Consider the following 56,013-nt stretch of genomic DNA (forward strand, 5'->3'; position numbering starts at 1 on the left):
AGGGCCTTGCCCGTGGGCGTGGGGGGGGGGGGGTGGGGGGGCGGGGGGGGGGGGGCGGGGGGGGGGGTGGGGGGGGGGGTGGGGGGGGGGGGGGGGGGGTGGGGGCGGGGGGGGGGGGGGGGGGGGGCCCCCCCCCGCCCCCGAGGCCCAGCCCGGCGACGGCGGCCATACCGGCCAGCCTCCGCGTGAACCTGTGGCCGCCACGGTGCGCGGTGGTGTTCTGGTGCGTGTTCACGGTGATCGTGCTCCACTCCTGCTCGGTGGTGCGGGACGCGCTGTGCGCCCCGCACCGTCCTCTGGTGCCGTGCACTGAGTCCGATGCGCGGCACGGCCGATTTGTTCGGAGAATTTCGCAGGAGTTCGAAGGTGACCGAGGAGGGTCTACTTCCAGGTGTCGCTCGTCGTGTAGCCGGACGAGGTGCCCGTCGTGTACGAGCGGTTCGTGCCGGACTCCCAGGTCACCGTCCCCGAGCTGTCCTTCTTGATGTACTTGTACGCGAACGTCGTGCTCTTGGGGACGATGACGAGCTTGCTCCACGTCGGGTACGACTCCGACGACAGCGGGATCGCGTCACTCGTGTTCCAGGAGCCGAGCGAGGCGACGGAGCCGACGACGTAGACGTTGGTACCGAGGCTGGTGGTCGCGTACTCGTTGAAGGTCACGTCGGTGGCGTCGGCGTCGGCCACGTTCCAGGAGTTGTTGAGGGAGACCGCCGAACTGGCCGTCGTGGCGGACCTGTTGGTGTTCGACTCCCAAGTGACGTTCCCGGACGAGTCCTTCTTGATGTACTTGTACGTGAAGGTCGTGCCGGTCGGCACGCTCACCTCCCCGGACCAGACCGGGTACCCGGACGACGACAGCGCGACCGCCTTCGACGTGTCCCAGCCGCCGAGCGCGTCGATCGAGCCGACGACGGAGACGCCCGTGCCGGACGACGTGGACGCGTACTCGTTGAAGGTCGCGTTCACCGTGGTCCCGGACGAGCCGCCGCCGGTGTCCTCGCAGCCGACCGTGCAGGTGTAGGAGGAGTTGTAGAAGGCGACCGCGCTCTTCGCCGCGATGGTGATCGACGCACTGCCGCCCGAGACGGTCACGGTCGAGGCGCCGCCGTCCACCACGTTCTTGTACGTGCCGTCGGCCATCCCCGTCGTGAAGCTGTAAGTCACCGACGAGGAACCGTTGTTGAGCGCGAAGAAGCCCGCGCCGCTACGGCCGAAGCCGATCACGCTCGACGACTTGGTCTGCCAGTTGGAGACCGCCGCCGTGTCCACCGCGTTGTGCCAGGCCACCATGCCGACAACCCCGGTGTCCCGGTCCAGGCAGTACCAACTGCCGCTGGAGCAGTCGGTGTTGGTCACGAAGCCGGACGAGTTCGGCGGGGCCTGGTCGCTCTGCGTCCACTCCCAGCTGGCGTACACCGTCGGGGTGGACCACTTGTAGGCGAGCTGGAAGAGGTTGGCGAGCTTGTAGGTGTCGCCGTCCTTGTAGCTCATGTGGAGGCCGTTGCGCTCGGTGTCGTGATTGGTCACGAAGGACACCGAGTTGGCGGCCGGGAGGACGCCGCTGCTCTCCAGAGAGGACAGGTCGCTCACGTTCCCCTGGAACGCCGACTTCATCTTGCTCGCGTAGGTGAAGTCGAGGACGTCACCGGAGGCGTAGTAGTCGCTGGGCTGCGGGGTCGAACCCGGATAGATCTCCTGGAAGACGTACGGTGCCGCACCCGCCGTCGTGTTCGTCAGCTTGCCCTCGATCGCCGCCAGGTCGGTCTCGGGGATGTGCTTGGCCGCGTCGACGCGGAACCCGTCGACGCCGAGGGCGAGTTGCTTGTTCAGGAAGTTCGCGATGCCCGCGCGGACCGTGTCCGAACCGGTCTTCAGGTCGGGCAGGCCCAGGAGTTCGCAGTTCTGGACCTGGGTGAGGTTCGAGTAGTCCTGGATGGTCAGGTCGGACGTGGGGCAGTCCGCGGAGGTGTGGTAGTCGGAGGGGTCCCAGTCGGGGGTGTCGTACTTGCTGGTGATCGTGGTGCCGTTGTAGCCGGTGCCGGTCTGCGCGGCGGTGTGGTTGATCACCGCGTCCGTGTAGACCTTCACACCCGCCGTGTGGCACGCGGTCACCATGCTCGCGAACTGGGTCGCCGTACCGAAACGGCTGTTCAGGTTGTACGAGTAGGGCTGGTAGACGTCCCACCAGTAGTAGTTGGTCTGCTTCAGCGACTCGGCGGGCGGCGCCACCTGGACCGCGCCGTAACCGGCCGGGCCCAGCACGTTCGTGCACTCCGAGGCGATGGAAGCCCAGTTCCACTCCCAGAGGTTGGCGATGACGTCGCCCTTGGCGGAGGTGTCCGCGTGGGCGGTGGCGGCGGGGAGGGCGACGACTCCCGCCAGGGCGAGGGCGCCGGCGGCCAGGGCACTTGCCGCGCGCCTGACGGCACCCGGCGGTCGGTATCTGCTTCTGCTCATCTGCGGCTCCGGAAGGGGGGATTCGGGATTCAACAACTGGTGAGCGTGGGCCAGTTGAGAAGGGCACGTCAAGGTTGCGGTTGAAAGTTCTTTCTGTGACTTTCAGGTCTCTTGCTGCAACCCTTGCGTCGGCGATACGGTCACGCCGGGGTCGGACCCGAACTGAGCCGTAATCGCGAGGAGTTCACGCCTGTGATACCGAGATGGCCGGCGGCCCGCACGCGCCGCACCGAGCGACGGAGAAGGGCCACGGGCGTCATCGTCGCCGCGCTCCTTGCCGCGTTCGTCCAACCCCTCGCCGCCCACGCCGCGGCCCCGCCCGCACCCCCGTCCGACGCGAAGCTGGCGTCGACGCCCGCCCGGCACGACGACACCCGCGAGCAGTTCTACTTCGTGATGCCGGACCGGTTCGCCAACGGTGATACCTCCAACGACCAAGGAGGGCTGACCGGTTCACGCCTCAGTACCGGCTACGACCCCACCGACAAGGGCTTCTACCAGGGCGGCGACCTCAAGGGCCTGACCGACCGGCTCGACTACATCAAGGGCCTCGGCACCACCGCCATCTGGATGGCCCCGATCTTCAAGAACCAGCCCGTGCAGGGGACGGGGAGCGACGCCTCAGCCGGCTACCACGGCTACTGGATAACGGACTTCACCCAGGTCGACCCGCACTTCGGCACCAACAAGGACCTGGCGACCCTCATCGCCAAGGCACACGCCAAGGGCATGAAGGTCTTCTTCGACGTCATCACCAACCACACCGCCGACGTCGTCGACTACGAGGGCAAGTCCTACGACTACCTGTCCAAAGGCGCGTTCCCGTACCTGACCAAGGACGGCCGGCCCTTCGACGACGCCGACTACGCGGACGGCAAGAAGACCTTCCCCGCCGTCACCACCGCGTCCTTCCCGAAGATCCCGACCGTCCCCGCCGACAAGGCGCACGTGAAGGTCCCGGCCTGGCTCAACGACCCGACGATGTACCACAATCGCGGCGACTCGACCTACGCCGGCGAGAACGCCACCTACGGCGACTTCTCCGGCCTCGACGACCTGTGGACCGAACGTCCCGAGGTCGTCAGCGGCATGGAGAAGATCTACGAGAAGTGGGTCCGCGACTTCGACGTCGACGGCTTCCGCATCGACACCGTCAAACACGTCGACATGGACTTCTGGACCCAGTGGGCGACGGCCCTCGACAAGTACGCCGCCGCGCACGGCCGGAAGAACTTCTTCATGTTCGGCGAGGTCTACTCCGCCGACACGTCCATCACTTCGCCGTACGTCACCCAGGGCCGCCTGGACGCCACGCTCGACTTCCCCTTCCAGGACGCGGCCCGCGTCTACGCCTCCCAGGGCGGCAGCGCGCAGAAGCTCGCGAGCGTCTTCGGCGACGACTACAAGTACACGACCGACAAGGCGAACGCGTACGAGCAGGTCACCTTCCTCGGCAACCACGACATGGGCCGCATCGGCTACTTCCTGAACCAGGACAACCCGAAGGCCACCGACGCCCAACTCCTCGCCAAGGACAGGCTCGCCAACGAGCTGATGTTCCTCAGCCGCGGCAACCCCGTCGTCTACTACGGCGACGAGCAGGGCTTCACCGGCTCCGGCGGCGACAAGGACGCCCGCCAGCCGATGTTCGCCTCGAAGATCGCCGACTACCTCGACGACGACGAGATCGGCACCGACCGCACGGCCGTCAGCGACGCCTACGACTCAACTGCCCCGCTGTACAAGGAGATCGCGGCCCTCTCGAAGCTCCGCAAGGACAACCCTGCCCTGACCGACGGGGTCCAGACCGAGCGGTACGCGGCCGACGGCGCCGGTGTCTACGCGTTCACGCGGACCAGTGGCTCCTCGGAGTACATCGTCGCGCTCAACAACGCCGACACGGCGAAGTCGGTGACCTTCGTGACCGGTTCGGCGGACATGAAGTACCGCGGGATCTACGGGACTTCGGCCACCGTGACGAGCGGGGCCGACAACAAGGTCACCGTCACGGTCCCGGCGGGTGCCGCCGTCGTCCTCAAGGCGGCCGGCCTCCTCGCCAAGCCCACGACCAACCCCACGATCACCCTCAAGGCCCCGGACGCCGGCGCCACCGGCACCGTCGAGCTGAGCGCCGATGTCACCGGCGGTCAGCTCAACCGGGTCGTCTTCGCCGCCCAGACCGGTAACGGCTCGTGGCGGACGCTGGGTTCCGCCGACCACGCCCCGTACAAGGTCACGCAGACCATCGGGAAGGACGTACCGGCCGGAACAGCCCTGCGCTACAAGGCGGTTGTCGTCGACTCGGCCGGGCACACGGCGAGCGTGACGGCCGCCTCCACCTCCGGCACCCCGCCCGCCGAAGAGGTCCCCACCGCCTCCTCCCGCGACTACGCGATCGTCCACTACAAGCGCACCGACGGCGACTACGACAACTGGGGCCTGTACGCCTGGGGCGACCTGGCCGACGGCGAGGCGACGACCTGGCCGGCCAGTCACACGTTCGTCGGGCGCGATGCCTACGGCGCCTTCGCCTACGTCAAGTTGAAGCCGGGCGCCTCGAACGTCGGCTTCCTCGTCATCGACAAGGACGGCGACAAGGACGTCTCCGCCGACCGCTCGATCGACGTCACCAAGACCGGCGAGGTGTGGATCGAGCAGGGCAAGGACACCGTGCAGACGGAACGCCCGTCCTATCCGGCGCAGGACACCACCAAGGCCGTCGTCCACTACCACCGCGCGGACGGTGACTACACCGGCTGGGGCCTGCACGTCTGGACGGGTGCCGCGAACCCCACCGACTGGTCGAGCCCGCTCCAGCCGGTGAAGACCGATGCCTACGGCGCCGTCTTCGAGGTGCCGCTCAACTCCGGTGCCACGAGCCTCAGTTACATCATCCACAAGGGTGACGAGAAGGACCTCTCCGCCGACCAGTCGCTGGACCTCAAGTCCAACGGGTACGAGGTGTGGCTGTTGAACGGCCAGGAGAAGTACCTCCTGCCGCAGCCGGCCGGCAGCGCGGCGGCCCTCGACCTGACCACCTCCAAGGCGGTCTGGATCGACCGGAACACGGTCGCCTGGAACGGTTCCGACGCGGCTGCGTCCACCCAACTCGTGTACTCCCGCGACGGATCGATCGCCGTGAAGGACGGCACGCTGACGAGTGACGACGAGCGGTGGCTGCGGCTGTCCAAGACGACCCTCACCGACGCCCAGAAGGCCAAGTTCCCCTATCTGAAGGACTACACGGCCTGGTCCGTCGACCCACGGGACCGGGGGCGGGTGCGAGAGGCCCTGAACGGGCAGCTCATCGCCTCGCAACGGGCCGTCAACGGCGCCGTGTTGGCCGCGACCGGCGTCCAGATCGCCGGTGTCCTCGACGATGTGTACGGTGCCGCGACCAAGGCCGACCTGGGCCCGACGTTCCGCAACGGCCGTCCCACGCTGGCCGTTTGGGCGCCGACCGCGCAGAGCGTGTCGCTCGACCTCGACGGCTCGCTGAAGCAGATGAGCAGTGACGCCACCACCGGCGTCTGGTCCGTCACCGGTCCGGCCTCCTGGAAGGACAAGCCCTACCGGTACGTCGTGAAGGTGTGGGCGCCGACCGTCCAGAAACTTGTCACCAACGAGGTCACCGACCCCTACTCGGTCGCCCTCACCGCCGACTCCGAGCGCAGCCTCGTCGTCGACCTCACCGACAAGTCCCTTGCCCCGAGCGGCTGGTCGACCCTGAGGAAGCCCAGGGCGGTGCCGCTGAAGGACGCGGAGATCCAGGAGCTGCACATCCGGGACTTCTCCGTCGCGGACAAGACGGTCCCGGCGAAGGACCAGGGGACCTATCTCGCCTTCACCGACAAGAACAGCGACGGCTCCCAGCACCTGCGGGCGCTGGCCAAGTCGGGGACGTCATACGTGCATCTGCTGCCCGCCTTCGACATCGCGACCATCCCCGAGAAGAAGTCCGAGCAGTCGACCACCGACTGCGACCTCGCCTCCTACGCCGCCGACTCGGAGAAGCAGCAGGAGTGCGTGGCGGCCGTCGCCGCGAAGGACGCCTACAACTGGGGCTACGACCCGTACCACTTCACGGTTCCCGAGGGTTCGTACGCGACCGACCCGGACGGCACCGGCCGTACCGTCGAGTTCCGGAAGATGGTCAAGTCGCTGAACGAGGACGGGCTGCGGGTCGTCATGGACGTGGTCTACAACCACACGGCGGCCAGCGGGCAGGCGGACCACTCGGTGCTGGACAAGATCGTGCCCGGCTACTACCAGCGGCTCCTCGCCGACGGCAGCGTGGCCAACTCCACCTGCTGTGCCAACACGGCGACCGAGAACGCCATGATGGGCAAGCTCGTCGTCGACTCCGTGGTCACCTGGGCCAAGGAGTACAAGGTCGACGGCTTCCGCTTCGACCTCATGGGGCACCAGCCGAAGGCCAACATCCTCGCCGTACGCAGGGCGTTGGACGCGCTGACCCCGGCCAAGGACGGCGTCGACGGCAAGAAGATCATCATGTACGGCGAGGGGTGGAACTTCGGCGAGGTCGCCGACGACGCCCGTTTCGTGCAGGCCACGCAGAAGAACATGGCCGGCACGGGCATCGCGACCTTCTCCGACCGGGCCCGTGACGCGGTGCGCGGCGGCAGCCCCTTCGACGCGGACCCCGGTGTCCAGGGCTTCGCGTCCGGGCTGTACACCGACCCCAACTCGTCGACGGCGACCGGTACTTCGGCCGAGCAGAAGGCCCGCCTCCTGCACTACCAGGACCTCATCAAGGTCGGCCTGAGCGGCAACCTCGCCAGGTACCGCTTCACCGACACCGACGGCAAGGAGGTCACCGGCGCCGAGGTCGACTACAACGGCACGGCCGCCGGATACGCGGACGCGCCCGGCGACGCCCTCGCCTATGTCGACGCGCACGACAACGAGTCGCTGTTCGACGCGCTGGCCTACAAGTTGCCCGCCACGACCAGTGCCGCCGACCGGGCCCGGATGCAGGTCCTCGCGATGGCCACGGCGACCCTCTCGCAGGGGCCGTCCCTGTCGCAGGCCGGGACCGACCTGCTGCGCTCCAAGTCCCTGGACCGCAACTCGTTCGACAGCGGCGACTGGTTCAACGCCATCCACTGGAACTGCGCGGACGGCAACGGCTTCGGGCGAGGGCTGCCGATGGCGGCCGACAACGCGTCCAAGTGGCCGTACGCGAAAGGCCTGTTGACGTCCGTCAAGGTGGGCTGCGGGCAGATCGAGGGCACCTCGGCCGCGTATCAGGATCTGCTGAGGATCCGTACGACGGAACCCGTCTTCTCGCTCGGCACGGCCGGGCAGGTGCAGGCGAAGCTGTCGTTCCCGCTGTCCGGGGCCGACGAGACGCCCGGGGTGATCACCATGGAACTCGGTGATCTCGTGGTCGTGTTCAACGCGACGCCGAGCACGCGGGAGCAGAAGGTGGACGCGCTGGCCGGTACCGGTTACCGGCTGCACCCGGTGCAGGCGGCGGGCGCGGACACCATCGTCAAGTCGGCTTCGTATGCGAAGGATTCGGGCACCTTCGCCGTTCCGGGGCGCACTGTGGCGGTATTCACCCGGACACCCTGAAAGCGCATTACCGTAGGGGGGCGGGCCGCGGACACCGGCCTGCCCCACCGGTGTGTCAAAGGGCCAGGTCTGACATATGGACGTCAACGGCAAACTGACGCACGCGACCGTGCTGCTCGTGGACGACGAGCCCGCGAGCCGGTTCGCGGTCGAGACTGTGCTGAGCCGCGCGGGCCATCGGGTCCTCGCGGTCGGCAGCGGCGCCGAGGCGCTCGCCGAGCTCGACGGGCGGCTGCGCAAGGGGAACCTGCCCGACGTGGCCCTGATCGACGTGCACCTGCCGGACATGAGCGGCTTCGAACTGTGCCGGCTGCTCAAGGAACGGCCGCGTATGGCGGGCCTGCCGGTCGTGCACGTCTCGGCCCTCGCCGCACCCCCGAGCGACCGCTGCCCGGCGCTCGACGCGGGCGACGAGGCCTATCTGACCGTGCCCGCCGAGCCCGAGGAGATCGAGGCGGCGGTCCGGGCCGCGGTCCGCACCGCCCGGCTGCGGGCCGACGACCAGGCGCTCGTGCAGCGGCTGACCCTGCTGTCGGAGATGATCGTCACCATCCAGGCGGCGCGCTCCCTCCAGGAACTCGTCGACGTCGCCGCCGACGGCACCGCACGGCTCACCGGCACGCCCGCCGCCGTGTTCGTCCTCGACCGGGACGACGAGCTGTACCGCGGCCTTCCCCGGGACCGCACCTCGGTCGCGCTGCCGGACGCGGGGGCCGACCGGACCGTCGCCCGGCTGCTGCGGCGGCTCTCCCAGGGGCAGTCCGGGGTGCAGATCACCACGGTGCCCGCGCCGCTGTGGCCCACCGGGTTCTTCCGGCCCGGCGTCGAACACGACGCCCGGCTGGCGCTGGTCCTCACCCAGGAGGGCAGGGCCCCGGTCTGCCTCGCCGCCCCCACCCGCGGGCTGCGCCGGGTGGGCCCCGAGGCCGAGGCACTGCTCGCGCAACTCGCCCAGGCCACCGCGCTCGCCGCCGAGCCGCTCCTCATGTACCAGGTCGAACGGCGGGTCGCCCTCACCCTCCAGCGCAGCTTCCTGCCCAAGCCGGACCGGCTGCCCGAACTCCCGGGTGTGTCCGCCGCCGTCCGGTATGTGCCCGCGTCGCAGGACACCGAGATCGGCGGCGACTTCTACGCCGTCCTGCGGGTCGCCGGGGGAGTGCTCTTCGCGGTCGGCGACGTCGTCGGGCACTCGCTGGAGGCGGCCACCGTCATGGTGGAGATACGGCACGCGCTGCGCGCCTACTGCGTCGACGAGAGCGACCCGAGCGTGCTCGCCGAGCGGCTGGACCGGATGCTCCAGCACTACCACCCGGAGACCACGGCCACCGTCTGCCTGGCCATGGTCGCCCCGGACACCGGTCGCACCCTCATCTCCAACTCGGGCCACATCCCGCCGCTGATCATCCGGGACAGCGGCAGCGCCGACTACGCCAAGGCGGCCGGCCCGCTGCTCGGTGTGGGCCTGCCCCATCCGCCGCCCACCGAACTGTTCCTCGAACCCACCGACCGGCTTCTCATGGTCACCGACGGCCTCATCGAGACCCGCGGCACGGACCTCTCCGTCTCGATGGAACACCTCCGCGCGGCGGCCTCCGGCGCGCTGCCAGGCCTGGACGCCCTGTGCGACACGCTCCTCGACTGCTTCGGCACGGATCCGGACGACGACATCGCGTTGCTGGCGCTGCGGCTAGGGTGAGCGGCGGGTTGTTGGCTTAGAACAGGAGTTGCCCCATGCCGCAGATCACCGTCGACCACACACGCCTGATCTCCTTCGACCGGGAGGCATTCGCCCGTGCGCTGCACGAGGCGACGGTCGAGATCGCGGCGGCGAAACCGGAGGCGTGCAAGACCCAGTTCCGGGCGAGCGACGTCACGGCCTTCGGGTACGAGGACCCCGACGAGGGCGGGCACGCCGTCGTCCACGTCACCCTCGGCCTGCTCGCCGGGCGCACCGAGGAGATCAAGGCCAGGCTGACCGAGAAGGTCCTGGAACTCCTCCGCGAGTACATCGACGAGGACGACGGCTACGTCCTGCACGCCTCCGCCGAGGTACGCGAACTCGACCCGTCCTACCGCAAGTTCGAGCGCTAGAGCCTGTCCGGTCCTACGACGCCAGCGCGATCAGCCGGACGACGAGGTCGGTGAACGGCCCGTCGCCCGGCTCGTTGCGGAGCGACTCGCGCAGCAGTGCGGCCAGTTCCTCGTCGTACGCCGCGCTCACCGCCGCCAACGCCCCGAAGTCGTGCACGAGTTGGCGTTCCAGATCGGCGCGCGGGATGCGCCGGCCGTCCAGCCAGAACAGGGCTGTCGACTCGACCAGCGAGATCCACGAGCGGATCATCAACTCCAGCCGGACGGGCGGCTGTTCGACCTTCATGTGGGACAGGATCTGAAGGTACGCGGCCTGCCGCACGCCGTCGACGAGTGCGTTGGTGGTGGACGAGCCGACCGCCGGACCACCGCGCATCAGCGCCGCGAAACCGGGCCCGTGATCGTCCACGAAGTCGAAGAACCGGCCCATCGCCCGCAGCAGCCGTCCCCCCAGCGACCCCTCCTCGGCGACCACGAACCGCCCGGCGAGATCGTCCGAGGCGCGCTGCAACGCGGCCTCGTACAGGCTGAGTTTGCCGGGGAAGTAGTGATAGACCAGCGGCCGGGAAATCCCCGCGGCCGCGGCTATCTCGTCGATGGAGACCTCGTCGGGCGAGCGATGGCTGAACAGGTCGAGAGCGACGCCGATCAACTGCTGTCGCCGTTCCTCGACTCCCATCCTGCGGCGAACCCCGGTAGTCATGCGAACACCTTACCGATCTGATCCGGCCCCGAACGGACCGCACCGACCAGGGTTGTTCACATCACCCCATCACAAATCCAGCACCAGACGCTCACTTCGGGCCCGGGACACGCAGATCAACATCGAGTCGGCCCGCTCCGCGTCGGTCAGCAACTCGTCCCGGTGCTCCACTTCCCCTTCCAGCACCCGCTGTTGGCAGGTCCCGCAGAATCCCTGCTCGCAGGAGTAGAGGGTGTTCGGCAGCTCCGCGCGGACGGCGGCGAGGACGGTGGAGCCGGCCGGCACGGTCAACGTCCGCCCGCTGCGCCGGAGTTCGACCTCGAACGCCTCGCCGCCCGAGGAGGCCCGGGGTGCGAAGCGTTCGAGGCGCACCTCCGGGAAGCGTTCCGCTACGGCCGCCATGAGCCCCTCGGGCCCGCAGCAGTAGACGACGGCTCCCTCGGGCACATCCGCCAACTCCCCGTCGAGATCGGGCAGTCCGGCCACGACGGTCACCAGGCCCCCATCGCCGAGTTCCTCGACCTCCGCCAGGAACGGCATCGACTCCCGCGTCCGGCCGGCGTACAGCAGCCGCCAGTCGGCCCCCTCCGGCAGCGCCCGCAGCATCGGCAGCACCGGGGTGATCCCGATGCCCCCGGCGACGAAGACGTACGCGGGCGCCTCGACGAGCGGGAACCGGTTCCGTGGCCCCCGCACCTCCAACTCCGCGCCCACGCCCACCTGTTCGTGCACCTCGCGCGACCCGCCCCGCCCGCCCTCGACCAGCCGCGTCGCGACCGTGTACGACGAGGTGTCCGCCGGGTCCCCGCACAGCGAGTACTGCCGCACCAGCCCCGACGGCAGCACCAGGTCGACATGAGCCCCGGGTTCCCAGCGCGGCAAGTCCCGCCCTTCCAGGCGCAGTTGTACGACCCCGTCGGCGACCGTCTCCCGCGCGGCGACCCGCAGCCGCAGCGCCCGGGACCGGGGTCTGCCCGAGGTCGGCGGGTCCAGGGCGGGCAGTGGCCACAGCGGCGAGGCCTGGACGCGGCGGCGCAGGGCCCGGCGGGTGATCAGGGCGGCGCCTGCGACGACCGCGACCGTCAAGGGCTTCGGCATCACACCGTCCCCTTTTCCAGGCCGTCGGTCGGGTGCGGCGCCTTCGTGGCTGGGCGCGCCCACGCGGCGGTAGCCGCAGATTCAGCACAGCCCCGCGCCCCTTCGGGGCGCTGAGCCTTCTCGGCGGCAACCGCCGCCGGCGACGTGGCCAGATAGGCGACGGCCTGTTCGGTCGAGCCCTCCTGCGAGGGGTGGTAGGCGCGGCTCAGATAGCGCGGTATGGACTTCAGCATGTCCCCGGTGGCGGGCAGGGTGCCGCGCCGGCCGGCGAGGTAGAAGTCCTTGAAGCTCGCCCTGCGGTCGACGAGGGTCGGGTCGTTGGCCATGAAGAAGCGGGTTCCGCGCTGCCACAGGAACATCAGCGCGACGAACGCGGTCGCCCAGGTGCGGGCGCGTCGGCGGTAGCCGCCGTCGACGTGCGTGAAGAGGTCGAAGGCGACGGACCGGTGCTCGACCTCCTCGGCGCCGTGCCAGCGCAGCAGGTCCAGCATGGTCGGATCGGCGCCGCGCCGGTCCAACTCCTCGGCGTTCAGCACCCAGTTGCCGAGGAACGCGGTGTAGTGCTCGATGGCCGCGATGACGGCGACCCGCTCCAGCAGCCACCACTTCCGGGCCCGGCCGGGCGGCAGCCTGCGGTCGCCGAGCAGCTTCTCGAAGAACCAGTCGACCTGTGCGGTGTACGGGGTCGGGTCGAGGCCCAACTCCTTGAGATGCGGGAGGACTTCGTCGTGCGCCTGCGAGTGCATCGCCTCCTGGCCGATGAACCCGATCACGTCCGCCCGCAGCTGATCGTCCCGGATCAGCGGCAGCACCTGCTTGTAGACGTGCACGAACCACCGCTCACCGGCGGGCAGCAGCAGATGCAGCACGTTGATCGTGTGCGTGGTGAACGGATCGCCGGGCACCCAGTGCAGCGGGGTGCCCTCCCAGGAGAAGGACACCTTTCGGGCCTTGAGCGGGGTGTTGGACATGTCGTCAATGTACTGACGGGTAAGTCCGTGGGGAAGCCTTGTGCGGGGACTTGTTGACGTGAATGTCAGCTAGGGTCAGGTTCTTCGGGTGCGGGTCCGTCGTGGCTGGTCGCGCAGTTCCCCGCGCCCCTTTAAGGCACGAGAACTCGCCCGGCACTCAACACGCCTTCCCGCGGACCGTCTAGCGCAGGCCCGCGATCTTCGTGCCGTCGTCCAGCGTGCCCTTCAACTCGGCCTGAACACCCTGCTTCGTCTTCACCGCCAGCAAGCCACCCCGAGCCGAGCCGGTCACCCCGCCCGTCGCCCGGATCGACTGCGTCCCCTCGCTGCCCGCCGCCAACAGGAACCAGTTGCCCGCCGCCGACTTCCACAGCACTCCGGCCAGCACCTGCGGGTCACGCGCCCCGCACGCCGCCACGTCCTGCGCCTTCGCGACGACCGCGCCGTACGTCCCGCCCGGCGTGTGGAACTGCGCCAGCACCCGCTCGCCGCCGCCCCGCCAGGTCTCGGCCCGGGTGCACACCCAGGCCGCCGCGCCGCTCGCGTCGGGCAGCGGCTGCTCGGCGTACTGCCAGGCGTTCACGGACCGTACGCCGAGGGAGCGCATCGCCCCGAGGGAGCAGGCGAAGGGCGCCCAGGCGTGCTGTGTCTCGGCGCCCGACACCTCGTGGGCCGAGCCGGGGCGCCCGGCGGTGAGGTGCGCCGGGACCAGTTCGCCGAGGTCGCTCATCAGACGGGTGCCGGTGTCGTCGGTCAGCTGGAGCACGTTCCACGACGTGCACGCGCCGGTCTGCTGGGCGGGGCTGGCCAGCGGTGAGGTGATCCCGTCGGTGAGGGTCATGGGCAGCGCGCCGGCGTTCGGCTTCTGCAGGTCCCGCTCGGCCGCCTTCCTCACCCAAGGGGCCGTCAGATAACGGACGTTGCCGTCGGCCCGGTCCAGGACCACCGCGTTCGCCTCGGACCCGGTCGCGCCGTCGACCCGCGCGAAGTCCAGTGCCGCCCCCTTGGTGCCGTCCTTCGGTTCGGCGTAACGGGCGATGCGCAGACCGTCGTAGAGGATCACCACGCGCGCGTTGTCGACCGTGCCCGCGTACAGGAGTTGGGGTGGTCCCGCCGGGCCGCCGGAGGGGGTGCCGGGGGTCGCCGAGACCTGGACGGACTCGCCGGGGCGGGCCCAGACGGCGAGGGCGCGGCGCAGCAGCGCGGTGTCGTTGGTGAGGTCGCCGCGGGCGGGCCATACGGAGAAGTCCTTGCGCGCGGAGGACTCCCACGCGGTGGGTGCGATCCTCGTCAACCTGCCCGGATTCAGGGCGGCTTCGGCGGCCGGGTTCTCCGCGTACGCGGGTGCGGCGGCGCCGTCCGGGCCCCAGCCGCCGCCGGGCAGCGCGAGCAGCGCACCGCACACGGCGACGGCCGCCGCGGCGGCGAGCGCGGCCTTGCCGTGCTGACGGCGGCGCATCAGGTCGGTGGGCCGGGCGTGCAGCGAACAGGGGTCGAACTCGGGGGAGTCGAGCAACTCGTACCGCACGGGCGCCTCGTCGGCCTCGCGCAGCGCCGCGTCCACCTCTGCTACGCCGGCCGCCGCCAGCACCCTGCGTACGTCGCCGTCGGGCAGCTTCTCCAGACCGCGCAGCACGTACACGGCGCGGGCCGGTCCCGACAGGGCCGACAGCCGCTGGTCCAGGGCGAGTTCGTCGGCGCCGCCCGAGCGCGGGAAGAGCCGCAGACCGCGCACTTGGGGGAGCAGCGGCGGGAGTTGGGAGCGCTTGGGCCACGCGCGGAACGTCAGGGGCAGCCCCGCCTCCAGCGCCGTACGCACGACCTGGAGGCGGACGAAGGCGTAGCCCGGGTCGCCGTCGCGGCCGGTCGACTGGGCCGGGATCACCGACGCCGACGCGCGGCCCCTGGGCAGGGCGCGCTGGGTGAGGGCGTGGGCGGTCAGGACGCGCCGGTTGCGGCCGAGGCTCGGGGGGAGCACCAGATAGGCGAGCCGGACGAGCCGTGGATAGTGCTCGACGAGCGCGGCCTCGGCCTGTTCGACATCGACGACCGGGTCGGTGGGTGAAGCTGCGGGGCGCTTGGCGACATCCTGTGACTGCACGTTCAGCAAAACGAGCGAATGGTGAGTTGGTCACCGCCGCCCGGGCGACTCAGTCGTCCGGCTCGACCAGGGCCCGCGCGTAGTTCGCCATCGACCGCTGGTAGCGCGGCAGATGAGGCGCGAGGGCGCCCAGCACGAGGGACAGGCCCTCGCGGTCGCGGCCCAGGCTGGACAGACACAGGGCGAGGCACGCGCGTACCGCGTCGTCCAACTCGTCCGATGGACCGTCGAGTTCGGGCGTGAGCAGCTTGACGCCCTCCTCGGCCTGCCCGATGTTCCGCAGCGAGCTGGAGAGTTGGATCTTCGCGCGTCGGCCCTTGTAACCATCGAGCCCCAGAGCCAGCGCCTCCCGGTACAGCGGGACCGCCTTGTCCGAGTGGCCGGTCGAGTCCCAGGCGCAGGCCCGCTCGAAGGGACCCAGCGGACTGTCGTCCGGCAGCTCGGCGACGAGCGTGTCGATCACGGCCCGGAAGTCGGCGGCGTCCTCTTCGGCGTAGTCGTCGAAGGTCGCCCAGGCGGCGGTCGTACGGTCTTCCCAGTCTTGGTTCACGGGCGCCACCTTCGCACACGTATACAGGTGATGACCATGGATTTGAGCGCGGGGCACGTCAGGGCCGTATCGAAGGAGAAGGTCCCTCGCCGGGGCCGACTGCGGCATGCTGCCGACCGGACGACCGGAGGAACGACAGATGAGGCTGACCCGACCGATGCTCGCGGTGGCCGGTGCCACGGCGGCGCTGGCGCTGGTGGGCTGCGGCGCCGACACCAAGGCCGCGACCATTCCGACGGCGGCCACCGGCAGCCTGGAGAGCCTGGCGGCCAAGGTGAAGTGCACGCCCGACATCCAGACCGACGCCGACGAACTCCGCCAGGCCATCTGCAAGATGAGCTACGGCAAGTTCGTCCTCGCGACCTTCGCCACCGACCGCGGTCAGCGCGAGTGGATCAACGACGCCAAGGACTACGGCGGTTTCTACCTCGTCGGCCGCAAGTGGGTCGCCGTGGGCACCGACAAGATCGTCAAGAAGCTGCAGCTGACGCTCGGCGGCGACGAGGAGATCGGCACCGACCACTCGAAGCACACCAGCTGAAAGGCTGTCCCCGGTTCACACCCTCCAAAGGGCCGACACCGGTTAGGCCAGGACACACACGAAAGCGGGCGGTGGGAGACTCCCACCGCCCGCTTCGTACTGCCGGGTCCTACCGGCCGACTGCGCTCACTAGCACTTCTTGCCGGTGTTGATGCAGTTGGCGATCGTCGCCGCCAGGTTGTTCTTGGTGACGCTGATGAAGTCGTCGTGGTCGGTCGAAGCCTTGTGCAGCTGCTCCGGGAAACCGTCCACGGCGTAGGCGTTCTTGACCACGCCGTTCTGGATGGTGGGCGGGGTGATCTTGTAGACGAGGCGCATCGTCAGCTGCGGGATGGCCTTGAAGCCGTTCCCGCAGACACCGCTCGCCGGGTCCGCGAAGGCCACGTGCGTACGGTGGTTGGCGCTGTCGATGTTCACGCCGTCCCAGCAGCTCTGGAACGCGAAGGTGCGGACCACGTTGCTGCCCTGCGGGCAGATCGGGTACTGCTCCGTCAGCTGGACCTTGTTCTCGAAGCCGGTGCAGCTCCAGTGCGCGTTGGCGTTCGCCAGACCGTTGGTGAGGGTCTTGGCGTCACCGGTGATGATGCGCAGGAACTGCGGCATCGCGACGACCTTGCTGGCCGGCGAGCCGACGTACTTGATCTGCGCCGACTGCGGGGTCAGGATCTTGCCGACGTTGCCTTCCTTGCCACCGCCGAGCGCGTTGGCGTCGAACTCCTGCGAGCCGTCCTGCACACGCACGACCGGCCAGTAGTAGGCCGAGAGGTCACTCTGGTTCTGGCAGCTGGAGGGGGCGGCCAGCAGCGAGTCGTTCGTGGAGAACGCGTTGACCTTCTGGTTGCCGACGTAGTCGTGCTCGTGGTGCGCGCCGTTGGTCACGCCGGGCGCCACGATGACGTTGTCGGTGTTGTGGTTCTTGTTGGCGTTCACGCCGCACCTGGTGGTGAACGATCCGGTCGAAGCCTGGCCGCTTTTCTGCGGCTTCGCCTGGACGTTCGCCGCGACCTTCGTGATGTCCACGAAGTCCGCTGCCGTCGGGCCGTTGCCGGCCTGACCACCGTTGTTGGCGGCGGGCGCGGAGGCGGAGGCCGAGGCCGAGGCGCCGGCGCTCGGGGCGGCGGTGTTGCCATTGTTCTGGCCACCGTTGTTCTGACCGCCGTTGTTGTTCTTGCCGCCGCCGTTGTTCTGACCCCCCGCGGTGGTCGTGTTGGTGGCGTTCTGCGTCGTGCAGGCCGCGAGCTGGGCCAGCGCCGTCGCGTTGACAGTGCCGCCCACCCGCTGGATGTCGATGCGGATGCGGTCGATCGTCGCGGCCCGCTTCTCCTTGAGGGGGCCGACGATCGCGTTCTGCACGAAGCTCGCGTCGTTCGTCTGTGCCTGGCGGGTCGAGGCGAGCCGGGCGTAGGCCTCGGTGATCTGCTTGTCGAGGTTCGCCAGCTCGACGGCGACACCCTGACGGGCGTTCTGCGGCACGTTCGTCAGCTGCTGGCCGACGTCCGGGCAGGCGATCGTCGCGACTTGCGCCGCGGCGGCCTTCGTCTGGTTCTGGCCCGACGCGTTGGACTCGTGCGCCGAAGCGTTCATCTGTGCCCAGAGCAGCCCGCCCCCACCGAGCGCTAGGGCAGCCGATGCGGCAATGGCCTTGGTGGCCAGCGGCGTACGGCGTTTACGATCATTGCGTCCCATGGAACTCCTCTGACTTCCTTGCGGGGCAGCGAGGCGCCCGACAGGAGTGAAGCGGCTCCCTTTGATACGCAGAGGGTCCCAGGAGTGTTCAGCCGTCTCAGAAATTGATGAGAGGTTCCTGGGTAAGTCCCCTCTCAACTGGCCCTTAAACACCGCCAGTTGTGATCGACTCACAGCTAGTGCTCAGCGACCCCGGTCCAAATACGCCAATACCGCCAGCACGCGGCGATTGTCGTCGTCCGAGACTTCCAGCCCCAGTTTGGCGAAAATATTGGACGTGTGCTTCCCGATCGCCCGTTCCGTCACGACGAGTTGCCCCGCGATCGCCGCATTCGACCGACCCTGTGCCATCAGCTCCAGCACCTCGATCTCCCGGGGCGTCAACCGCCCCAGCGGCCGGTCGTCGGCGGCCCGGCGCGCCAGCAACTGCTGGATCACCTGCGGATCCATCACCGTCCCACCGCCCGCCACCCGCCGTACGGCGTCCACGAACTGCTCCGCGTCGAACACCCGGTCCTTCAGCAGATAGCCCACCCCGCCGGTCCCGTCGGCGAGCAACTCCCGCGCGTACAACTGCTCCACGTGCTGCGACAGCACAAGCACCGGCAGCCCGGGCCGCTCCCGCCGGGCCCGCAAGGCGCACTGCAGCCCTTCATCGGTGTGCGTCGGCGGGAGCCGCACATCGACCACGGCGACATCGGGCGCCAACTCGGCCAGTGCCCTGGTGAGTTCGGGACCGCTCTCCACAGCCGCGGCGATCTCGAAGTCGTAGGCCTCCAACAGCCGCACCAGACCGTCCCGCAGCAGGAACAGGTCTTCGGCTAGGACAACGCGCACGGAATCTCCATGGTCACCCTGGTGGGACCGCCCGCGGGGCTGCTGACGGCCAGGACGCCGTCGAATGTACCCAGTCGCCGCTCGACTCCGGAGAGTCCCGACCCGGCCCCGACCACGGCACCACCCCCGCCGTTGTCGGTGACGGAAATCCGCAACAGCCCTTCCGCGTGCCGCATGTCAACCCACATGCGATCGCTCCCCGAGTGCTTGACCGCGTTGGTCAGCACCTCGCTCACCGCGAAGTACGCGGCCGACTCGACCGGCGCGTCCGCCCGCCCGCCCCCGAAGTCCACGCCCACCTCCGTCGGCACCGGCATCCGCAGCGCCAACGCCCTTACGGCATCGCCGAGTCCACGTTCCGCCAGCACCGGCGGATGGATCCCGCGAACGAGGTCGCGCAGCTCGCCCAGTGCCTCGGCGGACGACTGTCGCGCCCGGGTCAGCAGTTCCTTGGCCTTCGCTGGATTCTTCTCGATGAGCGCCTCGATCGTGCCGAGATCCATCCCCATCGCCACCAGCCGGGCCTGCGCACCGTCGTGCAGATCGCGCTCGATCCGCCGCAGCTCGGCCGCCGAGGAGTCCACGGCGTCCCGTCGAGTCTCGGTCAACACCCTTACCCGTGCGGCGAGTTCACCCTTCCCCGGAGCGAGCAGGGAACGGGTCAGCAGGAAATGGACGCGCAGCAGGGCGGGCGTGAGGAAGTGGGAGGCGACGAGCAGCGCGACACCCAGCAGCCCCGCGAGCAGCGCACTGCCCTGCCCGCTCACCGGCACGAACCCGTACCACCACCCGACATACGACCCGTCCGTGAACACCCGCCACAACCCGAGGGCCAGCGCGAACCCTTCCAACGGATAGAACACCAGGGCAGCGGGCACCAGCGCGGTGACGAACCCGGCGGTCATGTCGACGGGCAGCCACCGGAGATCACGCCAGGTGGCGGGGTCACCGAGCAGGCGGAAGGTTCGGGTCCAGGGCCGCGCACCGCTCGGGACCGGCCGATACGCCGGCGGAATGCGCACCTCGCACCACTGCACGGCAAGCAGCCGCCGCCGATCCGCGTGCGCCCGCACGCCGGCCAGCACCCAGGGCGTGGTGATCAGTCCGAGCCCCACAGGGACGAGCACGAGGGAGACGAGCGTGAGAACGAAGAGGACGAGCGACCCGTAGAGGGAGATGAGAGCGAGCGCGAGGCCGCGCAGCCCGGCCGTGACGACCGCACGGGCCCTGTTCGTGTCCATACGCCCAGTCTCACGGAGCACGACGACACCCACCCACCCGCAGCCAAAGAACTACGCCCCCAACGGAATCCCCAGCACCTTCGCCTCCACAGCGGGGTCGAGCCCCACCCCCGGCCGATCGGGACGCTGCGGCGCGACCCCGCCGATGCCCTGCAACCATCCCCACGTATCAGCCACCGTCTCCTCGACAGAACGACAGCTCAGCCCGGTCGCGAGCGCCCGGGACACATCCGCACTGTGCAACGCGTCGTATCCCTCACTGCCGGCCGGAATCCACACCGGCAACTGGGTCCACGGCTCGATACCCGCCCCGAGCACCACCTCGGGATCGGTCCACCGCAACTCGGCGCCCCCACCGGTGACCCGCACACACGCGTCCAAGAACGAACCCATCGTCGCGTGCCCCTGCGCAGAGATCAGATTGAACGCCCCGCTCAACTCCCGCTCCACCGCCCCGAGCGACCACTCCGCGAGATCCCGCACATCGACGTACTGAAGGGCAAGATCCCGCGGCCCCGGCGCCAACACCGGCCCACCCCGGGCGACCCGCCCCAGCCACCACGGCAACCGCCCGATGTTCTCGTACGGCCCGAGGATCAACCCGGCCCGGGCGAACACCGACCGCTCCGCCCCGAACGCGTCGAGCGCGGCCAGCTCACCGCCCCTCTTGTCACGCGCGTAGTCGGTCCGCTCGGCGTCGGCCTCGGCGCCCGAGACGACGGGCGCGTCCTCGGTGTACCCGGCGGGCGGCGCCCACGCGTACACCGAGCAGCTCGACACGTACACATACCGGCCCACCCGGTCGGCGAGCAGCCGCGCCGCGTCGTACACCGCACGCGGCGCCGCCGACCAGGTGTCGACCACGGCGTCCCACTCGCCCTCGGCCAGGGCGGAGAGCCCGCCGGGCGCGGTGCGGTCACCCCGCAGGGCCCGCACCCCGGCCGGGGGTTCGTGCCGGCCCCGGTTGAGGACGGTCACCTCCCAGCCCCGCCCGACGGCCGCCTCCACGACGGCCCGTCCCGCGAACTCCGTACCGCCCAGCACCAGAAGTCTCATACCGCCGACTCTGCCCGCGAGGCCCACGGAACGGAACGCGAATCTGCCGTCAGCAGACGGTCAGCCGGCTGACGGTCAACGCGCGGTCGGCGGCGTGTACTTGTACCCGACCCGCCGCACCGTCTGGATCGCCTTGCGGTGCTCGACGCCCAGCTTGCGGCGCAGCCGGGCGATGTGGACGTCGACGGTACGGCCGTCGCCCACGTGTCCGTAGCCCCACACCGTGGTGACCAACTGGTCGCGGGTGTGCACCCGGTGGGGGTGGGCGACGAGGTGGGCGAGGAGTTCGAACTCCAGGTACGTGAGGTCGAGTTCCTCGCCGTTCAGCTGCGCGGTGCGCTGCACGGTGTCGATCCGGACGAGCGGTTCGGCCTCGGCGGGGAGGGGCGTGACCGGGTCGGTCCGGGTGAGGTGCGGGCTGTCGGCCGGGATGAGGACGAGGTACCCGACCATCGGCGGCTGCCCGGGCAACGTGGGCAGGGTGTGCGGGGGCGCCGGCAGCCAGGTGGCGCCCGGCGGCAGGAACTCCGCCACGTCGATCACCTCGTCCCGGTCCACGGCGCGCAGATGATGCCGTGGAGCGCTCGGGGCGGGGACGTCGAGGGTGGCGGAGGGGAGGGAACGGATGATCGCCATGAGAAGTCAGCTCTTTCGCGCGAGAGGTTCGTCGAGGGACGTACGTCGAGTCGCGCAGGCCGGAGGCCGAGGGTGTACGGCTTTAGAGGGCCGGCGCGTTCATCGCGCGACAACACACCCGGTCGAAGTCATGGTGCTGACGGGAAGGCCAGAAGGGCTCGAGGTCATGGCGACCCGTCGCTCCGCACTTCTGGTAGTTGCCCATGCGTCCATTCAAGCAGACACACGCCCGCAACGTCACCGGGAATGCGAAGAGGCGCCCACCACAACGGTGGACGCCTCTTCGCAGCAGCAAGAAGGTGGGGATCAGACCTGTCCGGCCTTCTCCAGCGCGGAGCAGCACGTGTCGACGATGAGGCGCGTCACGAGGTACGGGTCGACGTTGGCGTTCGGACGGCGGTCCTCGATGTAGCCCTTGCCGTCCTTCTCGACCTGCCACGGGATACGCACCGAGGCGCCGCGGTTGGAGACGCCGTAGGAGTACTCGTTCCACGGGGCGGTCTCGTGCAGACCGGTGAGGCGGTCGTCGATGCCGGCGCCGTAGTGCTTGACGTGGTCGAGGGGCTTGGAGCCCTCGCCGAGGGACTCGCACGCGGTGATGATCGCGTCGTAGCCCTCGCGCATCGCCTTGGTGGAGAAGTTGGTGTGCGCGCCCGCGCCGTTCCAGTCGCCCTTGACCGGCTTGGGGTCGAGGGTCGCGGAGATGCCGAAGTCCTCGGCGGTGCGGTAGAGCAGCCAGCGGGCGATCCACAGGTGGTCGGAGACCTCCAGCGGGGAGACCGGGCCGACCTGGAACTCCCACTGGCCGGGCATGACCTCGGCGTTGATGCCGGAGATCGCGAGACCCGCCTTCAGGCAGTTCTCCAGGTGGGCCTCGACGATCTCGCGGCCGAAGATCTCGTCGGCGCCGACACCGCAGTAGTAGCCGCCCTGGGGGGCCGGGAAGCCGCCCTCGGGGAAGCCGAGCGGACGGGCGCCGTCGAAGAAGGTGTACTCCTGCTCGATACCGAAGATCGGCTCCTGCGCGGCGAACTTCTCGGAGACCTCGACCAGCGCGGCACGCGTGTTGGACTCGTGCGGCGTCATGTCGATCTCGAGGACCTCGCACATGACGAGGATGTCGTCGCCGCCGCGGATCGGGTCCGGGAAGCTGGCGACCGGCTTGAGCACGCGGTCCGAGGAGTGCCCCTCGGCCTGGTTCGTGGACGACCCGTCGAAGCCCCAGATCGGGAGCTCGGCGCCCTTGGCTGTTTTTTCGGAGTCCGCCAGGATCTTCGTCTTGGAACGGAGCTTGGCCGTCGGCTGGGTGCCGTCGATCCAGATGTACTCAGCCTTGAAGGTCACGGGCCACATCCTTCGGGGTGGGTCATTCGTCGCACTTGCGGGTGCTGCGGCGCAGCGGCACTGGAGCGCCGCGATTCATGCCGGGCAGCCTGTCAACATGCGATTTCCCGATCATTGCTCAAGTGTGAACCCCGTGTTACCTGGTGGTGCTGTGTCGCGATTCACGTCGGCCTCGCGCGGCGTGCCGGTGGGACCGCTGTTCGCAGTCGCAGACAGGGGAGGGGGCGCACGGTCGGACGGCTCGTATGCGATGGGGTTAGCCCTCGGCGGCGGCCTCGCGGACCCCTTCCAGGAAGCCCCGGATCGCGCCGAGTTCGCGTGCGTCGTAGCCCTGGAGCAGCTGTACGGCGCTGCCGATGAGCGGACCGAAGAAGGCCTGCCCGAGGTCGACCGCCCGTTGGTCCACTTCGACCACCACCCTGCGCCGGTCCCCCTCGCTCCGCACCCGCCGCACATGCCCGGCCCGCTCCAGCCGGTCGACCAGGGCGGTGGTCCCCGCCGAGTTGAGCCCGAGGACGGTGCCGAGCCGCCCCGCCGTCATCTCCTCGCCGGCGCGCCGCGCGTCCATGAGGGCGATCAGGGCGCGTACGTCCGTCGGGTGCATACCGTTCCGGTTCGCGAACCGGGCGCTGTGCAGGCCGAGTTCGACCGCAACGGCCCGCAGGAGATGGACGATCTCCCTCTCCGGTCCCTGGTTCGGCACGCTCGCCTCCGGCTATCATCTCGCTCACCGAGTATCTCGTTCAGCGAGATAATAGGGGGGATGGCTGACCATGGGAACACGTAGTCCGTACGACCCCGACCGCTTCGGGTCCGCCTACGACAAGGTCATGGCGAAGTGGCCCGAGGAGCGGGCGGCGCTGACCGTCCCGACGCCGTTCGGCGGGACGTACGTCAATGTGTGCGGGCCCGCCGACGGCCGCCCGCTCGTGCTGCTGCCGGGCGGCGGGGGAGCGACCTCGGCGTCCTGGTACGCCCAGGCCGGCGAACTCGCCGACGTGGGCCACCGTGTCCACGCCGTCGACCTGATCGGCGCCCCGGGCCGCAGCATCCCGGCCGCCGACCGGCGCCCCCGCACGGTGTCCGACCTGATGACCTGGCTGGACGCGCTGCTCGACGGCCTCGGCGTGACCGGGGCGCTCGACCTCGGCGCCCATTCCTACGGCGGCTGGATCGCGCTGCACTACGCACTGCACGCGCCCGCCCGTGTACGCCGTCTGTTCCTCCTCGACCCGACCCAGTGCTTCGCCGGGTTCGAGACGGCGTATCTGCTGCACGCGCTGCCGATGCTGCTACGGCCCACCGCGCGCCGGGTCCGCTCGTTCCTGGAGTGGGAGACCGGGGGAGCGCCGCTGGACCCCGACTGGCTCCGCCTCCAGGAGGCGGGCGCGGGGTTCCCCTCCGCGAAACCGGTGACCGGTCCCCGCCCGGCGCCGGACGCGCTGCAAGGGCTGAACGCGCCGGTCCTGCTGCTTCTGGCCGGAAACAGCAGGACCCATGACACGTACCGGGTGACGGCCCGGGCGGGCGAGTTGCTGCCGCACGTGCGGACGGAGGTCCTCGCGGACGTCTCCCATCACGCGCTGCCGCACGCCGCGCCTGAGCGACTGGGCCGTCACCTCACCGGTTTTCTCGGATCGTGAGCGTCACCCCACCTTCTGGATCAGGGCCCGGCGGATCAGGAACTTGCCGGGCTCACGGACCTGTTCGAAAGCCGCGTTGTTCAGCAGGACACAGCTGCCCGAGACCGAAGTGACCTTCACCGTCGTGGACTTGTTGTTGTCCAGGTTGGTGACCTTCAGCGTCGTACCGGCCGGGAACTGGTTGCTGGACGCGGCGGGCGCACCGGCCTCGCCGGAGAGCGTGACGGTCGAGCCGTTGCACACCTGGCTGCCGACGGCAGCGGCTCCACCGCCGGTGCTGCCCGCCGGCGGGGTCGCCTTGGAGGTGGCCGTGGCCGTGGCCGTGGCCGTGGCCGCGGGCGCGGGCGCGGACTGCGCCGGCTGCGTGGTCTGGGAGCCCTGAGCCGACTCCCCAACCGCACAACCGGACGCCTTCTGCTGCACCTTGATCTGCGCGATGACCGCCTCGCGGTTGGCGATCCGCGCCGCCGACTGGGCGTCGGGACTGGCCTTCTGACCGGCGATGAAACTCTGGTTGTTGCCGAGCGCCGTGGCGAGCCCTTGGCAGACCGTCGAGTTGGCGGCGGACAGGGTCTTGGCGTTCTGCGCGGCCGGCTGCGACGCGTTCGACGTGGTGGCCAGAGCGAAGGCCCCGCCTCCCGCGACCGCCGCGGCGGTGACCAGCAGTGCCAGTTTCTTCTTCGTACTCGCGGTTCTCCTGCGCGACATGCGCGCCTCCTGTGGGGTAGGGGAGCGTACGCCGCTATGTACGGGATACCGAACGATGTAACTCAGCGGACACACGAGCCACCGAAGTGACGTACGCCACACAGGAGTTGTGGATCACTGCTCACCGGCGGGACAGCGCGTCCTGGCCGCGAAAGGACCGCCCTCGCCGAACACGAGCCGCCCGAAGTTCTCGCCGATGCGGCGGTGCCCCGCCGGATCGGGGTGGAGATCGTCGGGCAGCGGGAACTCGGCGTAGTCGCTCTCGCCGTAGAGGCGACGGCCGTCGAGATAGTGCAGGTACGGGTCGTCGGCCGCCCGCTGTGCTACGACCCCGGCGAGCGCGTCCCGGATCACGTTGAGCGTCAGGCGCCCGGCGGCACGTTCGGCGGGATCGCCGGTCGCCCTGAACCGCAGGGTCCCGTCGGCGAAGTCGGGTGCGAGCGGGCCGGGGGTGTCCTCCTGGACCGGGCACAGGAGAGGGGACACGACCAGCAGTGGTGTCGTGGGATGCCCCTCGCGGAGGGTGTCGAGGAAGCCGTGGACCGCCGGGGTGAAGGCGCGCAGGCGCATCGTGTCGGCGTTGACGACATTGATGCCGATCTTGACGCTGATCAGGTCCGCCGGGGTGTCCCGCATCGCACGGGCGGTGAACGGGTCGAGCAGCGCGCTGCCGCTGAACCCCAGGTTCACGAGCTCCACTTCGCCCCGCGCGGCGGCGAGAGCCGGCCAAATACCGCTCGGATGCGTGGCGTTGGAGCCGTGGCTGATGGAACTCCCGTGGTGCAGCCACACCTTGCGCCCGCTGTCCCGCGCCTTCTCGACGGGGGCGTCGGTGCGCAGGGCGATCAACTCGGTGATCTCCGTGTGCGGGAGCCAGATCTCGACGTCCTTCTCACCCGCCGGCAGACCGGCGAACCGGGCGGTGCCGGGCGGCCCCTCCGTCAACTCGGCGGACTGGGTGACCATGTCGGTGATCGTGCGGACGTTGCCGCCGGTGACCGTGGCCCGGGCGGTGAGACGGCCGTCGACCAGCAGGTCGTACACGCCGTCCGCCGGGGCCGGGAACCCTCGGTAGACGCGCTTGGTGGGCAGTGTGTCCAGCTCGATCGTGGTGGCCCGGGTGCGGAAGACCAGCCGTACACCGGAGGGCTGGGCCTCGGCGACGGCCAGTTGGTCGTCGGGGATCTGGCGGCGGGCCCGGGCGGGGAGCCGGTGGGGGAGCAGGCCGTGCGCGGTGGTCTCCGCGTCGAGGAAGCCGCGCAGCATGTCGGCGGTGACGGGGGTGGTGATCGTGTTCTCGTGCTCGGTGGTCATTGCCTCAGCCTGTTGGTCAGGGGGTCCGGGGGTTCGGGACGGTCGGGCGGTGGTCAGGGGGTGGCCCGGTTCCGCAGCAGGGTGTCGAGGGAGTCGACGATCCAGGCCCAGGACTCCCGCGCGTCGGGCGCGCTGTGCTCGAAGCCTCCGGCCAGCTCCAGGCTGACGTAGCCGTGGAAGACGCTGCCCAGCATCCGGACCGCGTGTGTCTGGTCCGGTTCGGTCAGGTCGTAGCCGCGCAGGATCGCCCGGGTCATCTGCGCGTGCCGTACGCCCGCGCTGGCGGCGGCCGTCTCGGGGTCGAGCCGGAGCCGGGCGGCGTCGTAGCGGCCGGGGTGCTCCCGGGCGTAGTCGCGGTAGGCGTCCGCGAAGGCGGCGAGGGCGTCCTTGCCGGCGCGTCCGGCGAGCGCGTCGGAGACCCGGTCGGCGAGTTCCTCCAGGGCGAACAGGGCGATCCTGGTCCTGAGTTCCTGGGAGTTCTTCAGATGCGAGTACAGACTCGCGACCTTGACGTCGAACCGCCGGGCGAGCGCGGAGACGGTCACCTGGTCGAAGCCGACCTCGTCGGCCAGTTCGGCCCCGGCGAGGGTCAGCCGTTCCGGGGTGAGTCCTGCTCTGGCCATAACCTTCCTCCCGCTCGACTACGTTGATTATGCATTTGCCTAAACCCTTTAGGCAAATGCAAGAAGGGTCGGAACGGCGGGGTGTTCGAATTTTACGAAGCCTCACGCACACCTCCCGGATCAGGGGTGACATGACGGCAACGTCCGTCCCCACCAGGGCATTTGGCGGAGGCCGTGGACTCACCGGATGTCAGTGGCGGGCGGTAAACTGGGAGCAGTGTTCGAGGGTGTCGCCGGGGGGTCCGGACGGCGCCCTGACCGCGACAGGAGGATGTCCGTGCCCGCTGCCGCACTGAAGCCGAAGCCGTTGCCGACCCAGTCCACCGCGAAGCGTTCCGTCCAGCTCGACCTGCCCTACGTGCCCGTGGAAAAGCGGCCGTTGCCGCCCGGACGCCCGCGGGAGTGGTACGTCACGCACAACCGCCGCCTCAAGGCGATGCGGCTCGCGATCGCCCTGCTCGACCAGGGCGTGTACGTCCCGAACCAGGCCCGCAACGAGACGATCCGATCGACGGCGGAACTGATCGGTGTTCACCCGCCGTCGGAGACGACGTGTCACATGGTGCGGGCGCTGATGCGGTACTCGCGCTGAGCCGTGGCGCCGGGTGCCCTGTGTTTCCTGGGCGCCCGGCCCCGGTGCGGGGGTCCCTGGGGGCTGCCGCCCCCAGCCCCCCGCTTCGGCCCTGAAGGGGCCTCGTCCTCAAACGCCGGACGGGCTGGATGGCGCGGACCGGTACCGAGGGGTGCGCCCCGCACCTGCAACACCCCTTGCACCCACAGCGCCCCCTGTACCTCCAACGCCGCCTGCACCGACAGCGTCTCCTGCACCTACAACACCCCCCCTGCACCGACAGCGTCTCCTGCACCGACAGCACCCCCGACGCCGACAACGCTGCCTGCACCGACAGCGTCTCCTGTACCTACAACGCTGCCTGCACCGACAGCGTCTCCCGCCCCCACAGCACCCCCTGCACCGACAACACCCCCTACGCCGACAACTCCCGCTCCACCGGCGTCCGGAACCTCGGCGTCACCCGAGTCGTCCCCACCCACCCCCGCAACCGCTCCGCCGCCTCCCCGATCGCGGCCTCCGCCTCTCGACCGATCCCCTCCCGGTCGAGCAGCCGCCACACGATCTCCCCGTCGGTCCCGGCCCGTTGCGCCCAACTGCCCACCACCCGCCCGTTCCACCACACCGTCGGCCCCACATTGCCGCTGTAGTCGAACAGCGCCGGGCGCAGCTCCGGTGCCAGGTACCAGTCCCGTCGCTGCCAGCCCATCGCCGTCGGATCGAGTGCCGGCAACAGGGCGGCCCACGGCTCGGCGGGGCCGGCCGGCGGAGCGAGGTCCCCGGCGGCCACATACCCCGTGCCCTCGTCCAGGGTCACCGGCTCCGCGCCGATCGCCGCCAGGGCCCGGCGCACGTCCGTCACGCGCCACCCCGTCCACCACTTCAGGTCGGCCTCCGTGGCCGGGCCGCAGGCCGTGAGCCAGCGCTGCAGCAGGGTCGACTGGGCCTCCACGACGTCCAGTTGGGGGTGTTCGGGAGCCACCGCCCAGCGGAACTGGTTCGACGTCCACGAACCCAACGGCCGCCCCCGCACCACCTTGCCCTCCACACCCAGCACCCTCAGCAGCTGCGTCGAGACGGTGTGGACGCCCTCGTAGCTCTTGCCGGCCGCGTACACGAACTGTTCCTTCAACCTCGGCTCGTCCTCGGCGAGTTCGGCCGCCGTCGCCTGTCCGCGCCGGGCCAGCGCGGCGAGGGCCGCGTCCTCGACCTCCTTCAGCCAGGCCGCGTCCGGTGCCCCGGCCTTCGCCATGTTCTTGAGCAGGGAGGCCCGTTCACGGGCGGCGACGGCCAGTCCCGTCGAGGCGTGCACGACGCCGGTCAGCTCGGTGGGGAACACGAACACCGTGTGCCGCATGCCGTGCATACGGAGCAGGGTGCGGTCCTCGTACAGGGCGCGGGCCGTCTCCGGCACGGTGCCGGCCGGGTCGGCGAGCCGTGCGCCCACGGCGAGGTACACCGTCGCGGGGTCGCTGCCGTGCAGGGCGACGAGGGAGTCGGCGACGTCTTCGGGGCGTGCCGCGCGTGTCGTTCCGGCGAGGCGGTGGCGCAGGGCGAGCCTGGCCCGCCGTTCGGCTACGCCGATGTACCGTTCCTTGCCGCTCATCCCAGCCTCCAGCGCGAGAGGTCCACTTCTCGACCGACAGTAGACGGGCGGGTGGGTGGGAAGACAATCTGTCCGTTCACCCGATCGCCGCCCCCGAAATGCACCCCCCGCACCCACCCGGTTTCACTGCCTAGCATGACCACACCGGCGGACCGAGCAGACCGGGGCCGCGCCGCGCGCAAACGCGTCTCCCGTTCCGCCCACGCCGGCTGGATCCCCGCCGTGGACCGCCCGGACCCCGTAGCCGTACTGGAACGGCAGGGCCGTGACCGCCTCCCGGAACTCCTCCCCATCCGGTACGGCCGCATGGCAGCCTCCCCCTTCGCCTTCTTCCGCGGCTCCGCCGCCGTGATGGCCGCCGACCTCGCGGCCCAGCCGCACACCGGCCTCACCGTGCAGCTCTGCGGCGACGCGCACCTCCTCAACTTCGGCCTGTACGCGTCCCCGGAACGTGCCCTGCTCTTCGACCTCAACGACTTCGACGAGACCTTCCCGGGCCCGTTCGAGTGGGACGTCAAGCGTCTCGCCGCGAGCGTGGCCGTCGCCGGACACGAGAACGGCCACAGCGAGCCGAAGGCCCACCGCGCCGCGCTGGAGGCGACCGCCGCGTACCGCACGGCGCTGCGCGCGCTGGCCCGCAAGGGCGAACTCGCCGTCTGGTACGACCGTATCGACGCCGACAGCCTGCTGCCCCTGGTCCGTTCCGCCCGCGACCGCCGCCGGGTCGAGTCCAGCCTCACCCGGGCCCGCCGCCGTACCAGCCTGCACGCCGTGGGCAAGCTCACCGAGACCGTCGACGGCCGCCGCCGTATCGTCCACGACCCGCCCCTCCTGGAACCGGCCGGCGCCGCCGACATGGCCTCCCTGCGCAAGATCTTCAGCGACTACCGCTCCACCCTCTCCGAGGAGCGCCGCCTGCTCCTGGACCGCTACCGCTTCGTCGACGCCGCCCGCAAGGTCGTCGGCGTCGGCAGTGTCGGCACCCGCTGCTTCATCGTGCTGCTCGCCGGGCGCGACCAGGACGACCCGCTGTTCCTGCAGATCAAGGAGGCGCGGAAGTCCGTACTGGAGGAGTACCTGCCGAGCGGCCCGTACGTCCACCCCGGCCACCGGGTCGTAGCGGGGCAACGGCTGCTGCAAGCTGCCAGCGACATCTTCCTCGGCTGGATGACGGGTCCACAGGGCCGCGCCTTCTACTGGCGCCAGCTGCGCGACATGAAGGGCTCGGCGGACGTCGCCGGCATGGGCCCGGCCGAACTCCTCGGCTACGCCCGCCTGTGCGGCACCGCCCTGGCCCGCGCCCATGCCCGCTCCGGCGACCGCGTCGCCATCGCCGCGTACCTGGGCGGCACCGACACCTTCGAACACGCGGTGGCCGACTTCGCCTCGGCCTACGCCACCCAGACCGCCACCGACCACGCCACCCTGAACGCGGCCGTCGCGGCGGGTGTGGTCACGGCGGCACCGGGCATCTGACACCCCCAACTCCAGCCCGGGGAAAAGAAGATGCACACCGAGTGACCGACTCCCTACGCTGGAGACGCATTCCGGAGCAGGTCACCACCGCTTCCCGCAGGACAGGCGTCACCCTGCGGAGTCGGCGCTACTCTCGGACGCACCCAACCCGCCGATGGACGGCCGCCCACCCCAGCGCCCCGTCGGGACACAGTTCACACCGCTCGGACACGACACCCACGCCCACGGAGGCCCGTCATGGGCACCATCGTCATTTCCGGAACCGCCGTCCTGGTCCTCTTCGGCTTCAGCGACCACGTCTGGTGGCTGGCCGCCGTCGCCGTCCTCTTCCTGTACCTCCGGTACGGGCGGGACGCGTCCTCGAATACCTCGTCCTCGTCCTCGTCGAGCGGCGGAGCCTCGTCAGGAGCCACCCCGTCGAGCTACCGGGCGTACCGCGACCGCCGTGACAAGCAGGCCAAGTGGGAGCGCCGCTACCAGCGCGAACGCCCCCTGGAGGCACGTCGGCAGGCACGGGAGAAGAGTTAGTGGGACCTACAACCCGGGGGCGCCCCACACCGGGAACCACCGGCTGAGATCCTGCTCGATCCGCAGGTCGTTGCCGAGCATCGACTTGACCTGGAGTTCCAGCGAGCTGTCGCGCCGCTGCCCGTCACCGGTCAGCGGCGCGAACGGGAAGAACGTCCCGCGCTTGTACAGATAGACAAGAGCGAGCCGCCTGCCTCCGTCAGCCCCTCCGTCTTCGAATCCGGCCAGCGAGCACAGCAGTTGGGGCCCGAAGCCGTTGACCTCCATCGCGCTGTTCACCGCGTGCAGATCGTTCACCAGCGCCGACAACTGGTCGGGCGACCGGCGCGAGACCAGCCACGAGTAGCCGTAGGCGTCCTGGGTCAACTCCACCGGCGGACCGGTGCGTTCGGCGTCCGCGTCGAGCAGTGCCTGGACCTCCCGGTGGGTCTGCTCGAACGCCCCGCCCTCCACCGTCGCGAAGCACACCGCACCGCGCCCGGTCGCCCTGAACCCGGCCGCCGCCTCCAGCGTCACCGCCGCCGAGGGCAGCGCGAACAGCTGGTCGAGATCGGGAGCGACCGGTTTCGTACGGCCGAGCAGGATGTCCAGCAACCCCATCCTCAGTCCGCCTTCCCGATGCCGGGCACCGCCGCCTCACCCAACTCGGCGGAGATCCGCCCCAGTTGGTCGAGCCGCTGCTCCAGGCTCGGGTGGGTCGAGAAGAACCGCGAGAAACCGGGCTCGGCGCCGGTCGCCGGGCTGAAGTAGAAGGCGTTGAAGGCCTGCGCGGTCCGCAGATCCTTCGTAGGAATCCGGGCGATGTCGCCGTCGACCTTGGTGAGCGCGGACGCCAGCGCCGAGGGCTTCCCGGTGAGCAGCGCCGCCGCCCGGTCCGCCGCCAGCTCCCGGTACCGGGACAGCGCCCGGATCAGCAGGAAGCTGATCGCGTAGACGGCCGCCGAGATCCCCATGATCCCGGCGAAGACGGCCAGCGTGTTCTGGTCCTTCCGCCCCCGGAAGATCTGCGAGTAGAACGCGAACCGCACCATGAGCCCGGCGAGCACCCCGAGGAACGACGCGATCGTGATCACTGCGACGTCCTTGTGCGCCACGTGCGACAGCTCGTGCGCGAGCACACCCTCCAGCTCGGCCGGCTCCAGCCGCCGCAGCAGACCGGTGGTCACGCAGATGACGGCGTTGTCGGCGTTCCGCCCGGTGGCGAAGGCGTTCGGCATGTCGATGTCCGACACGGCGACGACGGGCTTGGGCATGTCGGCGACGGCGCACAGCCGGTCGATCACACCGTGCAGCTCGGGATACTCCTCCCGCTCCACGATCCGGCCCTTCATCGCGTACAGCGCGATCCGGTCGGAGAACCAGTACTGCGCGACGAGCAGCCCACCGGCGAGCACCACGACCAGCACCCAGGACTTCAGCAACACGATCAGCGCGGCCACGAACGCCACGTACAACAGTCCGAGCAGGAACAGCGTCAGACCCATACGCACGGTCAGCCGCCGGTCGCTCCGGAAGCGGCTCTGCATCTGCCATCACCCCGCAGTCAGGCACTCGTCCCACCGCCCAGTGTGCACCCGCGCCTTCCCATGAAGCGGTCCCGATCGGCCCTAGGCGGAGCAAAAGGTCCCTGTGAATCCGGGTGCCGTCCTCACCCCCGCCTTACCGCGTGCTCGGCCCACCCGCGCAGCTTCACGTCCGGATCGTCGAGCAGCGCCTCGGCCGCCCGCCGCCGTACGCTCCCGCCCCGCGCGTCGAGCAGCCGGAACGCGGCGAGCCGCACCGGCCGGGGCCACCGTGCCCCCAGCCGCTCCGTCAGCCACTCCTCGGGCACCAGCTCCGCGGACGGCAGCAGCGCGGCGGTCACCTCACGCACGACCCCGGCCGCCGGATCGTCCAGCAACGGCCGCAACCGTCGTACGTCCGCCACGTCCAGCACCCGCAGCCCGGCCACGGCCCGCGCCCGTACCGCGCCCGTCGGATGGCCGACGAGCGTCCACAGCAGCCCGGCATCCGCCCGCCCGCCGCACTCCGCCAGCCCGATCACGGCCCCGGGCACCGGCTCCGGCGCCGCGCACCACGCCCGGTACAACGGCAGCGGATCGACCCCGTCCTGCCGTACGACATACCGCGCACAGGCCCGCACGACCGGGGCCCGGTCGGCCAGGAACCCCACCGCGAGGTCGGTCCGGCCGGCGGGCCGCAGCACGGTGACCCCGGCGGAACGGACCCGCGGACCGCGCGCCCCGAGCAGCGGTGCGAAGACCTCGTCGTACGCCCCGCTCCGCGCCACGGAGGCCAGCGCGGCGTCCGCGCACACGGTCTGGACGACGGCGTCGCTGTCCCGGGCGGCGGCGCGGGCGAGTTCGGCGGGGGAGAGGAGGCCGTCCTCGACGGCGAGGCGGTAGGCGTAGCGGCGCACGGCGGGGTCGGCGCTGGAGCAGAGCGCGACGAGCCGGTCGCGGGGGGCGCTGCGCAGGGTCTCGTCCAGCAGGCGTACGGCGAAATCGGCCCGGTCGCGGCGGCCGACGAGCAGGATCATCGGCGCGAGCGAGGCGGCCGTCACGGCGTCGAGGCCCTCCGCCAGCCGCTGCCGGGCCCGGTCGCGTACCGGCGGAGCCCACTCGGCGCAGCGCAGCACGACCAGGGGCAGCAGCACGGGGTGTCCGGCGGCCCGGTCCAGCGCCGCCTGCCGGATCCGGCCGTCCCGGTGGCACAGGGCCAGGGCGAGCTGGGACTCGGTCAGCGGGCCGGGGCCGCGCAGGACGGCGGTGAGCTCGTGGGCACCGGCCATCCGGTCCCACGGCACGACGTCCGGCGGGCAGAAGAACTCGTCCGCACGCGCACCCGTGTCCAGCCCGAGCCACGCGCGCGGATCGCGGACGTCGAGCACGTCCCGTACCGGTTCCCCCTGCGCGAGCCGCACCGCGGCGGCCACTCCACGCCTGATGTCCGCACGCATCTCTAGTACCGCGCCCGGAAGTTGACGTACCCCAACAACACGATGACCGCGGCGACACTCCCCAGCACGACCACCGTCGATATCCACGAGGACCGCCGCGGCCCCACCCCCTCGGGCTCACCCCGGAACGGCACCGGCCCCGGAGGGTTCTCCTTCCAGCGGGCCGCGAGCATCCGGGCCCGCGCGGAGGGCTCCTTGTGCTCGGCGCTGTCGGCCCACTTGAGGTCGAACTCCCGCTCCTCGTCGTCCTGTTGCTGTCCCATCCCCGTTGCCCCTCCCGGAAAACAGTCTGCGTAAAACAGTCTGCGCACGACGGTGCCCCCGCCTCTCCGAAGAGAGACGGGGGCACCCGACGATCGGTTCGTTCGATTCGATCGGTTGGATCGGTTGGATCGGTCCGATCGGTTGGATCACACGTCGAAGTACAGCTCGAACTCGTGCGGGTGCGGACGCAGCTGCAGCGGCGCGATCTCGTTCGTGCGCTTGAAGTCGATCCACGTCTCGATCAGGTCGGGCGTGAAGACGTCGCCCGCGAGCAGGAACTCGTGGTCGGCCTCAAGGCGGTCGAGGACGGCCGGGAGGGAGGTCGGGACCTGGGCGACGCCCGCGTGCTCCTCGGGAGCCAGCTCGTAGAGGTCCTTGTCGATCGGCTCGGCCGGCTCGATCTTGTTCTTGATGCCGTCCAGGCCGGCCAGGAGCAGGGCGGAGAAGGCGAGGTACGGGTTGCCGGAGGAGTCGGGCGCGCGGAACTCGACGCGCTTGGCCTTCGGGTTGGAGCCCGTGATCGGGATACGCATCGCGGCGGAGCGGTTGCGCTGCGAGTACACCAGGTTGACCGGCGCCTCGAAGCCCGGCACCAGGCGGTGGTACGAGTTCACCGTCGGGTTGGTGAACGCGAGCAGCGACGGGGCGTGCTTGAGGATGCCGCCGATGTAGTAGCGGGCGAGGTCCGACAGACCCGCGTAGCCGGCCTCGTCGTAGAAGAGCGGGGAGCCGCCCGCCCACAGCGACGAGTGGACGTGCATGCCCGAGCCGTTGTCACCGAAGATCGGCTTCGGCATGAAGGTCGCGGTCTTGCCGTTGCGCCAGGCCACGTTCTTCACGATGTACTTGAAGAGCTGGAGGTCGTCGGCCGCGGCGAGCAGCGTGTTGAACTTGTAGTTGATCTCGGCCTGGCCGGCGGTGCCCACCTCGTGGTGCTGGCGCTCGACCTGGAGGCCGGACGCGGCCAGCTCCAGGGAGATCTCCGCACGCAGGTCGGCGAAGTGGTCGACCGGCGGGGTCGGGAAGTAACCGCCCTTGTAGCGGACCTTGTAACCGCGGTTGTCCTCGACCGCACCGGTGTTCCAGGCGCCCGCCTCGGAGTCGATGTGGTAGAAGGCCTCGTTCGCCTTGGTCTCGAAGCGCACGCTGTCGAAGACGTAGAACTCGGCCTCGGGACCGAAGTACGCGGTGTCGGCGATACCGGTGGAGGCGAGGTACGCCTCGGCCTTCTTCGCCACGTTGCGCGGGTCACGGGAGTACTGCTCGCCCGTGATCGGGTCGTGGATGAAGAAGTTGATGTTGACCGTCTTGTCGCGGCGGAAGGGGTCCACGCGCGCGGTCGACAGGTCGGCGCGGAGCGCCATGTCGGACTCGTGGATGGCCTGGAAGCCGCGGATCGAGGAGCCGTCGAAGGCGAGTTCCTCATCCGGGTCGAAGGCCGTCGCCGGCAGCGTGAAGTGCTGCATCACACCCGGCAGATCGCAGAATCGGACGTCGACGAACTTGACGTCCTCGTCCGCGATGAACTTCTTGGCCTCGTCGGCGTTCTGGAACATCCAGCTCCTCCTACTCCCGACCGTCCGTGCCGGGGTGGTAGTTCGTTCGTGCGGCCAGTGCGGTGGCACACGCTGCAGCCGACCTTAGGGACGGGGGATTTCTCCAGCGTGACCCATTTGTTTCGCCCAAGTTAACCGGTCTTGGGCCGCCCGGCCCCTCCTGTCCGCATGGCAGAACGCGGGCAGTACCGTGGACGGGTGGACAACAGGGATGCAATCGGCTCATGGCTCTCCGGGCCCCGCGAGGCCGCGGAACGAGCAGGTGTCGACTTCGGCTACCGCGGCGAGCGGCTGGGCCTGCCCGAGGAGGGCCCCGGCTCGATCGCCCGCCCTGGCCGCCGCCTCGGCGCCCTCGCCGTCGACTGGGGTCTGTGCCTGTTGATCGCATACGGCCTGCTCACCCACGGCTACAAGCCGGGGTCGACCGGCAACTGGGCCCTCCTCGTCTTCTTCGTCCTCAGCGCCCTCACGGTCGGCACGATCGGCTTCACCCCGGGCAAGCGCCTCTTCGGCCTCCGCGTGGCCGCCCTCGACACCGGCCGCCCGAGCCCCCTCCGCGCCCTGCTCCGTACCGCCCTCCTCTGCGTCGCGGTCCCGGCCCTGATCTGGGACCGCGACGGCCGCGGCCTGCACGACCGGCTGGCACGCACGGTGGAGGTCCGGATCTAACGGCAGCCGTATGCGGATACGGCCCCGGTCGTACGACGAAGGGGGTGCCCGGAGCGATCAGGGCGCCCCTTTTCCGTGCCGGGCGGGTGACGGTCGGCCGGTCACGGCCCGGGATCCCCTCGACGACGGGCCGGGCCCAGGACACTGTCGCCGTTCCCGACGGAAGTGGTGGGCAGTGGTGGGCAGGATGGCAGCAGACGACAAGTCGACGATCGTGACCCGGGCGCCGATGGTCGCCGAGATCGCGGCCCGGTACGCGGCGGAGGCGGAGACCGCGCGGCGGCTCTCACCGCAGGTGGTCGAGGGGGTACGGGACGCCGGGTTCGCACGGCACTTCGTACCGTCGGCCCACGGCGGCGAGGCCGGCGGTTTCACCGAGCTGACCTCCGCGGTCGGCCTGGTGGGGGAGGGCTGCACGTCGGCGGCCTGGGCGGCCTCGCTGGCCGCCTACGGCGGGCGGAACGCGGCCTTCCTGCCCGAGGAGGCACAGGCGGAGATCTGGGCGGACGGACCGGACGTACTGCTGGCCAGCGCCCTCGTGCCGTCCGGCAGGGCGGAGCCCGTGGCCGGCGGCTGGCGGCTGGGCGGTGAGTGGAAGTACATCAGCGGGGTGCACTTCGCCGACTGGGCGCTCGCCTGCGCGCCCGTCCCCGCCGAGCACCCCGAGGCCTCCGTGAAGCCTGATGCGCGGCCCGACAGGCGGCCCGACGCGCGGCCCGAAGTGCGCTTCTTCGCCGTGCCGAAGGCCGACTTCGCCATCGTGGACAGCTGGTTCACCGTGGGGATGCGCGGAACCGGCAGCGACACCCTGCTCCTCTCCGACGTCTTCGTGCCCGAGCACCGGACCCTGCGGCGGACGTCGGTCCACGCCGGCTGGGCGCCCGCTTCGGGCACGGACTGCCACATCGTCCCGATGCACGCCGTGAACGCCCTGCCGTTCGCCGCCCCGCTGGTCGGCGCCGCCCGGGGCGCGCTGCGGGCCTGGATCGCGCGGACCGGTTCGCGCGTCGACCGCCGGGGACAGGCCGTGGGCGAGAAGCCCTCGACACAGATCGCGCTGGCCCGCTCGGCCGCCGAGGTGGACGCCGCCGAACTCCTCGTCCTGCGTATGGCCGCGGTCGCCGACGGCACCGAGTGCCCTCCGGAGGGCGAGGCGGCGGTCCGGGGCGCCCGGGACCTGTCACTGGCGGTGGAACTGCTGGTCTCGGCCGTCGACCGGGTCTTCCGCGCCGGCGGCACGTCCGGACAGTCCTCGTCCGACCCGGTACAGCGCTTCTGGCGCGACGTGAACAGCGCCGCCTCGCACGTCGCCCTGTCCTTCGAGACGACGGGCGCGGCCTACGGCGCCTGGGCGCTGGGCGGCGGGGAAGCGGGGGCCGTGCGCTGAGCTCGTCCGGGTTGCCGGTCCCGGGCGGCGACCGCATAGTCGATCTGGACCCGGGTGACGATCTCGGTCACCGTCGGTGAGCTGTAGCCGGGGCCGCTGAACTCGCGGCGGCCTCCGCAGACGCCCAACAGGTGGTGCACCGTCATGGCCGAGCGTCAGGAAGTACTGGAAACCGTCGTGGCGCCCGAGGACTTCCGGGCGGCGATGTCCCGCTTCCCCTCCGGCGTGGTGGTGGTCACCACCCGCTGCGGGGACGGCACGCCCCGCGGATTCACCGCCAGCTCCTTCTGCTCGGTCTCGCTGGACCCGCCGATGGTGCTGGTGTGCCTGGCGAACTCGGCGGACTCGGCACCGTCGTTCGAGTCCTGCGACCGCTTCGCCGTGAGCGTCCTGGCCCCGGCCCACCGCCCGCTCGCCGTGCGCTTCGCCACGAAGGGCACCGACAAGTTCGCGTCCGAGGGCCTCGCTCTCAGCCCGGACGGACTCCCGACGGTCGAACGCGCCCTGTCCGAACTGGACTGCGCCGCACACGCACGACACCCGGCCGGGGACCATACGGTCCTGATCGGCCGGGTGACGGGTGTGCGACTGGGGGAAGGGTCCCCGATGGTGTACTACGACCGCGCGTTCAGGACGCTGGCCTGACGCCTCGGCCCGAGGGCCGGGGCTCAGCGGGCCTTGCCGCCGCCCTTGGGGAGCTTCATGCCCTTCGGCATCGGCCCCTTCGGGAGCGGCATGTTGCTCATCAGGTCGCCCATAGCGCGCAGCCGGTCGTTGGTCGCCGTCACCTGCGGGCCCGTCAGTACGCGCGGGAACTTCAGCATCGTCGTGCGGACCTTCTTCAGCGGGATCTGGCCCTCGCCGGTGCCCACCATCACGTCGTGCACGGGGACGTCCGCGACGATGCGGGCCATCTTCTTCTTCTCGGCGGCCAGCAGGGACTTCACCCGGTTCGGGTTGCCCTCGGCGACCAGCACGATGCCGGCCTTGCCGACCGCGCGGTGCACCACGTCCTGGCTGCGGTTCATCGCCACGGCCGGAGTCGTCGTCCAGCCCCGGCCGATGTTGTCCAGTACCGCGGCGGCGGCGCCCGGCTGACCCTCCATCTGGCCGAAGGCGGCCCGCTCGGCACGTCGTCCGAAGACGATCGCCGTCGCGAGGAAGGCGAGCAGGAGGCCGAGAATGCCGAGATAGATGGGGTGTCCGAGCAAGAAGCCGATCGCGAGGAAGACACCGAAGGTGACGATTCCGACAGCCGCGAGTACAAGGCCGATCATCTTGTCGGCCTTGCGGGTCATCTTGTAAGTCAGGACGATCTGCTTGAGTCGTCCGGGGTTCGCAGCGTTGTCCGCTGTCGTGTCCTTCCTCGCCATGCCACGAGTCTACGTGGCTCCCGGAGCGCCGACGACGGCGGTGCCCGGAGTGCGAGGTTCAGGAGCGGGAGGTGAGGGTCTGCTCGATGACGAGCTGTGCCTCGACCCGGTCCTTGGCGCGGCGGCGGTCCTCCAGGACGGAGGTCCACGCGTTGCGGCGGGCGGTCCGCTGGCCGCTGCTCATCAGCAGCGACTCGACGGCGCGCAGGGCGTCGGTGACGGACGGGATGGCGGTGGCGCGGACGGGTGCGGCCTGCATCGTGGAGGTCCCCCCTCGGAACGGCTCTGGGTACGGGGCTACGTGCTGTAAGTCCAGTGTCACTGTTTGGTGTTACCAGGGCGTGACCGACCGGTCAAACGCCAATGAAGCCTTGATGCGATGGGCCGAAACGCTGACGCGGCCCTGATGCGCGCCCTCAACTGGGAAGACGGTCAGGGCCGCGCCGGTATCGGGTATTACCGATGAGTAGCCACTTGTGCGCGAATTCACACAGCCTGGGACGCGACGTACGCGCCACGCTTCTCGACCGCCATCTGGTAGAGGCGCCCGGCACGGTACGAAGAACGCACCAGCGGGCCGGACATGACGCCGGAGAAGCCGATCTGGTCGGCCTCCTCCTTCAGCTCCACGAACTCGTGCGGCTTCACCCAGCGTTCCACGGGGTGATGCCGCACGGACGGCCGCAGGTACTGCGTGATGGTGACCAACTCGCAGCCCGCCTCGTGCAGTTGGCGCAGCGCCTCGCTGACCTCCTCGCGGGTCTCGCCCATGCCGAGGATCAGGTTCGACTTCGTGACCAGACCGTAGTCGCGGGCCTCGGTGATGACCTTGAGCGAGCGGTCGTAGCGGAAGCCGGGGCGGATGCGCTTGAAGATGCGCGGGACCGTCTCGACGTTGTGCGCGAAGACCTCGGGGCGGGACGAGAAGACCTCGGCGAGCTGCTCCGGGACCGCGTTGAAGTCGGGGGCCAGCAGCTCGACCTTGGTGCGGCCGGCCTCGCGGGACTCCGTCTGCTGGTGGATCTGGCGGACCGTCTCGGCGTACAGCCAGGCGCCGCCGTCCTCCAGGTCGTCGCGGGCCACGCCGGTGATCGTGGCGTAGTTGAGGTCCATCGTGACCACGGACTCGCCCACGCGGCGCGGCTCGTCGCGGTCCAGGGCCTCGGGCTTGCCGGTGTCGATCTGGCAGAAGTCGCAGCGCCGCGTGCACTGGTCGCCGCCGATGAGGAAGGTCGCCTCGCGGTCCTCCCAGCACTCGTAGATGTTGGGGCAGCCGGCTTCCTGGCAGACCGTGTGCAGACCTTCGCTCTTCACGAGGGCCTGCATCTTCGTGTACTCGGGACCCATTTTCGCCCGGGTCTTGATCCACTCGGGCTTGCGCTCGATGGGGGTCTGGGCGTTCCGGACCTCCAGGCGCAGCATCTTGCGTCCGTCGGGTGCGACTGCGGACACGATGGGCTCCCTAGCGATTGATTCCTCGGCGTCACCCAGGGTACGCCCGTTGATTTGGTGGCTCTGTGTTGGTGCTGGCCTGCCAGGGGCTGCGGCCCCCGGACCCCCGCTTCGGCCCCGAAAGGGCCTCGTCCTCAAACGCCGGACGGGCTGATTCATGCGGCCTGCGCGTTCAATGCAACGCCGGACGAGCTGATTTATGCCCGCGCCTTGGTCGGGACGCCCGACGGGCTGACAGTTGGCCGAGTTACGAGCAGTTGCCGGAGTCACGAGCTGACAGGTGCTGGTGTCTTCTCGATCTCCCGCGGCTTCGGATCCGCGTGCTCCAGTACGTCCTTCAGGTGCCGCTCGACCACCGGCAGCACCTCGTCGATCGTCACGTCCCGGCCCAGCTCGGCGGCCAGCGAGGCGACGCCCGCGTCGCGGATGCCGCACGGGATGATCCGGTCGAACCACCTGTTGTCCGGGTTCACGTTCAGCGCGAAGCCGTGCATCGTGACGCCCTTGGCCACGCGGATGCCGATCGCGGCGATCTTGCGGTCCTCGCGGCGCTGGCCGGCGTTCGAGGGCGCGTACTCCGGGCCGTTCATCCGCGGGTCGAACTCCTCGTCGTGCAGGCGGGGGTCGAAATCGAGGGACAGCCCGCCGATCGACGGCCGCTGTTCCACCGGATCGCCCAGCACCCACACCCCGCTGCGGCCCTCGACCCGGCTGGTCTCCACGCCGAACTCCGCGCACACGCGGATCAGCGCCTCCTCCAGGCGTCGTACGTGCGCGACGACGTCCACCGGGCGGGGCAGCTTCTGGATCGGGTAGCCGACCAGCTGCCCCGGGCCGTGCCAGGTGATCTTGCCGCCGCGGTCGACGTCGATGACCGGGGTGCCGTCCAGGGGGCGCTCGTTGTCCTGCGTGCGGCGGCCCGCCGTATAGACCGGCGGGTGCTCCAGGAGCAGCACGGTGTCGGGGACCTCGTCCGCGAAGCGGGCCGCGTGCACCCGGCGCTGCTCGTCCCACGCCTCCTGGTACTCGACCGCGTCCGCGCCGAACCCCATCCGGACGAACCGCAACTCACCCACGGCAAGCGCCTCCCTGGCAGCAACCTACGAGTCGTAAGGCACGAAACATGCCTACGCCACTGTACGACCGACCGCCGACAGCCCACCGGGCGGCCGGGGCCGTCAGCCCTACGACCAATCCTCACACGATCGGATGAATGCACGTCGGAATGTGCGACGGGATGCTTACGCTCCGCTACATTCGCGCCGTTCACGAGGCCAAAAGGGCTGCTCACAGGCAATCCGGGCAGGCAGCGACCGTATCGGCCGCTGTGAGGCCCGAAAGGCAGGAGACCGCACCGCAGATGACGGAACGACCCGCGCAGCGCACTCCCAACCGTCAGCTCGCCGCGCTCATCGCAGAAGCGGGGTTCTCCAACGCAGGTCTCGCCCGTCGCGTGGACCAGCTCGGTCTGGAGCACGGACTCGATCTCAGATACGACAAGACATCCGTCACCCGGTGGCTGCGCGGCCAGCAGCCCAGAGGCACCACCCCCGCCCTCATCGCCGAGGTCTTCACCCGGCGGCTCGGACGCCGGCTCACCGCGCAGGACCTCGGTCTCGACGCCTGCGCGCCGGTGTACGCGGGGCTCGAGTTCGCCGCGACCCCCGAGGAGGCCGTCGACATCGTCAGCGGGCTGTGGCGCAAGGACTCCGGCAGCCACGCCGAGCTGCGCAAGATCGCCTTCACCCCGGCCGGTCTCGTGGTGCCCAGCCGGGACTGGCTGATCGGCCGCGCCGACGACCGGGTCGGCCGCTCCGAAGCCGCGAACCGGGTGCCCCCGCAGGGCCGCCCGGCGGTACCCCGCCAGCGCGGGGCGGCCGAGCGCGGCCCCGGCCAGAAGGTCACCGGCGGTGACATCGCCGCGCTCCGCTCGGTCGGCGAACTCTTCCGCACCCTCGACAACGCCTACGGCGGTGGCCACGCCCGGCAGGCCCTCGTGCGCTACCTGGAGCACGAGACCGAACCGATGCTGCGCGGCACCTACGGCGAACAGACCGGCCGGCGCCTGTTCGCGGCGGCGGCCGACCTCACCCGGCTCGCGGGCTGGACGTCGTACGACATCGCCGCGCACGGGCTCGCGCAGCGGTACTTCGTGCAGGCGCTGCGGCTCGCGCAGGCGGCGGGGGACCGGGCCTACGGCTCGTACGTGCTCATCACCATGAGCCGGCAGGCCGTCTACCTCGGGCACGGGCGGGAGGCCGTGCAGCTGGCGCGGGTGGCGCAGCAGGGGGTCGGGACCAGTGCGCCGCCCGTCGTGCAGGCGCTGTTGCACGCCGTGGAGGCGCGGGCGCACGGGGTGCTAGGGGAGGTGCGGGCGTGCACCTCCGCGCTCGTACGGGCCGAGCGGGCCCTCGAAGCGGCGCGCGGCGGGGACGAAGTGCCGTACTGGGCGCGGTTCTTCGACGAGGCGCAGCTCGCCGACGAGTTCGGGCACGCGCACCGGGACCTCCAGCAGTTCCGGGCCGCCGCGCAGCACGCGGAACGGTCCCTGCAACTGCGGGCGCCCGCCTTCGCCCGCAGCCGGCTGTTCTGCCGGGTCGTGCTCGCCTCCGCCCGGCTCGGGCTCGGGGAGCTGGACCAGGCCTGTGCGTTGGGGGCGGAGGCGGCGGGGCAGGCGGCGGAGATGCGGTCGGTGCGGGCCGTTGAGTATGTGCGGGACTTCGAGCGTCGGCTTGAGCCGTACAAGGACGCGGCGCCGGTGCGGGGGTATCGCGACAAGGTCGCCGCGCTCGGGTGAGACGAGGGCTGTGGTTGCGGTTCGGGGGACTGCGCGACGCCGTCGTGGCTGGTCGCGCAGTTCCCCGCGCCCCTAAAAGATTTCAGGCGGCCTGTGTTGTCCGGATCGGGTCCGCCCTGTGCATCGAACCCGTCGCGCTCAAGTCCCCCAGGATCGCCTTCGCCGCCCGGTGTCCCGAATGCAGAGCCCCCTGGACCGTGCTGGTGTCCCGGTGGTCGCCGCACACGTACAGGCCGGCCAACAGCCGTACGGGACGCCGGAGGTCGTGCGGGGGGCGCATGACGGGAACCGCCGTGGCGGTGTGGTGGACGGCGAGGGTCTCCCAGCGGGTGGTCGAGGTGCCGTAGAGGCGGGACAGGTGCATGCGTACGGCGGTGTCGACGTCCGGTGGGGGAGGGCCGAGGACGGTTGAGGAGACGAGGGCGCGGCCTGCGGGTGCCCGGCCGGGGTCGACCTCGCTGACGACCGCGGTGTGCGCGACCGGGCCGCCGCGGTCGGAGTCGAGGAGCAGGGCGGCCCCGGTCGCGGGCGGGTCGTCGGTCGTGTGGTGCACCACGGTCACCGGGTGGAAGTCGGGGACGCGCAGGCCGGGCAGCAGTTCGGCCGCCGCGCGCGCGTCCGTCGCGACGAGCACGGCCCGGCAGCGGATCTCGCCGTGCTCGGCGGTGGTCACCGACGTCGTCGACACGGCGGTCACGCGCACGCCCGTGTGCACGGTGCCCGGTGGCAGCGCCGCCGCGAGCACCTCGGGCAGCATCTCCGCCCCGCCCTCCGGCAGGCACAGCCGCCCGCCCGCGAAGGCCCGCAGCGCGAGGTCCGCGCACCGGCTGGAGGTCGTCAACTCCGGGTCGCAGAGCAGCGCGGCGAGCAGCGGGCGCAGAAACCCGTCGATGGTCCGCGCGGGCACCCCGCGCGCCGCGAGCGCCTGCCCGGCGGCCGACTCCGGCCGCGCCAGCAGCCGTTCGACGGGCGTCCCCGCGAGCCGCGTGAGCGCCGCCCCGAGCCGCGCCTGGTCGACGGGACCGCCGAGGGGGGCACCGGACCGCGGCCGGGGCACGACGGAGGCCCCTCGGGCGTCCACCGCCCGGTCTTTGAGCGTAGGCCCGCCCCAGGAGGCGTCGGTCCGGTCCGCGGACGCCGACCCACTCCGGGAGACACCGGCGCGGTCCCTGAGCGCCAGCCCGCTCCAGGACGAACCCGCCCGGTCCCTGAGCGCCCCCCAGGACGTGCCCGTCAGCCTGCCCCCGGACGCGGTCCGGTCCGTGGGGGCGCCGGCGGAAGTTCCTGTGCGGTCCTTGGGCGAGGACCTGTCCCCGGAGGTTCCCTCCCGGTCCCGGGGCGCGGGCCGGTCCTTCGGGGTTCCCGTCCGGTCCTCGGGTGCGCGTTCGTTCCCGGAGGTGCCTGTGCGGCTCCTCCGCGTCTCCGCGTCGCCGGAGGTTCCCCGGTCCCGGGGCGCGGGCCCGTCCGTAAGGGCTCCGCTCCCGTCCTGGGGGGTCGCCCGGCCTCCGGCGGTTCCCTCCCGGTCCCGGGGCGTCGCCCCGATCCCGGAAGTGCCCGTCCCGCTCCCGCCCCCGGGTGCCGCCGCTGCCCAGGCGACGCCCCCGCGCCCCCTGGCCACCGGGCCGCCCCAGAGGGAGCCCCTCCGGACCACTCCGCCCCACGCGGACCCCGTCCGTACCCTCGGTACCGCCCCCGACTTGGGGGCGCTTGCCAGGGCGCGTACCGCGTGGAGTGCGCCCCACGCGCTCCCTCCGGGCGCCGGGGTGCCCGCGCGGTGGTGGCGGCCGTCGCTGTGGAGGAGGACTCCTGGGGCGAAGGGGCGCAGGACCAGGGCATCGAGGCCCGGGGTGAGGCGCAGTTCGGGGTACGACGTGGACAGGAACTGTCCGATCCGGTCGAGCCGGAACCCGTCGACCTTCTCGGTCGACATACGGCCCCCCACGTAAGGGGCGGCCTCCAGGACTGCGGTCGTTACTCCTGCGCTGATCAGCCGATGTGCCGCGGCGAGTCCGGCGACCCCGGCTCCCACGACGACGACGTCCGCCTGGTACGCGGGCTCAAGCACGTGCCCCTCCTCGACGTTGAGCGGCCGGTGGAGACGTCATGCCCCCAACAGCCTTCAGGGATACCCGAGTTCGGGTCGAGGTTAGGGCCGTGATCGGTCAAGGGCAGTCGCGCATACGCAGGGCACGGTCGCACAACGGTCGCATACGGTCGCCGTGTGTCATCCTCCGCTGTCGTCCAGGTCCCGGACGGTCACAGCGCCGCCCTGATCGCCCCCTCGATCTCCGGGAACGCGAACGTGAACCCCGACTCCAACAGCCGCTTCGGCAGCACCCGTTGACTCCCCAGTACATCCCCGGACATCTCGCCGAGCACCAGCTTCAGCGCGGGCGCCGGCACGGTGAAGAGGGACGGGCGGCGCATCACGCGGCCCATCGCCGCCGAGATCTCACGGTTCGGCAGCGGGTTCGGGGCGGTGAGGTTGAAGGGTCCCGACAGGCCCTCGGTGTCGATGAGGTGCCGGATCGCCGCCACCTCGTCGTGCAGCGCTACGAACGACCAGTACTGCCGCCCGTCACCGAAGCGCCCGCCGAGTCCCGCCTTGTAGAGGGGGAACAGCTTGGCCCACGCCCCGCCCTCACGCGCCACGACCAGACCGGTCCGCGCGAACACCGTCCGTACGCCCGCCTCCCGCACGGGCGCCGTCGCCTCCTCCCACTCCACGCACAGCGAGGGCAAGAAGCCGTCCCCGGGCGGCGCGTCCTCGTCCACGGCACGGTCGCCCGTCTCGCCGTAGAAGCCGATCGCGCTGCCGTTCACCCACACCCGCGGCGGCCGGTCCAGCGCGGCCACGGCCTCCGCGAGCGCCGCCGTGCCCAGCACCCGGCTGTCGCGGACCGTCTTCTTGTAGGCGTCCGTCCAACGGTGGTCCCCGACCCCCGCACCGGCCAGGTTGACCACCGCGTCGCACCCGTCGAGCGCCGCCGCGTCCACGTACTGCCCCTCGGGGTCCCAGCACACCTCGTCCGCACTCCGGGCGGCCCGCCGCACCAGGCGCACCACCTCGTGACCGTCTGCGGTCAGGGACCGCACCAGTGCGCTGCCGATCAGACCGGAGGCGCCGGTCACCGCGATTCGCGAGCGTTCCATGGCGTCCATCCTGCCTCGTTGATCGATAAAACCCCCATGAGGACGGCACCGCCTCCGCCGTACTGTGGCTCACATGTCCGAGCCGTACATACGCACCGCCCTGCCCGACGACGACGAGGAACTCGGCGAGCTGGACCGCGCCACCTGGTCCCACCTGCACGCGGTCATGCCGAGGCCGCAGCCGCCGTACGGCCCCTTCTTCGGCGAGCGGCACGCGCCCGGTGATCATCTGGTCGCCGAACTCGACCGCCGGATCGTCGGCTACATCCGGCTGGCCTTCCCCACCCCGCTCGCCTGCAACGCGCACGTCCGGCAGATCCAGGGGCTCGCCGTCGCCGAGGAGGCGCGGGGGCACGGGGTCGGCCGGGCGCTGATCCGGGCCGCCGTCGAGGAGGCCCGGCGGCGCGGTGCCCGCCGGCTCACACTGCGCGTGCTCGGGCACAACACCCCGGCGCGGAGGCTCTACGAGGCCGAGGGGTTCGCCGTCGAGGGCGTACTGCCCGAGGAGTTCCTGCTCGACGGGAAGTACGTCGACGACGTGTTCATGGGCCGCGCCCTGTGACCTTTCAAAGGCGCGTGGCCTACGACGTGACCAGGTCGCCCGTGTCCACCTCGGCCGTCGCGGTCGCCGCGCGCCGCGCGTCCCCGGTGACCTCGTCGGCCGTCAGCACGTACCCCGTCTCGTTGTCCTGGGTGGAGCGGGCGAAGACGACGCCGTAGACCTTGCCGTCGGTCGTCAGGAGGGGGCCGCCGGAGTTGCCGGGGCGGACCGTGGAGCGGATCGAGTAGATCTCGCGGGTGACGGTCCCGTTGCTGTAGATGTTCTGCCCGGTCGCGTTGACCCGGTTGGCGACGGTCGCGGCCTGGAGGTTCAGGTCGCCGTCCTGCGGATAGCCGGCCACCACGGCCGAGTCGCCGCGCGCCGCGCTGGTGTCGAAGCGCAGCACCGGCGCGGACAGCCCCGGCACGTACAGCACGGCCACGTCCTTGTTCGGGTCGAAGAGGACCACCCGTGCCTCGTACGACCGCCCGACCCCGCCGATGCGGACGGTCGGGTTGTCGATGCCCGCCACCACGTGCGCGTTGGTCATCACGTGCTGCGGGGCGTACACGAAGCCGCTGCCCTCGCGGCCCTGGGTGCCCGAGGAGCCCTCGATCTTGACCGTGCTCCGCTTGGAGGCGTTCGTCGCGGCGGCCGTGACGCTGTCCCCGGTGGGCTTGGCGACCTCGGCCGTCGACGCGTTCTCGAACGGGTTGAAGACCTGCGGGAAGCCCGCCTCGGTGAGCGCGGAGGTCGCCCGCGAGAACCACGTCGGTGTCGTGTCCGGCATGAGCTTCTGCACGCTGCCCAGCAGCGTCGAGTCCTGGATCGCCGTCGTGACCATCGCCGACGACGACGCGCCCAGGACACTCGCGGCCACCCACGCCACGATCAGCACCGCCACCGAGTTCGCCGCGGCCCCGCCGATCCCGTCGGCCACCCGCAGCGGCCCCTGGTCCAGCTCCTTGCGCAGCTTGAGCGCCAGCCGCCCCGCCAGTTCGTGCCCCACCACCGCCGGGGCCAGCACGGTGAGCACGGCGGTCACCGTGGCCGCCGTCGTCCCCGGTGTCACCAGGTCCATCACCCACGGCAGCACCCACACGCCGACGACCGCACCGCCCACGAACCCGGCGAGCGACACACATCCGGCGACGAGGCCGCGCCGGTATCCGGACGCCGCGTAGGCGAGGATCACCAGCAACAACAGCAGGTCGAGCAGGTCCACGGAGCCGCCTTTCTCTCGGAACCCTTAGTACGCGAGGAACGGGCCCACTGATCAGTCACGCGCGCGTGGTCCCGGCAACCGGCCACGCGTGCGTGTACCCCCAGAAACGTGCTGGACCAGGACGATGGTTCCACCGGGTGGCACAGCACACATCGCGGGCGGAGCGAATCCGGCCGAGAGTGTGACCATGCGTGTCCTGAGAAGAACGCCGGGTGCACGGCGCCGGCGCCGGGTACGGATACCCCGTCCCGCGCTCCTCATGCTGGCCTGTCTACCCGGCCTCGCCGCCGTCCTGGTGCTGGCCCTGTGCGCGAACGGCATCGGACGCAAGGCCACGGCAGCCGTACGCCACCCGGTCGCCGCCCGCCCGGCTTCCGTCCAGCACACCGCGCCCAAGCCGCGCATCGTGCCCCGCTCCGCCTGGCTCGACGCCCTCTCCCGGCACGCGCAGCCGCCTCCGCGCTACGACGACAAGGTCGTCGCCGTCTTCGTCCACCACACCGACTCGCCGAACGGCTACGACTGCGCGAACGCGCCCCGCATCATCCGCTACCTGTACGCGGGCCAGACCGGCGTCCGGGACTGGGACGACATCGGCTACAACTTCCTCGTCGACCACTGCGGCACGATCTACGAGGGGCGGGCGGGGGGTGTCGACCGTGCGGTCACCGGGGCCCACACGCAGGGCTTCAATCACCGGACTGCGGGGATCGCGGCGATCGGGACGTTCACGGCGGGGATGGCGGTGCCGCGGGCGATGACGGACGCGATCGCGGCGCTGGCGGCGTGGAAACTCGGCCTCGCCGATGTCGACCCGCGTGGCAAGGCCCACCTTGTTTCCAGCAACAGCCTCAGCCGTTATGCCTCTGGTACGACGGCTACGCTGCCTGCCCTTGCGGGGCACAAGGACGGGTACATGACGAGTTGTCCTGGGGCGGCGTTGTTGGCGCGGTTGCCGGAGGTTCGGGGGGTGGCGGCGCGGTTGCAGGGGCGATGAGCGTTGAGTGTTGGGTGCGGGTCGGTGGGGGCTGGGCGCGCAGTTCCCCGCGCCCCTGACAGGCCGGCTTCGCCGTGCCTATCTGCGGCCGAGGTAGACCGCCAACGCCCGTTGCAGCATCTTCCCTTGGCTTCCCACCGGGCGTTCCCATTCCCCCAGGTACTCCACTGCCCTGCCGCCCGCGCCGGTCTTGAAGAGGAGGCGGCCGACGAGGCGGTCCTCGGCTATGAGGGACGGGGTGATGGAGCGCAGGTCGTACGTTTCGGCGCCCGAGTCCAGGGCCTCGCACAGCATGCGCCACAACAGGAGGCTGCTGGGCCGGAGTTCACGTCCTCGGCGGCCGGACGCGGGGTACGAGTGCCAGACGCGCGGGCCGACGCCGATCATCAGTGCGGCGGACAGTACCTCGTCGTCGTACTCGGCGAGATAGATGCGCAGCCGGTCGGACTCCTCGGCGTTGAGGGCCTGCCACATGCGCCGGAAGTAGGCGAGGGGGCGGGCCTTGAATCCGTCCCGTTCCGCCGTGGCTTGGTACAGGCGGTGGAAGGAGGGCAGGTCGTCGGCCGACCCCCAGAAGACCCCGACACCGCCCGCCTCAGCCGTCTGGAGCGACTGCAGCCAGTGGGGTGCGAGACCGGCGCGCAGTTCGTTCACCGACCGCCCCGCCAAGGGGATCCGACACCCGTACCGAGGCTGCCCGAGCCCGAACCCGCTCCCGTCGTTGTCCCTGCACCGCCGCCACCCCAACCGCTTCAGCCGCTCGGCGGCATCCAGCGCGTACCCGTCGATCCCGTCCGTGGGCAGCTCCCGCAGATGCCGTACGGCGGGGTCGGCGACGCCCGCCGCGACGGTGGCCGCGTCCCAGTGCCGGACGACGAGCGGCGGGCCGATGCGGACCGAGAAGGCGCCCGCCTTCTCCAGGTGCGCGATCAGGGGGTCCAGGAACAGTTCCGGGCGCTGGCTGTGCCAGTCGATCGCGGGCCCGTCGGGAAGGTAGGCGAGACAGCGCCCGGTCCCCGGAAACGCCCGGTACAGCACGAGTGCGACGGCGACCATGACGTCCCCCTCGAACCAACCGACGCTCTCCGCCGTCCAGTCGGGCTTCACGTCGGCCCACTCGGGGATCTGGAGATGGCTCGCGTCGGGGTGCAGCCGGAGATGCGCGAGGTGTTCCTCGCGGGTTATCCCCTTCACGTACGGGCTGGTCATGGGCGCGGGCTCCTGTTCGGCGGCGGCCACCGTAAGCCGGGGCTCACCGGACGGGTCAAGACTTCACTGCTGTGAACTCCGCCCACACCCGCTTGCCGCGTCGGCCCTGCCGGGGTGTGACGCCCCACTGGTCGGCCATGGACGCGATCAGGAACACGCCCCGCCCACTCTCCGTATCCCAGTCGGGTTCGGTGTACCAGACGGGCAGTTCGGGCGAACGATCGCTTACGGCCACCCGAACGCCGCCTTCCGTGAGCGTACTCAGCCGCAGCTCGCACTCCGGGGAGTCGAGGACGTGGCGATGGACGTTGGCCAGCATCTCGGTCACGCAGAGCGTCGCGGCGTCGGCGAGTTCGGGGTACCCCCAGGCGGCCAGCTGGTCCCGGACGACTTGGCGCGCGGCGGCGAACCCCTCTGGTTCCGCGAGGAGTTGGAGCACCACTTCGGGGGGTGATTGCGTGTGCATGCCCTCACGGTGCGTGAGATGTGGCTAGCCTGAACAGGACTTTCGGAGGCACACAAGGGAGTGTGCGGGCAAGGGGGTTGGCTGTGCAGGACGGTGTCGAGGGGTCGTCGAGCATGAAGATGTTCGGGGCGGTGTCGCGTGCGCTGCGGGAGGCGCAGGGGAGTACGCGGGAGCAGTTCGGGGCGCATGTGGGGTACTCGGCGTCGCAGGTGGCGATGGTGGAGCGGGGCGAGCGGATGCCGAGTCCGCAGTTCATCGCGCGGGCGGGGGAGTTCCTGCACGCGCAGGTGGCGATCGATGCGGCGGCGGAGCATTTGGAGCGGCGGAGGTATCCGTCGTGGTTCGACGACTATGTGGAGAGGGAGGCGGAGGCGGTCAGTCTGTGGTCCTACGACACCCATGTCTTCAAGGGGCTTGTCCAGACGGAGGATTACGCGCGGGCCGTGCTGAGCGCGCGAGTGCCGGTGCTGGACGACGAGACGATCGAGCACCGTGTGCAGGCCCGTTTGGCGCGGCAGGCGCTGCTCACCCGGGTGCCGCCCGTGTCGCTGGCGCTGGTCATCGAGGAGTGGGTGTTGAGGCGTCCGGTGGGTGGACGGGCTGTGCTCAAGGGCCAGTTGGAGCGGCTGCTGGAACTTGGTGAGAAGCGGAACATCTCAATTCAGGTGATGCCGACAGGCGTTGAGTCGCATGCCGGATTCAATGGTGCTTGGACGCTGCTGGAGACTCCCAAGCGGGAATGGGTCGCGTACGTTGAAGGTCAAGCCGGGGGTCTGGTGATCGAGGACCGCGACGAGGTCAGCGCGATGTTCCAGCGGTTTGGCATGATCCGGTCCCAGGCGCTCCCGCCAGGGGAGTCCGCGAAGCTGATCGAGGGGTTGGTGGGCCAACTATGAGCACCGCAGATCTGACGTGGTTCAAGTCCAGCTACAGCGGGGACGCCGGCGGGCAGTGCCTTGAAGTCGCCTTGGAGTGGCGGAAGTCGTCGTACAGCGGGGACGCGGGCGGTGATTGCCTTGAAGTGGCCCTGGAATGGCGGAAGTCGACGTACAGCGGCAGCCAGGGCGGAGAGTGCCTCGAAGTCGCCCTGGAACCAGCCCACCCCACGGTCCATATCCGTGACTCAAAGGCCAAGTCCGGTCCCACACTCACGATTTCGTCGGACGAGTGGACGGCGTTCGTCGGCTTCGCCGCCGGGAAGTGACTCAGGAAGACCACGCCGCGAGCAGGTCCGCCGGGCCGTACGCCGCGTCGAGCCCCGCGCAGTCGGTTCCGCTGCGCGAAACCGCGATCACCGGGACCGGATCTTGCGTAAGGGCAGCTCGATGGTGATGCAGCGCAGCGAGGTCGTGGCGGTCGAACGGGGAGTTCTCCAGCCACTTCACCGAGCCGACGAAGAGCAACTCCTTGGCGATGGGGGCTCGGTCGGCGCCGACGATGTCGATCTCCACGTCGTTGGTACGAGTCCAGTAGGAGCCGATGGTGGGCGCTGCCGGAAGGTCACCATCCGGCAGTAGGCGGGCCAGTGCCTCACGTAGCAGGGGTTCGACAGCGCGGCCTCGCCAACTGGTCCAGTTGTCCCGGATACGTCGCAGCGTCAGGTCACCCCTGCCCCGTTCGATCTCCTCCATCGCGGGGCCGAGCAGCTTGAGCCAGAAGCGGAGATAGGGGTCGGCGACCCGGTAGCGACGGTCCTTCGAAGGGCGCGTGGACAGGGGAAGGTCGGTCGCGATCACCCGCTTGTCCGTGAGGATCCCCAGTGACCTGTTGAGGGGGGTCGCACCGATCCCGCCGGCCGCACGGGCGATGTTGGTGAAGGTCCGCTCGCCGCTTCCGATCGCCGTAAGCACCGTGCGCGCCTGCACCTGCTGGGGGAACTCGGCGGCCAGCGATCGCTCCGCAGAGACCAGCAATGCCGAGACGGGATCGCTGAGGGCCGCCGACAGGAAGTCCCACAGCCCGGCGCCGTGCGGCCATTCCGCGCAGATGAGGGGCAGTCCGCCGGTGACCAGGGCCGCGTCGAACGCCTCGGCCGCATCGAGGCCCAGCATTCCGCCGACCTCCGCCGGATTGAGCGGCCCCAGCACCATCTCCCGGCCTCGCTGGTGGAACGGACGGCCGTAGCTGTTCAGCGCCTCCATCATCGACAGGTCGGAACCGATGAGGATCAGCAGAACCGGCTTGGTCTCCAGGAGTCTGTCCCAGGCCCGTTGCAGCGTGCCCTCGAACCCGCCTTCCGCGTCCATCAGATACGGCACTTCGTCCATGACCACCACGCTGGGGCGGTCGTGCGGCAGAGTCGCCGCCAGTACGTCGAGGGCGGCATCCCAGTTCGCGGGGCGGGCCGAGGCGAGCAGGCCGGCGAGGGGCAGGTCCGAGGACTGCGCGTCCTGGGCGAACCGCTCAAGATCGATGTGCGGCGAGGCTCCCGTGGCGGCGTAGAAGAGAAACGGCACACCGGACCGCTCCGCGAAGCGCTCGACCAGTCGTGACTTGCCCACGCGGCGGCGCCCCCGCAGCATCACGCACCGTCCAGGCCGCTCGCCGCCGACCCCGGCCGCCACCTTGCCCAGCTCACGGTCCAGGGTTTCGAGCTCGCGCACCCTGCCTACGAAGTTGCCCATGCCGCTAAAGCTAACATCAAAGTTACTAACATTGATGTTAGTAACGAGGCTGTTTGTTGGTCGGGCGTGCTGTCGCTGGACGAATAGATGACTTTCGTAAACTTGGCCGCAAAGTCGGCGCTACAGTAATCACGTTCTCACCCTCCGTGCACCAGCACGGAGCGGCCCTCAGCGGTGCGCCAACACCAATCTGAGGGCCTACACCGACGAGTGGATCAGAGGTCCATCGCGATGCTGCAGCATGCTATCCCGCCCGCCCGTTTCTTCTCCCAGACCCCGAACGAGATCATCCGGCATCCCCGCCTCAACGGGACCGCCGTACGACTCCTCCAATGGGCGCTGTCCCTCCCCGAGGGCTCACGCGAAACCGTCCAGTCCATCGGCGAGAAGATGCCGGAAGGCCGCCTCGCGGTCCGCAAGGCCCGGCGGCAACTGGAAGAAGAGGGTTACCTCCACACCCGGCGCAGCCAGGACCCGGAGACGGGCCAGTGGTCCACCCAAGTCCTCGTCTCCAACGTGGCGTTGACGACGCCGGAGGAGATCGCCGCCGCGTTCGGAGTCCTGCGTCCCTCCGTTGATCCGAGTGACCAGGACCCGCCGGTCGGCGCAGGGGCGGACCAGGCCGTCGGCGGATACCCCTTGGGTGAGGACACCGAGGGAAACACCCCCAACCCGGCCGCGAATTTCCTGGCCCGCCTCGGGGACCGAACCCCCGCCCTGCGTCTCGGCGCCGGTGAGATCGAACGGCTCGTGCCCCTCGTCACCCGCTGGCGGGAACGCGGGGCGACGGAGGCCGACCTGCATCAGGCCCTCACCGCCGATCTGCCTCACCCCGTCCGCTCCCCGGCCGCCCTCGTGGCGTACCGCCTGGAAGCCCGGACTCCCTCAATCACCCCTCCACGCAAGCGAGTCGAGCCCCTCGCGGAGTGCGGGGAGTGCCGTGACCCGTTGCCGCGAGGGGTGAGTACGGGGATCTGCCGCCGGTGCGCGGGACTGGTCCCGGCACCCTCCGCACCGGCCCCGGTGACGATCGGCGGCATCGCCCTGGTGCGGGCGGCGCTGCGCGCCTGACGGGGCCGTACGCTCACAGGTTTCTCGCAGGCAACTCACCGAGTCCCCCGAGACAAGCTCCCTATCGTCATGCACACGCACTGACTGGAGGTGGGGAAAATGAACAGCAGTCACACCAACACCACGGAGAAGTCGGCCGGTTGGGCCAAGTCCGCCCGCGGCCCCTGGGCGGTGGTCTGCGCGGTCGCGACCGTGATCCTGGGTCCGGCCGCCGTCACGGCCTCCGCGCTCGACCAGGCCAACGCGGCCCCGATGCACCACGCGGTGCGGGCCGACCAGACGCAGGCCTACATCCCGACGGACGCGAGCCGACGCCGTACCGCCGCGTAGCGAAAGAGCGTCAATTACAAGTTGACGATCCGGGATCGTCAACTTAAGATTGACGCATGAGTCCACTCGATATCAGCCTCGCGGACCTGATCTCACGTCTCGACGAGGAACTCCCGGAAGCCGACGAACTGGCCCGTATCAGCGAGGCCCGACTCCGCGCCCAGACCCTGTCCGACCTGGGTGACCAGCTCATCGACCACTACGTCAGCAAGGCCAAGCAGACCGGCGCGTCCTGGACCGAGATCGGCGACGCCATCGGGGTGTCCAAGCAGGCGGCCCAGCAGCGCCACGCACCCGGCCCCTTCGAGCGGTACACCAACCTGAACCGGCACAGCATCGTGCTCGCGCAGGAGGCGGCCCGCACGCACAAGCACGACTCCATCGGCACCGAACACCTCCTGCTCGGCCTGCTCGGCGAACCGCAGGGCCTGGCGTACGAGGTGCTGGTGGCGAAGGCCGAGTCCGAGCGACGTGTCCGCGACGCGATCGAGGAGGCGCTGCCACCGGGCGGCAAGAAGGCGCCGCGGGGGCACATCGCGTTCCGGCCGGAGAGCAAGG

General features: G+C 70.5%; 51 protein-coding genes and 1 pseudogene (1 of these 52 only partly in view). 19 read left to right on the plus strand and 33 right to left on the minus strand.

The genetic code is table 11. From position 1 onward, the window contains the following. Positions 1 to 381: 381 nt before the first annotated feature. On the minus strand, positions 382 to 2,460 hold the full coding sequence (locus tag ACIQBL_RS24590; protein ID WP_401945080.1) for a carbohydrate-binding module family 20 domain-containing protein: 2,079 nt from the start codon (positions 2,458 to 2,460) through the stop codon (positions 382 to 384). Between the two features lie 192 nt (positions 2,461 to 2,652). Between ACIQBL_RS24590 and pulA the strand changes: the two genes are divergently transcribed. The 3 genes from pulA to ACIQBL_RS24605 all read left to right on the plus strand — a co-directional run bounded on the left by pulA (position 2,653) and on the right by ACIQBL_RS24605 (position 10,149). Further along, complete coding sequence (gene pulA, locus ACIQBL_RS24595) at positions 2,653 to 8,058, plus strand: pullulanase-type alpha-1,6-glucosidase (protein ID WP_401945081.1); 5,406 nt, start codon at positions 2,653 to 2,655, stop codon at positions 8,056 to 8,058. Between the two features lie 76 nt (positions 8,059 to 8,134). After that, entirely contained in the window at positions 8,135 to 9,754 is a 1,620-nt protein-coding gene (locus tag ACIQBL_RS24600; protein WP_401945082.1) for a SpoIIE family protein phosphatase, read from the plus strand. Positions 9,755 to 9,789: 35 nt separating this feature from the next. Then, positions 9,790 to 10,149, plus strand: a complete 360-nt coding sequence (locus tag ACIQBL_RS24605; RefSeq protein WP_401945083.1) for a 5-carboxymethyl-2-hydroxymuconate Delta-isomerase — start codon at positions 9,790 to 9,792, stop codon at positions 10,147 to 10,149. Positions 10,150 to 10,162: 13 nt separating this feature from the next. Here ACIQBL_RS24605 and ACIQBL_RS24610 read toward each other — a convergent pair whose 3' ends face one another. The 5 genes from ACIQBL_RS24610 to ACIQBL_RS24630 all read right to left on the minus strand — a co-directional run bounded on the left by ACIQBL_RS24610 (position 10,163) and on the right by ACIQBL_RS24630 (position 15,572). Beyond that, complete coding sequence (locus ACIQBL_RS24610; protein ID WP_401945084.1) at positions 10,163 to 10,852, minus strand: TetR/AcrR family transcriptional regulator; 690 nt, start codon at positions 10,850 to 10,852, stop codon at positions 10,163 to 10,165. Between the two features lie 69 nt (positions 10,853 to 10,921). Continuing rightward, a complete protein-coding gene (locus ACIQBL_RS24615; protein ID WP_401945085.1) occupies positions 10,922 to 11,950 on the minus strand; it encodes a PDR/VanB family oxidoreductase in 1,029 nt (342 codons plus the stop codon). Then, positions 11,950 to 12,921: a metal-dependent hydrolase gene (locus tag ACIQBL_RS24620; RefSeq protein ID WP_401945086.1), complete on the minus strand. Its 972-nt coding sequence runs from the start codon at positions 12,919 to 12,921 to the stop codon at positions 11,950 to 11,952. The genes ACIQBL_RS24615 and ACIQBL_RS24620 overlap by 1 nt, the downstream gene beginning before the upstream one ends. Positions 12,922 to 13,102: 181 nt before the next feature. Then, positions 13,103 to 15,022 carry a hypothetical protein gene (locus ACIQBL_RS24625; RefSeq protein WP_401945087.1) on the minus strand — a complete coding sequence of 640 codons (1,920 nt, stop codon included), beginning with the start codon at positions 15,020 to 15,022 and terminating at the stop codon, positions 13,103 to 13,105. A 49-nt stretch (positions 15,023 to 15,071) separates the two neighbouring features. Then, positions 15,072 to 15,572 carry a tetratricopeptide repeat protein gene (locus ACIQBL_RS24630; RefSeq protein ID WP_401945088.1) on the minus strand — a complete coding sequence of 167 codons (501 nt, stop codon included), beginning with the start codon at positions 15,570 to 15,572 and terminating at the stop codon, positions 15,072 to 15,074. A 139-nt stretch (positions 15,573 to 15,711) separates the two neighbouring features. Here ACIQBL_RS24630 and ACIQBL_RS24635 point away from each other — a divergent pair, with 139 nt between their 5' ends. Next, positions 15,712 to 16,113, plus strand: coding sequence for a hypothetical protein (locus ACIQBL_RS24635; protein ID WP_043682399.1), 402 nt, complete (start codon positions 15,712 to 15,714; stop codon positions 16,111 to 16,113). 129 nt (positions 16,114 to 16,242) lie between these two features. Here ACIQBL_RS24635 and ACIQBL_RS24640 read toward each other — a convergent pair whose 3' ends face one another. The 7 genes from ACIQBL_RS24640 to ACIQBL_RS24670 form a co-directional block, all read right to left on the minus strand. Then, complete coding sequence (locus ACIQBL_RS24640; protein WP_401945089.1) at positions 16,243 to 17,799, minus strand: DUF1996 domain-containing protein; 1,557 nt, start codon at positions 17,797 to 17,799, stop codon at positions 16,243 to 16,245. Positions 17,800 to 17,982: 183 nt separating this feature from the next. Then, positions 17,983 to 18,636, minus strand: coding sequence for a LuxR C-terminal-related transcriptional regulator (locus ACIQBL_RS24645; protein WP_401945090.1), 654 nt, complete (start codon positions 18,634 to 18,636; stop codon positions 17,983 to 17,985). Then, positions 18,621 to 19,877: a sensor domain-containing protein gene (locus ACIQBL_RS24650; protein ID WP_401945091.1), complete on the minus strand. Its 1,257-nt coding sequence runs from the start codon at positions 19,875 to 19,877 to the stop codon at positions 18,621 to 18,623. The genes ACIQBL_RS24645 and ACIQBL_RS24650 overlap by 16 nt, the downstream gene beginning before the upstream one ends. 51 nt (positions 19,878 to 19,928) lie before the next feature. Next, positions 19,929 to 20,933 (minus strand): NAD-dependent epimerase/dehydratase family protein, encoded by a 1,005-nt coding sequence (locus tag ACIQBL_RS24655; protein ID WP_401945092.1) that lies wholly within the window; start codon positions 20,931 to 20,933, stop codon positions 19,929 to 19,931. Between the two features lie 75 nt (positions 20,934 to 21,008). Continuing rightward, the gene (locus ACIQBL_RS24660; RefSeq protein WP_401945093.1) at positions 21,009 to 21,569 is read right to left on the minus strand and encodes a winged helix-turn-helix domain-containing protein; all 561 of its coding nucleotides are present in this window, start codon (positions 21,567 to 21,569) and stop codon (positions 21,009 to 21,011) included. Between the two features lie 306 nt (positions 21,570 to 21,875). Next, complete coding sequence (gene glnII / locus ACIQBL_RS24665) at positions 21,876 to 22,913, minus strand: glutamine synthetase (RefSeq protein WP_401945094.1); 1,038 nt, start codon at positions 22,911 to 22,913, stop codon at positions 21,876 to 21,878. Positions 22,914 to 23,169: 256 nt separating this feature from the next. Beyond that, the gene (locus ACIQBL_RS24670; RefSeq protein ID WP_401945095.1) at positions 23,170 to 23,616 is read right to left on the minus strand and encodes a MarR family winged helix-turn-helix transcriptional regulator; all 447 of its coding nucleotides are present in this window, start codon (positions 23,614 to 23,616) and stop codon (positions 23,170 to 23,172) included. A gap of 70 nt (positions 23,617 to 23,686) precedes the next feature. Between ACIQBL_RS24670 and ACIQBL_RS24675 the strand changes: the two genes are divergently transcribed. Then, complete coding sequence (locus ACIQBL_RS24675) at positions 23,687 to 24,556, plus strand: alpha/beta fold hydrolase (protein ID WP_401945096.1); 870 nt, start codon at positions 23,687 to 23,689, stop codon at positions 24,554 to 24,556. A gap of 3 nt (positions 24,557 to 24,559) precedes the next feature. Here the strand turns inward: ACIQBL_RS24675 and ACIQBL_RS24680 are convergent, their stop codons facing one another. From ACIQBL_RS24680 to ACIQBL_RS24690, 3 genes are all read right to left on the minus strand, one after another. Further along, positions 24,560 to 25,264 (minus strand): hypothetical protein, encoded by a 705-nt coding sequence (locus ACIQBL_RS24680; RefSeq protein ID WP_401945097.1) that lies wholly within the window; start codon positions 25,262 to 25,264, stop codon positions 24,560 to 24,562. A gap of 114 nt (positions 25,265 to 25,378) precedes the next feature. Continuing rightward, positions 25,379 to 26,578 (minus strand): GDSL-type esterase/lipase family protein, encoded by a 1,200-nt coding sequence (locus ACIQBL_RS24685; RefSeq protein WP_401945098.1) that lies wholly within the window; start codon positions 26,576 to 26,578, stop codon positions 25,379 to 25,381. Between the two features lie 53 nt (positions 26,579 to 26,631). Beyond that, positions 26,632 to 27,201 (minus strand): TetR/AcrR family transcriptional regulator, encoded by a 570-nt coding sequence (locus ACIQBL_RS24690; protein ID WP_401945099.1) that lies wholly within the window; start codon positions 27,199 to 27,201, stop codon positions 26,632 to 26,634. 277 nt (positions 27,202 to 27,478) lie between these two features. Here ACIQBL_RS24690 and ACIQBL_RS24695 point away from each other — a divergent pair, with 277 nt between their 5' ends. Beyond that, positions 27,479 to 27,793, plus strand: coding sequence for a hypothetical protein (locus tag ACIQBL_RS24695; protein WP_401945100.1), 315 nt, complete (start codon positions 27,479 to 27,481; stop codon positions 27,791 to 27,793). A gap of 394 nt (positions 27,794 to 28,187) precedes the next feature. Here the strand turns inward: ACIQBL_RS24695 and ACIQBL_RS24700 are convergent, their stop codons facing one another. After that, positions 28,188 to 29,378 carry a winged helix DNA-binding domain-containing protein gene (locus tag ACIQBL_RS24700; protein ID WP_401945101.1) on the minus strand — a complete coding sequence of 397 codons (1,191 nt, stop codon included), beginning with the start codon at positions 29,376 to 29,378 and terminating at the stop codon, positions 28,188 to 28,190. Positions 29,379 to 29,513: 135 nt separating this feature from the next. Between ACIQBL_RS24700 and ACIQBL_RS24705 the strand changes: the two genes are divergently transcribed. Both ACIQBL_RS24705 and ACIQBL_RS24710 read left to right on the plus strand, forming a co-directional pair. After that, the gene (locus tag ACIQBL_RS24705; protein ID WP_401945102.1) at positions 29,514 to 30,854 is read left to right on the plus strand and encodes a DUF2252 domain-containing protein; all 1,341 of its coding nucleotides are present in this window, start codon (positions 29,514 to 29,516) and stop codon (positions 30,852 to 30,854) included. 237 nt (positions 30,855 to 31,091) lie between these two features. Continuing rightward, on the plus strand, positions 31,092 to 31,382 hold the full coding sequence (locus tag ACIQBL_RS24710; RefSeq protein WP_401945103.1) for a hypothetical protein: 291 nt from the start codon (positions 31,092 to 31,094) through the stop codon (positions 31,380 to 31,382). A 6-nt stretch (positions 31,383 to 31,388) separates the two neighbouring features. Here ACIQBL_RS24710 and ACIQBL_RS24715 read toward each other — a convergent pair whose 3' ends face one another. The 5 genes from ACIQBL_RS24715 to glnA form a co-directional block, all read right to left on the minus strand. Further along, a complete protein-coding gene (locus tag ACIQBL_RS24715; RefSeq protein ID WP_401945104.1) occupies positions 31,389 to 31,982 on the minus strand; it encodes a hypothetical protein in 594 nt (197 codons plus the stop codon). Between the two features lie 2 nt (positions 31,983 to 31,984). Continuing rightward, on the minus strand, positions 31,985 to 32,908 hold the full coding sequence (htpX, locus tag ACIQBL_RS24720) for a zinc metalloprotease HtpX (RefSeq protein WP_401945105.1): 924 nt from the start codon (positions 32,906 to 32,908) through the stop codon (positions 31,985 to 31,987). 122 nt (positions 32,909 to 33,030) lie between these two features. Beyond that, positions 33,031 to 34,341 carry a hypothetical protein gene (locus ACIQBL_RS24725; protein ID WP_401945106.1) on the minus strand — a complete coding sequence of 437 codons (1,311 nt, stop codon included), beginning with the start codon at positions 34,339 to 34,341 and terminating at the stop codon, positions 33,031 to 33,033. Between the two features lie 2 nt (positions 34,342 to 34,343). Next, on the minus strand, positions 34,344 to 34,604 hold the full coding sequence (locus ACIQBL_RS24730; protein ID WP_401945107.1) for a hypothetical protein: 261 nt from the start codon (positions 34,602 to 34,604) through the stop codon (positions 34,344 to 34,346). 147 nt (positions 34,605 to 34,751) lie between these two features. Continuing rightward, the gene (glnA, locus tag ACIQBL_RS24735; RefSeq protein ID WP_043682236.1) at positions 34,752 to 36,161 is read right to left on the minus strand and encodes a type I glutamate--ammonia ligase; all 1,410 of its coding nucleotides are present in this window, start codon (positions 36,159 to 36,161) and stop codon (positions 34,752 to 34,754) included. Between the two features lie 198 nt (positions 36,162 to 36,359). Between glnA and ACIQBL_RS24740 the strand changes: the two genes are divergently transcribed. The 3 genes from ACIQBL_RS24740 (at position 36,360) to ACIQBL_RS24750 (ending at position 38,862) form a co-directional block, all read left to right on the plus strand. Continuing rightward, positions 36,360 to 36,830 (plus strand): RDD family protein, encoded by a 471-nt coding sequence (locus ACIQBL_RS24740; RefSeq protein WP_401945108.1) that lies wholly within the window; start codon positions 36,360 to 36,362, stop codon positions 36,828 to 36,830. 187 nt (positions 36,831 to 37,017) lie between these two features. Then, positions 37,018 to 38,217, plus strand: coding sequence for an acyl-CoA dehydrogenase family protein (locus tag ACIQBL_RS24745; protein ID WP_401945109.1), 1,200 nt, complete (start codon positions 37,018 to 37,020; stop codon positions 38,215 to 38,217). Positions 38,218 to 38,361: 144 nt separating this feature from the next. Continuing rightward, the gene (locus ACIQBL_RS24750; protein WP_401945110.1) at positions 38,362 to 38,862 is read left to right on the plus strand and encodes a flavin reductase family protein; all 501 of its coding nucleotides are present in this window, start codon (positions 38,362 to 38,364) and stop codon (positions 38,860 to 38,862) included. A 23-nt stretch (positions 38,863 to 38,885) separates the two neighbouring features. Here the strand turns inward: ACIQBL_RS24750 and ACIQBL_RS24755 are convergent, their stop codons facing one another. The 4 genes from ACIQBL_RS24755 to lipB all read right to left on the minus strand — a co-directional run bounded on the left by ACIQBL_RS24755 (position 38,886) and on the right by lipB (position 42,118). Further along, a complete protein-coding gene (locus ACIQBL_RS24755) occupies positions 38,886 to 39,590 on the minus strand; it encodes a DUF4191 domain-containing protein (protein WP_401945111.1) in 705 nt (234 codons plus the stop codon). Between the two features lie 58 nt (positions 39,591 to 39,648). Further along, positions 39,649 to 39,849, minus strand: coding sequence for a hypothetical protein (locus ACIQBL_RS24760; RefSeq protein WP_401945112.1), 201 nt, complete (start codon positions 39,847 to 39,849; stop codon positions 39,649 to 39,651). Between the two features lie 227 nt (positions 39,850 to 40,076). Further along, positions 40,077 to 41,042: a lipoyl synthase gene (lipA, locus tag ACIQBL_RS24765; protein WP_401945113.1), complete on the minus strand. Its 966-nt coding sequence runs from the start codon at positions 41,040 to 41,042 to the stop codon at positions 40,077 to 40,079. Positions 41,043 to 41,308: 266 nt separating this feature from the next. After that, complete coding sequence (gene lipB / locus ACIQBL_RS24770) at positions 41,309 to 42,118, minus strand: lipoyl(octanoyl) transferase LipB (protein WP_401945114.1); 810 nt, start codon at positions 42,116 to 42,118, stop codon at positions 41,309 to 41,311. 284 nt (positions 42,119 to 42,402) lie between these two features. Between lipB and ACIQBL_RS24775 the strand changes: the two genes are divergently transcribed. Beyond that, entirely contained in the window at positions 42,403 to 43,839 is a 1,437-nt protein-coding gene (locus ACIQBL_RS24775) for a regulator (protein WP_401945115.1), read from the plus strand. Between the two features lie 82 nt (positions 43,840 to 43,921). Here the strand turns inward: ACIQBL_RS24775 and ACIQBL_RS24780 are convergent, their stop codons facing one another. The 3 genes and pseudogenes from ACIQBL_RS24780 to ACIQBL_RS24790 all read right to left on the minus strand — a co-directional run bounded on the left by ACIQBL_RS24780 (position 43,922) and on the right by ACIQBL_RS24790 (position 46,992). After that, on the minus strand, positions 43,922 to 45,457 hold the full coding sequence (locus tag ACIQBL_RS24780; protein ID WP_401945756.1) for an FAD-dependent oxidoreductase: 1,536 nt from the start codon (positions 45,455 to 45,457) through the stop codon (positions 43,922 to 43,924). 144 nt (positions 45,458 to 45,601) lie between these two features. Continuing rightward, positions 45,602 to 45,904 (minus strand): annotated as a pseudogene (locus tag ACIQBL_RS24785) (FAD-dependent oxidoreductase); the annotation flags it as partial. A gap of 191 nt (positions 45,905 to 46,095) precedes the next feature. Further along, positions 46,096 to 46,992: a TIGR01777 family oxidoreductase gene (locus tag ACIQBL_RS24790; RefSeq protein WP_401945116.1), complete on the minus strand. Its 897-nt coding sequence runs from the start codon at positions 46,990 to 46,992 to the stop codon at positions 46,096 to 46,098. 73 nt (positions 46,993 to 47,065) lie between these two features. Here ACIQBL_RS24790 and ACIQBL_RS24795 point away from each other — a divergent pair, with 73 nt between their 5' ends. Next, positions 47,066 to 47,554: a GNAT family N-acetyltransferase gene (locus ACIQBL_RS24795; protein ID WP_401945117.1), complete on the plus strand. Its 489-nt coding sequence runs from the start codon at positions 47,066 to 47,068 to the stop codon at positions 47,552 to 47,554. 19 nt (positions 47,555 to 47,573) lie between these two features. On the opposite strand, the gene ACIQBL_RS24800 is transcribed toward ACIQBL_RS24795, so the two are convergent. Further along, the gene (locus tag ACIQBL_RS24800; RefSeq protein ID WP_401945118.1) at positions 47,574 to 48,758 is read right to left on the minus strand and encodes a MarP family serine protease; all 1,185 of its coding nucleotides are present in this window, start codon (positions 48,756 to 48,758) and stop codon (positions 47,574 to 47,576) included. A gap of 187 nt (positions 48,759 to 48,945) precedes the next feature. On the opposite strand from ACIQBL_RS24800, the gene ACIQBL_RS24805 reads away from it, so the two are divergent. Further along, positions 48,946 to 49,755 (plus strand): peptidoglycan recognition protein, encoded by an 810-nt coding sequence (locus ACIQBL_RS24805; RefSeq protein ID WP_401945119.1) that lies wholly within the window; start codon positions 48,946 to 48,948, stop codon positions 49,753 to 49,755. 78 nt (positions 49,756 to 49,833) lie between these two features. Here ACIQBL_RS24805 and ACIQBL_RS24810 read toward each other — a convergent pair whose 3' ends face one another. Next, positions 49,834 to 50,964: a lipid II:glycine glycyltransferase FemX gene (locus ACIQBL_RS24810; RefSeq protein ID WP_401945120.1), complete on the minus strand. Its 1,131-nt coding sequence runs from the start codon at positions 50,962 to 50,964 to the stop codon at positions 49,834 to 49,836. Between the two features lie 55 nt (positions 50,965 to 51,019). Further along, positions 51,020 to 51,430, minus strand: coding sequence for an ATP-binding protein (locus tag ACIQBL_RS24815; protein WP_401945121.1), 411 nt, complete (start codon positions 51,428 to 51,430; stop codon positions 51,020 to 51,022). 83 nt (positions 51,431 to 51,513) lie between these two features. On the opposite strand from ACIQBL_RS24815, the gene ACIQBL_RS24820 reads away from it, so the two are divergent. Both ACIQBL_RS24820 and ACIQBL_RS24825 read left to right on the plus strand, forming a co-directional pair. Next, complete coding sequence (locus ACIQBL_RS24820) at positions 51,514 to 52,326, plus strand: helix-turn-helix domain-containing protein (RefSeq protein WP_401945122.1); 813 nt, start codon at positions 51,514 to 51,516, stop codon at positions 52,324 to 52,326. Next, positions 52,323 to 52,634 carry a DUF397 domain-containing protein gene (locus ACIQBL_RS24825; protein WP_401945123.1) on the plus strand — a complete coding sequence of 104 codons (312 nt, stop codon included), beginning with the start codon at positions 52,323 to 52,325 and terminating at the stop codon, positions 52,632 to 52,634. Before ACIQBL_RS24820 ends, ACIQBL_RS24825 begins: the two co-directional genes overlap by 4 nt. Before the next feature lies 1 nt (position 52,635). Here the strand turns inward: ACIQBL_RS24825 and ACIQBL_RS24830 are convergent, their stop codons facing one another. After that, complete coding sequence (locus ACIQBL_RS24830; protein WP_401945124.1) at positions 52,636 to 54,054, minus strand: ATP-binding protein; 1,419 nt, start codon at positions 54,052 to 54,054, stop codon at positions 52,636 to 52,638. 231 nt (positions 54,055 to 54,285) lie between these two features. Here ACIQBL_RS24830 and ACIQBL_RS24835 point away from each other — a divergent pair, with 231 nt between their 5' ends. The 3 genes from ACIQBL_RS24835 to ACIQBL_RS24845 form a co-directional block, all read left to right on the plus strand. Next, positions 54,286 to 55,125 (plus strand): hypothetical protein, encoded by an 840-nt coding sequence (locus ACIQBL_RS24835; protein ID WP_401945125.1) that lies wholly within the window; start codon positions 54,286 to 54,288, stop codon positions 55,123 to 55,125. Between the two features lie 99 nt (positions 55,126 to 55,224). Continuing rightward, positions 55,225 to 55,455: a hypothetical protein gene (locus ACIQBL_RS24840; protein ID WP_401945126.1), complete on the plus strand. Its 231-nt coding sequence runs from the start codon at positions 55,225 to 55,227 to the stop codon at positions 55,453 to 55,455. A 56-nt stretch (positions 55,456 to 55,511) separates the two neighbouring features. Beyond that, on the plus strand, positions 55,512 to 56,013 hold the 5' portion of the coding sequence (locus tag ACIQBL_RS24845) for a Clp protease N-terminal domain-containing protein (protein WP_401945127.1). 179 nt of this gene lie beyond the right edge of the window; only the first 502 of its 681 coding nucleotides appear in the window; the start codon lies at positions 55,512 to 55,514; its stop codon lies beyond the right edge, outside the window.

The organism is Streptomyces sp. NPDC088350 (assembly GCF_044753545.1).
Lineage (GTDB): Bacteria > Actinomycetota > Actinomycetes > Streptomycetales > Streptomycetaceae > Streptomyces.

Excerpts from the sequence above, each read along its gene's own strand:
- ACIQBL_RS24700 (WP_401945101.1), bottom strand. The coding sequence starts at position 29,378 with ATGAGCGGCAAGGAACGGTACATCGGCGTAGCCGAACGGCGGGCCAGG.
- ACIQBL_RS24635 (WP_043682399.1), top strand. The coding sequence starts at position 15,712 with ATGAGGCTGACCCGACCGATGCTCGCGGTGGCCGGTGCCACGGCGGCG.
- ACIQBL_RS24805 (WP_401945119.1), top strand. The coding sequence starts at position 48,946 with ATGCGTGTCCTGAGAAGAACGCCGGGTGCACGGCGCCGGCGCCGGGTA.
- ACIQBL_RS24655 (WP_401945092.1), bottom strand. The coding sequence starts at position 20,933 with ATGAGACTTCTGGTGCTGGGCGGTACGGAGTTCGCGGGACGGGCCGTC.
- ACIQBL_RS24685 (WP_401945098.1), bottom strand. The coding sequence starts at position 26,578 with ATGACCACCGAGCACGAGAACACGATCACCACCCCCGTCACCGCCGAC.
- ACIQBL_RS24690 (WP_401945099.1), bottom strand. The coding sequence starts at position 27,201 with ATGGCCAGAGCAGGACTCACCCCGGAACGGCTGACCCTCGCCGGGGCC.
- ACIQBL_RS24675 (WP_401945096.1), top strand. The coding sequence starts at position 23,687 with ATGGGAACACGTAGTCCGTACGACCCCGACCGCTTCGGGTCCGCCTAC.
- ACIQBL_RS24815 (WP_401945121.1), bottom strand. The coding sequence starts at position 51,430 with ATGCACACGCAATCACCCCCCGAAGTGGTGCTCCAACTCCTCGCGGAA.
- ACIQBL_RS24640 (WP_401945089.1), bottom strand. The coding sequence starts at position 17,799 with ATGGGACGCAATGATCGTAAACGCCGTACGCCGCTGGCCACCAAGGCC.
- ACIQBL_RS24825 (WP_401945123.1), top strand. The coding sequence starts at position 52,323 with ATGAGCACCGCAGATCTGACGTGGTTCAAGTCCAGCTACAGCGGGGAC.
- ACIQBL_RS24660 (WP_401945093.1), bottom strand. The coding sequence starts at position 21,569 with ATGGCGATCATCCGTTCCCTCCCCTCCGCCACCCTCGACGTCCCCGCC.
- ACIQBL_RS24750 (WP_401945110.1), top strand. The coding sequence starts at position 38,362 with ATGGCCGAGCGTCAGGAAGTACTGGAAACCGTCGTGGCGCCCGAGGAC.
- ACIQBL_RS24745 (WP_401945109.1), top strand. The coding sequence starts at position 37,018 with ATGGCAGCAGACGACAAGTCGACGATCGTGACCCGGGCGCCGATGGTC.
- ACIQBL_RS24705 (WP_401945102.1), top strand. The coding sequence starts at position 29,514 with ATGACCACACCGGCGGACCGAGCAGACCGGGGCCGCGCCGCGCGCAAA.
- ACIQBL_RS24605 (WP_401945083.1), top strand. The coding sequence starts at position 9,790 with ATGCCGCAGATCACCGTCGACCACACACGCCTGATCTCCTTCGACCGG.
- ACIQBL_RS24710 (WP_401945103.1), top strand. The coding sequence starts at position 31,092 with ATGGGCACCATCGTCATTTCCGGAACCGCCGTCCTGGTCCTCTTCGGC.
- ACIQBL_RS24730 (WP_401945107.1), bottom strand. The coding sequence starts at position 34,604 with ATGGGACAGCAACAGGACGACGAGGAGCGGGAGTTCGACCTCAAGTGG.
- ACIQBL_RS24590 (WP_401945080.1), bottom strand. The coding sequence starts at position 2,460 with ATGAGCAGAAGCAGATACCGACCGCCGGGTGCCGTCAGGCGCGCGGCA.
- ACIQBL_RS24600 (WP_401945082.1), top strand. The coding sequence starts at position 8,135 with ATGGACGTCAACGGCAAACTGACGCACGCGACCGTGCTGCTCGTGGAC.
- ACIQBL_RS24755 (WP_401945111.1), bottom strand. The coding sequence starts at position 39,590 with ATGGCGAGGAAGGACACGACAGCGGACAACGCTGCGAACCCCGGACGA.
- ACIQBL_RS24650 (WP_401945091.1), bottom strand. The coding sequence starts at position 19,877 with ATGGACACGAACAGGGCCCGTGCGGTCGTCACGGCCGGGCTGCGCGGC.
- ACIQBL_RS24840 (WP_401945126.1), top strand. The coding sequence starts at position 55,225 with ATGAACAGCAGTCACACCAACACCACGGAGAAGTCGGCCGGTTGGGCC.
- ACIQBL_RS24830 (WP_401945124.1), bottom strand. The coding sequence starts at position 54,054 with ATGGGCAACTTCGTAGGCAGGGTGCGCGAGCTCGAAACCCTGGACCGT.
- ACIQBL_RS24810 (WP_401945120.1), bottom strand. The coding sequence starts at position 50,964 with ATGACCAGCCCGTACGTGAAGGGGATAACCCGCGAGGAACACCTCGCG.
- ACIQBL_RS24620 (WP_401945086.1), bottom strand. The coding sequence starts at position 12,921 with ATGTCCAACACCCCGCTCAAGGCCCGAAAGGTGTCCTTCTCCTGGGAG.
- glnA (WP_043682236.1), bottom strand. The coding sequence starts at position 36,161 with ATGTTCCAGAACGCCGACGAGGCCAAGAAGTTCATCGCGGACGAGGAC.
- ACIQBL_RS24790 (WP_401945116.1), bottom strand. The coding sequence starts at position 46,992 with ATGGAACGCTCGCGAATCGCGGTGACCGGCGCCTCCGGTCTGATCGGC.
- ACIQBL_RS24610 (WP_401945084.1), bottom strand. The coding sequence starts at position 10,852 with ATGACTACCGGGGTTCGCCGCAGGATGGGAGTCGAGGAACGGCGACAG.
- ACIQBL_RS24795 (WP_401945117.1), top strand. The coding sequence starts at position 47,066 with ATGTCCGAGCCGTACATACGCACCGCCCTGCCCGACGACGACGAGGAA.
- ACIQBL_RS24725 (WP_401945106.1), bottom strand. The coding sequence starts at position 34,341 with ATGCGTGCGGACATCAGGCGTGGAGTGGCCGCCGCGGTGCGGCTCGCG.
- ACIQBL_RS24715 (WP_401945104.1), bottom strand. The coding sequence starts at position 31,982 with ATGGGGTTGCTGGACATCCTGCTCGGCCGTACGAAACCGGTCGCTCCC.
- htpX (WP_401945105.1), bottom strand. The coding sequence starts at position 32,908 with ATGCAGAGCCGCTTCCGGAGCGACCGGCGGCTGACCGTGCGTATGGGT.
- ACIQBL_RS24835 (WP_401945125.1), top strand. The coding sequence starts at position 54,286 with ATGCTGCAGCATGCTATCCCGCCCGCCCGTTTCTTCTCCCAGACCCCG.
- ACIQBL_RS24760 (WP_401945112.1), bottom strand. The coding sequence starts at position 39,849 with ATGCAGGCCGCACCCGTCCGCGCCACCGCCATCCCGTCCGTCACCGAC.
- ACIQBL_RS24615 (WP_401945085.1), bottom strand. The coding sequence starts at position 11,950 with ATGCCGAAGCCCTTGACGGTCGCGGTCGTCGCAGGCGCCGCCCTGATC.
- ACIQBL_RS24680 (WP_401945097.1), bottom strand. The coding sequence starts at position 25,264 with ATGTCGCGCAGGAGAACCGCGAGTACGAAGAAGAAACTGGCACTGCTG.
- ACIQBL_RS24775 (WP_401945115.1), top strand. The coding sequence starts at position 42,403 with ATGACGGAACGACCCGCGCAGCGCACTCCCAACCGTCAGCTCGCCGCG.